This is a genomic window from Streptomyces cyslabdanicus, from assembly GCF_052663305.1.
In genome coordinates, this window is record NZ_JBQRUW010000028.1 from 169,208 (window position 1) to 223,324 (window position 54,117).

A 54,117-nucleotide genomic window follows, 5' to 3' on the forward strand; every position below is an offset into this window, starting at 1 on the left:
CACCCGGCATCGGGATCCGCACCCGCAGGTCGCAGGTCTCGCCGACCAGCCGGGACAGGCCCTTGCCCTCGCTGCCGACGACGATGACGACGGGACCCTCCAGGGCCTCCAGGTCACCGAGTTCCGCCTCGCCGTCCGCCGCGAGGCCGACCACCGTGATGCCCGCCTTCTGGTACGTCTCCAGGGCCCGGGTCAGGTTGGTGGCACGGGCCACCGGCGTACGGGCGGCCGTGCCGGCGGAGGTCTTCCAGGCGCCCGCGGTCATCCCGGCCGCGCGCCGCTCCGGGACGACCACGCCGTGCCCGCCGAAGGCGGAGACGGAGCGGACGACCGCGCCGAGGTTGCGCGGGTCGGTGACCCCGTCGAGGGCGACGATCAGCGGGTCCTCACCCTCGTCGTAGGCGGCGTCGGCGAGGTCCTCGGGGTGCGCGTACTCGTACGGCGGCACCTGGAGGACCAGACCCTGGTGGTTGAGCCCGTTCGTCATCCGGTCGAGCTCGGGACGCGGGGCCTCCATGAGGTTGATCCCGCCGCGCTCGGCCGCGAGCTGGAGCGCCTCACGGACCCGCTCGTCGTTGTCGATGAACTGCTGGACGTAGAGCGTGGTGGCGGGCACGCCCTCGCGCAGCGCCTCGACGACCGGGTTGCGGCCGACGACGAGCTCGGAGGACGACCGGCCCGAGCCGCGCCGCTGCTGCGGACGGCCCTGGGCACGGCGGACCTTCGCCTGGGCGGCGCGCTGCTTGGCGTGTCCCTTGCGCATCTCTGCGGGGGGCGTCGGCCCCTTGCCCTCGAGTCCCCGGCGCCGCTGGCCGCCGCTGCCGACCTGCGCGCCCTTCTTGCCGGACATGCGGCGGTTGTTCCCGGCCATGACCTACCTGTCTGTTGAAGCGTCGTTCGTACGTCTGTTTCGTACGCCTGTTACGTACGTCTATGCAGTGTGCCGCCCGGGAGGCCGGGCGGCACAATCGATCTTCCGTGCTGGTGGGCGGGCTCAGCGCGCGCCCAGGCTCCAGCGCGGTCCCTGCGGGCTGTCCTCGATGACCAGGCCCGACTGGTTCAGCTGGTCGCGCAGGGCGTCGGCGGTCGCCCAGTCCTTGCGGGCGCGGGCCGCCTCGCGCTGGTCGAGGACCATGCGGACCAGGGTGTCGACCACGCCGTGCAGGTCCTCGCCGCGCTGCTCGCTCCCTCCGGCCCAGTGCGGGTCCAGCGGGTCGAGGCCGAGGACGCCGAGCATGGCCCGCACCTCGGCGAGCCGGGCCACGGCGGCCTCCTTGTCGTCCGCGGCGAGCGCGCTGTTGCCCTGGCGGACGGTGGTGTGCACCACCGCGAGCGCCTGCGGCACGCCCAGGTCGTCGTCCATCGCCTCGGCGAACGCGGGCGGCACCTGCTCTGCCGGCTCGACCGGTCCCGCCTTCTCCACCACGCGCTGGATGAAGCCCTCGATGCGGGCGAACGCGGACTCGGCCTCGCGCAGCGCCTCCTCGCTGTACTCGATCATCGAGCGGTAGTGCGGGGTGCCCAGGTAGTACCGCAGCACGATGGGCCGCCACTGCCTGACCATCTCGGAGACCAGCACGCTGTTGCCCAGCGACTTGGACATCTTGTCGCCGGCCATGGTCACCCAGGCGTTGTGCACCCAGTACCGGGCGAACTCGTCGCCGTAGGCCTTGGCCTGGGCGATCTCGTTCTCGTGGTGCGGGAAGATCAGGTCGAGGCCACCGCCGTGGATGTCGAAGGCGCTGCCGAGGTACTTGTGCGCCATCGCCGAGCACTCCAGGTGCCAGCCCGGGCGGCCGGGACCCCACGGGGTGTCCCAGGTCGGCTCGCCCGGCTTGGCCGCCTTCCACATGGCGAAGTCGCGCGGGTCGCGCTTGCCGGTCTCGCCCTCGCCGGAGGGCTGGAGCAGGTTGTCCAGCTCCTGCCGCGACAGCTCCAGGTAGCCGGGGAAGGAGCGCACGTCGAAGTAGACGTTGCCGTCGGCGGCGTAGGCGTGACCGCGCTCGATGAGCCCCCGCATCATCTCGATCATCTCCGGCACATGGCCGGTGGCGCGGGGCTCGTAGGTGGGCGGCAGGCAGCCGAGCGCGGTGTAGCCGTCGTCGAACGCGCGCTCGTTGGCGTAGCCGATCGCCCACCACGGGCGGTGCTGCTCACGCTCCTTGGCGATGATCTTGTCGTCGATGTCGGTGACGTTGCGGATGAACGTCACCTGATAGCCGCGGTAGGCGAACCAGCGGCGCATGATGTCGAAGTTCAGCCCCGAGCGGATGTGCCCGATGTGCGGGGCGGCCTGCACGGTGGCGCCGCACAGGTAGATCGAGACGCAACCCGGCTCGAGCGGGGTGAAGTCACGGATCTGCCGGGCACTGGTGTCGTACAGGCGAATAGTCACGCCTACAGGGTAGTGGGCGCCGCGCGGTGCCTCGGCTGCCTTTTCGGCACGGGTCCCGCACGTGCGCCGCGCGGGAGGGCCGCGGTCACAGGATCCCGACGACCTTGCGCGGCCTGACCCGCACGACCACGCGCTCGGCGTCCTGCGCCGAGGAGGGGTTGAACTCGGCGTACTTCTTGCCGGTGTACTTCAGGGACAGCTCGTCGATGAGCTGCGGGGCGCCCGTGGTGGTCGTCTCGGCGGTGCCGCGGATCTCGGCGTACTCGTACGGCGACCGGGGATCCTGGACGACGACGCTCACGCGCGCGTCGCGGTCGAGGTTCTTCTTCTTGCGCCGGTCGACGGTGGTGGAGACGAGGACGTCGTCGCCGTCCCGCTTCGCCCACACCGGGGACAGCTGCGGGCTGCCGTCGGGCTGGATCGTGCCGAGGATGACGAAGACGGGACCGTCGAGGAGTGACTTGAGCCGGTCGGGCAGGGCGGCGGACATGGGGGACCTCCGTGAACCTGATCGCGCGTGGGTACCCGCGTGGGGGCCTGGCGTACACGTCGGGGCGTACGCGGGTACCCTCGCACGCCGTCAGTCCACTCGCACCACGAGCGCCGTGGCCACCGCCATCAGCCCCTCGTCGCGGCCGGGGAAGCCGAGCCCGTCGGTGGTCGCCCCGGAGACGGTGACCGGCGCTCCGGCCGCCTCGGACAGGATCTTCTGGGCCTCGTCCCGGCGCTTGCCGATCTTCGGCCGGGGGCCGACGACCTGCACCGCGACGTTCCCGATCCGGAAGCCCGCCGCGCGGACGATCCGCGCGGCCTCCGCCAGCAGGGTGACCCCGGAGGCGCCGGACCACTCGGGGCGCCCGGTGCCGAAGTGCTGACCGAGGTCGCCGAGGCCGGCGGCCGAGAACAGCGCGTTGCACGCGGCGTGCGCGACGACGTCGGCGTCGGAGTGCCCGGCAAGGCCCGGGCCCTCGCCCTCCCACTTCAGGCCCGCGCACCACAGCTCGCGGCCCTCCTCGAAGGCGTGGATGTCGGTGCCGATGCCGACCTGGGGCAGCAGGGGCGCGTCAGAAGCCATCGGTCAGCCTCCGCCGGGCCAGGACCGCCTCCGCGAGGACCAGGTCCAACGGGCGGGTGACCTTGAAGGCCTCCTCGTGGCCGGGCACGGCCACGACCCGCTCGCCGAGCTGCTCGACCATGCTCGCGTCGTCGGTGACGTCGTCGGTGACCGTCTCGTGGGCGCGGACCAGCGTCGTCCGGTCGAAGCCCTGCGGGGTCTGCACGGCCCGCAGCCGCGACCGGTCGGGCGTGGCCACCACCGGCTCGGGCCCGCCGGGCACCGCCGCGGGCTCGACCTGCTTGACGGTGTCGGCGAGCGGTAGCGCCGGCACGACGGCGGGCGCCCCGGCCCGCACGGCCTCGATGACCGCGTCCACGGTGTCCACGGGCACCAGCGGGCGGGCCGCGTCGTGCACGAGGACGATGTCGTGGCCCGGCGGCAGCGCGTCCAGGCCGAGCCTGACCGACTCCTGGCGGCTCTCGCCGCCCGGCACGACGACGAAGTCCGTGCGCTCGGGCAGCGCGTGCGCGTCGAGGAGCGACTTGACCTCGGCGGCGCCGTCGGGCGGGGCCACGACGACGACGAGCGAGACCGCCCTGGAGGCGGCCAGGGCCCGCACGGCGTGGACGAGCATGGGCGTGCCGTTCAGCGTGCGCAGCGCCTTGGGGGCGCCCGGGCCGAGGCGTACGCCCCGGCCGGCGGCCGGAATCACGGCGGCGACGAGGGCTCCCGGCCGACCGCTCGTGGGTGAGGGACGCGAATCGTCAGACATGGTTCCTGTCAGGTTTGTGTGGCGGCCCGGCGTGGGTATGGCCTGGAGGAGCGCCCCCCTGCTCGCAGAGCGCGGGGGAGTGCCGGACGCGCGGCCCCGACCGGACCCTTCCGTGACCCTGGTCGAGCCGACGTGCGGGCCGGCACACAGTATCGGGGGTCCCTCCCCGGCGTACGGCGTGGAGGACACCCGCACGGGCGCGCGCGGGTACGAACATGCCGCAGCGCCCGGCGACGTGAAACGCGCCATCGGGCACCGCGGCATTTTCTGTGCTGAACTGAGGCGGGTGTGACGGTCGCCTCGCGTCAGGACGCGAGAACCTCGTCGAGCAGGGCCTCGGCCTTGTCCTCGTTGGTGTTCTCCGCGAGGGCGAGCTCGCTCACCAGGATCTGGCGGGCCTTGGCGAGCATGCGCTTCTCACCGGCGGAGAGTCCGCGCTCGCGCTCGCGACGCCACAGGTCACGCACGACTTCCGCGACCTTGATGACATCGCCGGAGGCGAGCTTCTCCAGATTTGCCTTGTAGCGACGCGACCAGTTCGTGGGCTCCTCGGCGTACGGAGCACGCAGGACCTCGAACACCCGGTCCAGCCCGTCCTGACCGACCACATCACGCACGCCGACGAACTCCGCATTGTCCGCTGGCACACGCACCGTCAGGTCACCCTGGGCGACCTTCAGCACCAAGTAGGTCTTGTCCACGCCTTTGATCTGGCGAGTTTCGATAGCCTCGATCAGCGCGGCCCCGTGATGGGGATAGACCACGGTGTCGCCAACCTTGAACGTCATGTGACAGGTACCCCTTCCGTGGCTATCCAGGGTAACACGGATACGGCGTCTTCTGAATGGCGTTTTCGCAGGTCAGAGCATATCTCGGGGCTTGACAACAGCGACGGGGACGTGCTTCGGAAGGGTCACGGGGGTCAAGGGGAAGCAGGTATTCGCAGGTCGGAGGGGCTCTGCACACGGGGTGAAACGCGTACGTTACACACATCCGGCGCCCCATCCAAACGGCCGAACATCCCGTTTTGTCTGGTTCCAAGCGCTCGACTTCCGCTACTCCGTTCGGTGCCCAGGAGCCGCCTCCAAGACGAATCCGGAATTGATCACGCCGTTCGTCCCATCCACCGGACGGACCGCCGTGATCAATTCCCGCCCCCGGCGCGCATTCCTTCACCGGAAATCCCCAGCAGGCCGATGACGGACTATGAGCGGACTATGCGGGGTGCGCTTATGGGAAAGGCGGACGACCACGCCGCCAATGCGCGGGCACCCGTACCGACCCGGCCGCGGGATCGGATTCACGGACGCCGGGACGGCCGCGCCGCGGGGGTGCGGGACGCGGCGGGAGGCCCAGGGGGCGGGTCGGGTGCAGGCCCGTGGGAACGGCTCGGTAACCTATGGCCGCTGACAGACGCTTAGGACGGCTTTATAAAGGAGCCGCCCTGTTCCGCCCACGTTAAAAGGAGTTGCCGCCGCCGTGAGCAGCAGCCTTCGACGCGGCGCCCTTGCCGCCGCCGCCATCGCGTTCTCGATCGCCTCGCTCGCCGCTTGCGGCGCCGGCAACGACGCCCAGACGCTCCAGATCCGCCCCGACAACGCGGCCACGACGGTCGGCCCGATCAAGATCCAGAACGCGGTGATCGTCACCCAGCCCGGCGTCCAGACCAAGGGCCCGGCCGTGATCATCGCGACGCTCTTCAACAGCGGCACGACCGACCAGACGCTGGACGCGATCCGCGTCGACGGCGACGGCTCCGCCCAGATCACCCCGGCGCAGGGCAGCGGCAAGGTGACCATCCCCGCGCACGGCTCCGTGATCCTCGGCGGCAAGGGCAACGCCTCCGCCGCGCTGACCAGCCCCGGCCCGGTGCTCAAGGACGGCAACGCGCAGAAGGTCACCTTCACCTTCAGCAAGACCGGTGAAGTGAGCCTGCGCCCCTTCGTGGTCCCGGCCGAGGGCTACTTCGACAAGTGGGGCCCGAGCAACATCCCGGCGGCGCCCGGCGAGCCGGCCGCCGGCAACTGAGACCCGCTCGGCGACCAGCACCACCGACACGTCAAGGGCGGCTCCCTCTCCAGGAGGGTGCCGCCCTTGACGTGGGGGGTGGGCAACGGACGGTGCGCGCGGCGCGGCCCGCACCGGCCTACGGCTCGAACTTGTAACCGAGCCCCCGGACCGTCACCAGATAGCGCGGGGCGCCGGGATCGGGCTCGATCTTCGCGCGCAGCCGCTTGACGTGGACGTCCAGCGTCTTGGTGTCGCCGACGTAGTCGGCGCCCCAGACGCGGTCGATGAGCTGCATCCGGGTCAGGACCCGGCCGGCGTTGCGCAGCAGCATCTCCAGCAGGTCGAACTCCTTGAGGGGCAGGTCGACCTTGGAGCCGGCGACGGTGACGACGTGCCGGTCGACGTCCATACGGACCGGCCCGGCCTCCAGGGCCGCCGGGGTGACCTCCTCCGGCTCGCCGCGCCGGCGCAGCACCGCGCGGATGCGGGCGACCAGCTCGCGGGAGGAGAACGGCTTGGTGACGTAGTCGTCCGCGCCTATCTCCAGGCCGACGACCTTGTCGATCTCGCTGTCCTTGGCGGTCACCATGATCACGGGGACGTTGGAGCGGCCGCGCAGCTGGCGGCAGACCTCCGTGCCGGGCAGGCCCGGCAGCATCAGGTCGAGGAGGACGAGATCGGCGCCGTTGCGCTCGAACTCGTCGAGTCCATCGGGCCCGGTGGCCGCGACAGCGACCTCGAAACCCTCCTTGCGGAGCATGTACGACAGGGCGTCGGAGAAGGACTCCTCGTCCTCGACGACGAGCACTCGGGTCACGGAAGGACCTCCGGGGCAGGAAGCGGTTCGTAAGGGGTTGGTTGGGGAACTGGCTGCCCGGCCTCCTCGTCGAGGGCGGGGTGCTGCTGCGCGCGGTCGCGGGCCTCTCGGGCCGCGGCCGCCTCCGGCAGCCGCAGGGTGAAGGTGGAGCCCTGTCCCTCAGCGCTCCACAAGGTGATCTCCCCGCCGTGCGAGGCGACCACGTGCTTCACGATCGCCAGACCCAGGCCGGTGCCGCCCGTGGCACGCGACCGGGCCGGGTCGACGCGGTAGAAGCGCTCGAAGATGCGCTCCTTGTCCTTGTCCGAGATGCCGATGCCCTGGTCGGTGACGGCGATCTCGATGAGGTCCCCGCCGGGGACGTCGACCCGGCGGGCGGCGATGCCGACGCGGGTCCGGGACGGGGAGTAGTTGACGGCGTTCTCCACGAGGTTACCGAGGGCGGCGGCGAGCTGGCCGCGGTTGCCCCACACCCGCAGGTCTTCGGTGCCGCCGGCCGCCATGGTGATCTGCTTGGTCCCGGCCTGGTGGCGGCAGCGGTCGACGGCCTCGGCCACCAGCTCGTCCACCCGGACGGGCTCGGCGTCCTCCAGCGGGTCGTCGTTCTGCACCCGGGAGAGGTCGATGAGCTCCTGCACCAGGTTGGTGAGCCGGGTCGCCTCGATCTGCATGCGCCCGGCGAAGCGCTCCACGGCCTCCGGGTCGTCGGAGGCGTCCATGACGGCCTCGGACAGCAGGGACAGCGCGCCGACGGGCGTCTTCAGCTCGTGGCTCACATTGGCGACGAAGTCGCGTCGTACGGCCTCGATCCGGCGGGCCTCGGTGAGGTCCTCCACCAGGAGCAGGACCAGCCTGGAGCCCAGCGGCGCGACGCGCGCGGAGACGGCGAGGGCCTCGCCGCGTCCGGTGCCGCGCCGCGGCAGGTCCAGCTCGACCTGCCGTATCTCTCCGTCCCTCCTGGTGTCCCGGGCCATCTGGAGCATCGGCTCCACGGCCAGCTTGCCGCCGCGGACCAGCCCGAGGGCGTACGCTGCGGAGCTGGCCTTGACCACGGCGTCGGCCTCGTCGAGGACGACCGCTGAGGAGCGCAGAACGGAGAGGACGGTGTCCACACCCGGCGGCAGGACCGGGTCGGTGTGCAGGGAAGTACGGGTCGGGCGCCTCTGCTCGCGCTCGCTCCAGCGGAACGCCAGCATGGCGATGACGCCGGTGAGCACTCCGGCGATCGCTGCCGCTGCGGCGACCGCCGCGTTCACGTCCATGCGTCCAGGTTAGGCACGGGACGGGACCGGACCACAGCCGCCGAGGTGCGACCTCGGACACTCGTCGCCCAGAGTTCACCTTGGAGCCAGTGATGGTTCATTTGGGGTGACGGAAACGGACGCGTGGGCCCCGGACCGTGGGAGCGTGGGGTTCGCACCGTCGGCTCTTCCGCGGTCCCGGCCCCGGAAAACCCCTACGAACCCCCGAACGACGACGCACGAGAGGGAACCCTGATGCGGGACGCGTACCACGAGGAACTTGACTCGATCGGCGACGGTCTGGTGGAGATGGCGCGGCTGACCGGGTCGGCGATCGGGCGCGCCACGACCGCCATCCTGGACGCCGACCTGAAGCTGGCCGAGAGCGTGATCGAGGCCGACCAGAGGGTCGACGAGCTCCAGCACGACCTGGAGGCCCGGGCGATAGCCCTGCTGGCCCGGCAGCAGCCGGTGGCCACGGACCTCAGGATCGTCGTCACGTCCCTGCGGATGTCCGCCGACCTGGAGCGTTCGGGCGACCTGGCCCAGCACGTGGCCAAGCTCGCCCGGCTGCGCTTCCCGCAGCGCGCGGTCCCGCAGGACCTGCACGCCACCATCCTGGAGATGGGGCAGTTGGCCCAGCGCCTGATGGCGAAGTCGGCCGAGGTCATCGTGACCAAGGACGTCGACCTGGCCCTCCAGCTGGAGCAGGACGACGACGAGATGGACCTGCTGCACCGCACCCTGTTCCAGCACCTCATCGACGACCGCTGGAAGCACGGCATCGAGACGGCCGTGGACGTCACCCTGCTCGGCCGCTACTACGAGCGGTACGCCGACCACGCGGTCGCGGTCGCCAAGCGGGTGGTGTACCTGGTGACCGGCGAGCACGCGGACGAGCTCCAGCAGGACATCCAGCCGGTGACGGGAGTGGAGGGCGCCTGACGACCGCGGGCGGTGGCGGCGGCGCGAAGCAGGTGCCCGAGGCGGGGCGCCGGGGGCGGCGGCGCACGGCCGGGGCGCCTGAGGCGCCGGGCGTGCACGAGCCACCGTGCGCCGTTGATGCGCCCAGGGCAGCGGGCATGGAATGGGCGAAGGCACCAGTCTCGAGGAGGGACCCATGGCCGAATCCCCCAGCACCACACCCGACCCCACGCAGGAGCGCGAGACCGAGCAGCCCGCCGAGATCAAAAGCCTCCCGCTCTTCGGCGCTTGCGGCTGCGGCTCGGGCTGCGGCTGCGGCTGCCAGTCGGGCGGCCCCTGCCAGTGCGGCTGACGGGCCGCCGCCCACCACATTCGTCCACCACCGCACCGCGGCGCACGTCGCCGCGGTGGTCGCGGGGCCCCGGTACTCCACCGGGGCCCCGCGCCGTCTGCGCGGGCTGTTACCCACGGGGGAGTGACGGCCGTGCCGCTTCCGGGGTGGGACGTCATGGCGTACGCGCGCGGCGGCTCAGTGCCCGCAAGGGCCTCCCCCGCCGACGGCCCGTCAACCGCCCGCGTTCGGCGACTGAATGAGCCCTACAGCCAACCGTCACGGAAATATGGGCACTCTGTAACACCAGTCGGGAATTACCCGCATGTCCCGGAATCGGCGGACAAGGTGTGAGGGCGCGGCCGGCCGGCCGCCACCGCACAGCGCACACCTTCCCGCGCGGCCCGTCCCCGCAGGCGGAGTGTGCTCGCACCAAGCAGGGAGAGACCGTGTCCGTTTCCGTTTCTGTGACCGCTCGTCGTCTGGCCGCCACCGTCGCCGCCGCCGGAGCACTGGTCGGCACGGTGGCGCTGCCGGCGTCCGCGGCCGGCCACGCCCCCCGCGCGCACCGCCAGGACGTGGTGATCAGCAACGTGCACCTCGGCTCCGAGGGCCGCGACCACCGCGCCAACCGCGCCGTGAACCAGGAGTGGGTGGCGATCACGAACACCAGCCGCCAGAACGTCAACCTGAGCGGCTGGACGCTGTCCGACCGGCACGGCCACACCTACACCTTCCGCCACTTCCGTCTCAACGGCCACGCCACGGTCCGGGTCCACACCGGCGTGGGCCGCGACACCCGTACTGACCTGTTCCAGGACCGCCACAACCAGATCTGGGACCGCCGCGACTCCGCCACCCTGCGCAACGAGCGCCGCCACCTGGTGGACACCAAGAGCTGGAACACCAACCTCCGCGACGACCGCGGCCACCACAGCGGCCGCCGCTGACCCCGGGTACCCCCTGCCGCTCAGCACTTCTCCCTGAGCACCTCGTAGAAGTCGTCGGCGAACTCGTCCTCCGATTCCGCTGACGCATAGGTGGGGAGGTGGATGGGGCGCTGTGGATCACGTGCGCGGTAAGCCTCGCAGTATCCCCGGCGCTCCTCCTTGCTGCTCGAGTACCAGGCGCCCTCCCCCACCGACCTGGGCGGACGCAGCTCCTCCTCCTGAGCACACGCCGTGAGCAGGGCGGCGGAGGAGAGAAGGGCTACGGCGGCCATCGGTGCGAGTCTCACAGTTCTCCCGGTCGTCAGGGTCGCAGGCTTCGCACAGCACCCTAGGACTCCCGGAGCTGACGGACGGCTCGATCTCGACACCGCCGGCCAGGCAGGAGGGACCAGAAGACAGCGGAGCCCGGGCGCCGTTCGGGCGTCCGGGCTCCGTGGTCAGCGGTGTCAGCCGCTCTGTTCCCTGTTCGGTTCTACTCGGTGATGTCGATCTTGTCGTGAGAGGGCTCGGCCGGCGCCGGAGTCGACGACTCGACCTGCGCCGGGGTCTTCGTCGTGCCGCGACCGGCGATGCCCTGGAGGAGCTGCGCGAGGTCGACGCCCGTGGTGGAGCTGAGGAGTTCCATGCCCTGGGCGACGTTGTTGGCGACCGTGCGCGGGAGTTGGCCCGCTCCGTCCGTGGAGATGACGGTCAGCTTGTCCACGGCCGACAGCGGCTCGGCCGCCTTGCCGACGACCTGCGGCAGCACCTCGACCAGCATCTGGAGCACCGCCGCGTCGCCGTACCGCTCGAAGGCGTCGGCCTTCTTGTGCATGGCGTCGGCCTCCGCCGCGCCCTTGGCGGCGATCGCGGCCGCTTCGGCCTCACCCTCGATACGAACGGCCTCGGCGAGCGCCGCACGCTGGGCCTTCTCGCCCTCACCGGTGAGCCGTGCCCGCTCGGCGGCCGCCTCGGCCTCCTTGACCAGGGCGATGCGGTGGGCCTCCGCCTCCTGTTCGGCCCGGTAACGGGCGGCGTCGGCGGGCTTGCGGACCTGGGTGTCCAGTTCGCGGTCGGTCAGCGCGGCCTGCCGGGCGGCGACCTTCTCCTGCTCCTGCAGGACCTCCTGTCGCCGGGCGGCCTCGGCGAGCGGGCCGGCCGCGTTGGCGCGGGCGGCGGCCTCGTCCGTCTCGGCCTTGATCTCGGCCTGCTTCAGGGCGTAGGTGCGCTGGGCGACCGCGATCTCCTCCTCCGCCTTGAGGCGGGCCTGTTCGGAAGCGCGCCGGGCGACGGCCTCGGCGATGTCGGCCTCCTGCTTGGCGCGGGCGGCCTCGGGCCGGCCGAGGTCCTCCAAGTAGGAGCCCTCGGTGGTGATGTCCTGGATCTGGAAGGCGTCCAGCACCAGCCCCTGCCCGGACAGGCTGGCCTCGGCCTCCTCCGCGACCTGTCCGGCGAAGGCGGCCCGGTCCCGGATGATGTCCTCGACGGACATCCGTCCGACGATGGAGCGCAGCGCGCCGGACAGCACTTCCTGGGTGAACCCGACGATGCCCTCCTGCTGCTGGAGGAAGCGCTGGGCCGCGGCGCGGATCGAGTCCTCGGTGCCGCCGACCTTGACGATGGCGACGCCCTCCAGGTGGGCCTTCACCCCACGCAACGTGACCGCGCCCCGGACGGCCACCGGAATGTGCCGGCTGGACAGGTCGAGGGTGAACTTCTGCTGGACGAAGGGCACGACGAAGACACCGCCGCCGACCACGACCTTCTGGCCGCTGTTGTCGGTGAAGACCTGGCCGGTCTCGGGATCGGTGGACTTCTTGCCGCGCCGGCCGGTCACGATGAACGCCTCGCTGGGACCCGCGACCTTGTAACGGGTGACGACCACGAGGGCCAGCAGGACCAGGAGTACGACGACTCCTATCACGGCAATCAGTACAGGGCTCATATGTGGAATCCCCTCAGCCCTCCCCGGGGGACGGCGAATTGGAACGAATCAGATCGGATCAGATCGGATCAGATCGGATCTGAACCGAACTGATCTGAACGGATCAGGAATGGATCGGGAACGGATCAGAACGGGCGCGGAAGAAAGATGAAGGAGCGGGGGTGTGGGCCTCGCTGCGTGGCACGCCGCTCCGCCGGTCAGTCCTCGACCGGCCGGACCGCGACCGAGGTCGCAGAGAGTACCGACTCCACCCAGACCTCGGCACCCCGCGCCACGGGCACCGAACACTTCGCGGCCAGCTTCAGCGGCTGCCCGGCGAGACGTACCAGTACCTCGCCGTACCCCTCGGCCGGAATGGCGGTCACCACGGACCCCGAGCTGCCGACGAGATCGCCGCCCCGTGGAGCGGCGGCGCCCTGCTCCCGCATCAGCACGCGGCTGAGTTTCCACGTCAACCAGCCCGTGGCGACGCCCGCCACCACGCCGATCGCCGTCGCCCCCGTGACCCCCAGACCGGTGGTGCCGAGCGCGATAGCCCCGCCGAAGCCGAGCATGGACACGAATCCGGCGATGACCGGCAGCGACAGCAGCCCGTCGAACAGCCCGTCCAGCACCCCGCCGAACACGCCTTCCAGGATCCCGTCGAAGATCAGCGAGAGCACCAGCAGGACCAGTCCCGCGACGCCGAGACCCACAAACCAGTTCATTCGGGCCCCGCTTTCACTCGGCGATCTCCCCCGCCTGCATAGTGCCATGCGACCGGGTGACAATACATTGCCTGCCCTCGGCAATCTTTACGCCCACTTGATGCCGCCTTGCTCCCGCCTTCGCCCGGACATCGGCGTTCCGCCGCGACTCGTGACGCCGAGCGCGACTCGTGACGCCGAGCAGGGAAGCGAAGCCCGGCGGCGGTACGGGCCACCGCCCCGAAGGCCGACGCCCGTTCCACCGGAAACCGTGCACCGCCCGTAGAACCCGCCACCCCCGGGTCGGGGACGGCACCCACCACGGTCAGCGCTTCCGTTGCCGGACCATGGAAGCGGGGTCGAGGATGCCGTGCGTCTCCAGGTCTCGCTCCGCCTTGTCCGGAACCGGGGTCATTTCGATCCGGAACTCGACAGGCACCAACTCCTCGTCGGCGCCGAACCGCCACACAAACGGCTTCCTGACGGATCAGGCGATCCTCGGTGTTCCCTGCAACAATGCCGCGGAGTGACGCTGATCGTGGGGTTGGGCATGGGAGCGGCGTTGGTCCTTCGTGGGGCACTCGCACTGCTCGCGGGCAGCGCGTTCATGGCGGTGGCATGCGGCTACCGCGGTGTCGACGTGTGGATGTGGGATTGGGCGGACGTGGTGGGCACGCGGCGGACACGGTACGGAACGCCCTGGCTGAGCCCTACCACCATGCGGATCCAATTCGGGATCGCGGGAGTAGTTCTTCTGGCAGTCGGGCTGCACACCCTGGTGGGCTGACAGCCGTGCAGACCGACAGGTCGTCCGCGTCTGTGCCGAAGAGTGCCAAGGCTGCTCGGCCCCGACGGAGAGCCGTCTATCCGCTGGGGAAGGAGCGCTTCATCATCACCTCATATCCGTGCGGCCCTGTCACGCGCACGGTGACGGAGAAGTACATGGCCCGTCGCGACGGGTTGGGGATGTGGATGGCGGTGTAGACGCCGAGTTCGTCCGGGGTGAGCCGAATATCGTGATGTTGCCGATTGGGGCCAGCCTGGATCCCTGATCGGGCAGGAGGCCGTCATCGTTCAGGTCCGCACGGCTCACTGGCGTGCGCTCGGCGTCATCGCCACCAGGCCCAGGGCATCCAGCCGAAGGACCCGCAGGAACCCTTAGCCGTACAGGCGATCAACCCACCGTTATCCTCGGCGAAGTCACACACGGGGGAGGGGCTCGCGGATGGGACGCAGACTGTCAGTGACAAGGGGATGGACACTGGCGGCGCTAGCCGTTGTGGTGCTGACGGCGGCCGGATGCCAGGGCAGCGAGACAGCTGCTGGCGGCACGGGGCGCAGCACTCGTACGCCGGCCGCCCCAACTCCCGATCTGCCGACTCCCCTCAACTACGCTCGACTCAAGCAGACGGTCCCGGATCTGCAGAGCATGCCCGTCGGCTGGAAAGTCGGCAGAACGGAACTACGCGGACGCGACTATCCGAAGAGCGCTCCCTGCCGCGCAAACGTGTGTGCAGGACTGACCAGTCATGCTGAGCTGCAATACGACAACGCGGACAGCACAGGAAATGTCTACATCGACCTCTACGCCTATGACGACACGCAAAGCGCTCGGTCGGGATACGAGAAGCATCGTAAGTCGTACGCCAGCCAGCAAGATCGCGCCATCTCAATGCCCACCGTGGGCAACGTGAGCATGGCACGTACCGGATTCAACAAGTACTCCGACCAGCCTTTCGTCTCCATCGTGATGCGGGTCGGCACAGTCGTCGCCACTATGGCATACACCCATGAGCAGAAGGCCGACCCTCAAGACATGCTTGCCCTGGCTCGCTTGCAGGCGGAGCGGATTCAGCAGGCTCAACGGGGAGGAAGGGTCACAGCCTCGCTCGCGGGGCACAAAATCTAAGCAGAGGTCACCCAGGGGCGGATTCCCCGTGCTGTCGCAGGCGTGGAAGCTGCTGTCTGTCGGGGCGAAGATCGGCCAGCCTGCGCGTTCCTCGTCATCGGCCCATGTGTAGACGGCGCCCTCGGCTGTGCTGGACAGCAGTCGGACTCTTACCCACGCGGTCACCAGGAACCCTCCTCGGGCTGGGGCCTTGGGCGGGGACCACGATACGGGGGGGCGCGGACCCAGTTTGGAAGATCGCGTACGTGCAACCGGCCTGACCTGGCGAGTTGCTGACCCGCGGGATCTCGGACCGTTCGCCGAGACTCCCCGCTGCTCCCCGTCGGCCGCTTCCCCTTCCGCCACGCAGGGGGCACGCCGTCACTCGTGGAACCGCGCTGCGCTCAGGGCCCGAGCGATGAACGTCCAGGCGCCGTCGGCCGGTAGCTCCTGGCCGTGGTTCGCGTCCCGCCCTGGGGCGTCGGCCACCCACGCTTGCTCAGCATGTGCGATCACGCTTCCGCTGATCGCGAATCCCAACGGGGAGGGACAGTTCCAGGCTGGCGGCAAAGATCTCTTGCTCGGACACGGCTCGGTCTCGGCCTGGTGAACCGCAAAGCAGCGCACGGCGTGACGTACGAGCATGTGGCCATGCGCTTCGAGCCGAGTTCGCGTGTACCGCGCCTGCCGGGGACCGATCGCCGGCCTGGGAAGCGTTCAGACTCGCGAGGCGACGGGTTCGCGGGTGGCTGCATAAGTCTGATCGTGCTGCTCATCGAGATCCCGGTCGCCATTCTGCTGGTGCTGACGTTGGCCATCCGTGGATGGGGCAGTGCGGACGAACAAACCGGGACACCCACGATGGACTGGGTCCCGGTCCTCTGGCTCGGCGGGTTCACACTGGGCGTGCTCGTGATCGCCGTGGTCTTCCTGTACTCGGCGCATCCGTTCGCAGGAGCGGTCCAACTGCTCATAGCGGCCATTGCACTGATCTTCACGATGACTGCTTGGCACGGGCAGTACGAGCGTGCCCATCGAGTTCATGCGCGCAGTACCGACGCAAAAGCGCACGGAACTGGTCGCATTCCAGGTCCGGCAGGAAACCGTCATGCTGCGCGGGCGCGGTCATGGCCTGCGGGCTAGTACGTGGGCGGCACAGCGACTTTGGCCGGGAGCCGCTTTGGCGTGAGTGATCACGGCCCCTGGCGCCACCAGCGTCCGTAGTCCCACGGCCCACGGACGGCCCCGGCCCGTGAAGAAGCCCCCTGCCCACGGGAAACCCCTTGGATTCCAGCGGTCGTTGCAACGCAGGTTGAGTGCCGCAGCGGTGTCGGTTGCGGCGGTGGTCAGTGTTGCCAGTCGGTTTCGCCGCCTGGGCCTACCAGGACGGGATCGATTCCTGAGCCGGTGAGGCTCCACGACTCGGCCGATCTGATCGTGATCGACGACATCGGCCTGCTTCCGGTCGGCAAGAACGCCGCCGAGGCGTTCTACCGGATCATCGACGCCGCATACGAACGCCGCTCGATCGCGGTGACCAGCAACATCCATCCCTCCGGGTTCGACACGATCACGCCCAAGACGCTCGCCGGGGCCAGCACCGACCGCCTCATGCACCACGCTCACCTGGTGACGACCTCCGGCGATTCACACCGCCTCGCCGAGGCCCTTGCCGGCAAGGGAGTGGTCCCCTTGACGTGACCGGCCCCAGGAACACCGCTGGCCACAGGCATGGATTTCTGATGGCCACCAGCCCGGACACCCGACGGCCGCCCACCTGGGCATCTCAAGGGCCGTTGACACGCACTCTGTGTGCGGGCTGAGCGGGTCTGTTTTTCGTTGGATTGGTGCCGTTGCGCCACCGCTTGCCGGTACGCCGGTTGATGCCGACGATCCGGCACGCCTCCTGGCTGCTTACCCCCCTGCTCCATGAGCCGGAAGTATTCCTCCCGCTCACGGGCCAGCTTCTTCTTCCCCTGCGTGTTCGGATCTTTCGGATCTCGAAGGCCATCGCGTCCCCGAAGGTCGGGTGTTGCGATGATCGTGTGTCAGCACCCACCAGGGCGGTTGAGTAACTGTGCATGTCAGAGGCTTGGTGTGCGTTGGTCTACGTGACCACTGCGCGGCACGACTCTCTTGATCCACTCCCCGCTCACTCCCCGGGGCTCAACCAAACAGCTCCAGTCCGTTCCAGCTACGTTCGCCGCCCGTCGCCCACACATCCAGTAGCTGCCGGGCCTCGGCCTCAGGGGCGGCCAGCCAGACAGTCTGTGAGCCGCCGTGTGTTGGCGCGCTGGCCTCATCCCAGTCGACCCGGCCCTCGCTGCAGCATGCGCACAGCATGTGGAAGCTGCTCGCCGGCTCGGCGCCGAAGTCCTGCGCGAAGAATGAAGCCACCAGGGCGTCGACGTCGGATGCATCCGCTGCGTTTACGGTCGCATGCAGCGTCGGCAGCGAAGAGGCCTCGAAGAGCAGCAATTCGTCGAAGACAGCAACGCTCTGGCCGTTGTACGTCCGCTCCCCAGTCGGCTCCCCATCGTGCACGACGATCTCGCCGAAGCGACGGCCTTTCGTGGCAGGAACGTTCATCACGCGTCCTCGCGTCGGGCAGAGCCGCTGGATCCAGACCACCTCGCGCTCACCACCTGTGTCCAGCCGTACGCACGCCGGGCCGAAGGCGCCGTTGATCTCCCCCTCGCCCGCCGGCATCGGGATCCCGAAGCCCTCCCAGGCGTCACGGGCGGTCGCCCAGTCACGCTGGATCGTGGCAGCGATCCCCAGGTTCCAAAACGCAGGGTCCTGCTCGCCGCGCGGCGAGCGGGCGGCAGCCTCACGGCCGAGTTCGTAGCTCTTTGCCCAGTTGCGCAGAAACTTGTACGCCAGTGCTGCGTCATACCACCACACCGCGCTGGGGCCCTCGTCCGGATAGTGGGCAAGGACCTGCTCGTACAACTCGGCGGAACGCAGCCACTCCTCCGCATCCCACATCTCGCGAGCCCGTTCCAGCAACTGCTTCGCCTCGGACTTCTCCACGCCCCTGCCCCTCCCTCTGACCAGGGAGGGAGTTTCGCACGACGACTGAAGGGGTGGTGGAAGGGGGTGTCGACACGGTCGCACCGGCCGGCCGAGTGTCCGCGCCGGATCGCCGGGGAGGTGGAGGCGGTGGTGTGTGAGTTACGGCGCCGGCATCCCGGCTGGGGTCCGCGCAGGCTGGTGCACGAGGTGGAACGCAGAGGCATCGCACCGGTGCCCTCCCCGGCGACGGTCTACCGGGTCCTGGTCCGCAACGGTCTGCTCGAGCCGGGAGTACGCAGGCGGCGCCGCTCGGATTACCGCGGGTGGGAGCGGTCGACGGCGATGGAACTGTTGCAGATGGACATCGTCGGCGGCGTGCTGCTGGCCGATGGAGGCGAGCGCAAGATGGTCACCGGGATCGACGATCACTCGCGGTTCGTGGTGATCGCGAAGGTCGTGCCGCGGGCCACGTCCGGCGCGGCTCTCAGCGCGGCAGTGGATGACGGCCACCTGCCCCGCAACCCGTGTCCCGCTCGGTCCGTCCGGCCTCCGACCGTCGACACGCGTCGTGCCGTGGACGCCCGAGCGGGTCTTCGCCGTCCGGGCCGACATGCTGGACCACGTGGAGGGTGCCCGACTTGAAGTCGATCGCGTCGACCGCGACGCCCAAGCTCCGAGACGTACCACTCCCCGTGCCGGTCGCTGAGGCTCTCCGAGCGCACATGAAGGAGTTCCCGCCGGTAGAGATCACGTTGCCGTGGAAGGCCGCAGACGGGCCCCTGGTGACCAAGCGGCTCATCTTCACCGGGCCGCGTGGCGGGCATGTCTGGCGGACGTCGCTCAACGAGGAGGCGTGGAAGCCGGCGCTGGCTGCGGCCAGCGTCATCCCGGTGCCCGAGCGGGGTCGACCGTACGCCGAGTCCCGCGAGAACGGCATGCACGCCCTCCGCCACTTCTACGCCTCAGTGCTCTCGGACGCGGGGGAGAACATCAAAGCCCTCGCGGAATACCTGGGCCATTCCGACCCCGGCCTGACTCTGCGGGTGTACGCCCACCTCATGCCGAGCAGCCGCGAGCGCACCCGAAAAGCCGTGGCTGCCGTCTTCGAGGGCGCATACGCTCCCGTTCGCTGAGGCAGGAGGGCGAGATGTCCGATGAAGAGTCCACCGAGTACTACACGCTGCTCTGCGACGACCCGTCCCACGAGGTGGTGCTCATCGACTGCGGGCCCCGCGAGATGGATGTGATCCGAGCCGTGCGAAAGGTGACCGGGCTGAGCTTGTGGCACAGCCGGGTGCTGGCGCGCCAAGCGCCCGTCACCCTCCTTGAGGGACTGTCTGCGTGCAGGGCCCAGTCCGCTGTCGCTGTCCTCCAGAGCGCCGGCGCCAGAGCGGAGTGGAGGCAGGAGCCGGAGCCCGGAGAGCGCACGGCCCCATCGCCCTAACGGCCCACAGACGGCCCCAGAGTGCGAAGACGCCCCCTACAAGCGGAGAAACCGCAGGTAGGGGGCTTATTCGTGGGCGCTTACTTCTTCTTGCCCTGGTTCTTGACCGCCTCGATGGCGGCTGCCGCGGCCTCCGGGTCGAGGTACGTGCCGCCGGGGGTCACGGGGCGGAAGTCGGCGTCGAGTTCGTAGGAGAGGGGGATGCCGGTGGGGATGTTGAGGCCCGCGATGTCGGCGTCCGAGATGTGGTCGAGGTGCTTGACCAGGGCCCGCAGGCTGTTGCCGTGGGCGGCGATCAGGACCGTGCGGCCGGACAGGAGGTCGGGGACGACCGAGTCGAACCAGTACGGCAGCATGCGGGCGACGACGTCCTTCAGGCACTCCGTCTGCGGGCGCAGCTCCGGCGGGAGGTTCGCGTAGCGCGGGTCGGAGAACTGGGAGTACTCGGCGTCGCGGTCCAGCGGCGGCGGCGGGGTGTCGTAGGAGCGGCGCCACAGCATGAACTGCTCCTCGCCGAACTCCTGAAGGGTCTGGGCCTTGTCCTTGCCCTGGAGGGCGCCGTAGTGGCGCTCGTTCAGGCGCCAGGAACGGTGGACCGGGATCCAGTGGCGGTCGGCGGCCTCCAGGGCGAGCTGGGCCGTGCGGATCGCGCGCTTCTGGACGGAGGTGTGGACGACGTCGGGCAGCAGGCCGGCGTCCTTCAGCAGCTCACCGCCGCGGACGGCCTCCTTCTCGCCCTTCTCGTTGAGGTTGACGTCCACCCAGCCGGTGAACAGGTTCTTCGCGTTCCACTCGCTCTCGCCGTGGCGGAGCAGGATCAGCTTGTACGGTGCGTCGGCCATGCCTCAGAGCGTAATCCACGCATTCGGCCCCCTGCCCCGGCGCCCGGCAGGCGGACGGCCGCGCCGCCGCGGCGTCCGACAGTTGACGGCTTCTGCTAATTGAGTGGTCCTGCGCATCCCCCTCCTCGTAAGTTGTGCTCACCGCATCAGCCGCTTACATCCACGGGGGTCGTTCCATGTCCGTCGCCAGTCTGAGACGCGCCGCCCGCGAGACCGTCTCCGGGCTCCCCCGTGAGTTCTGGTGGCTGTGGACCAGCACCCTCGTCAACCGGCTGGGCGCCTTCGTCGCCACCTTCATGGCGCTGTACCTGACCCTCGGCCGCGGCTACTCCGCCTCGTACGCCGGTCTGGTCGCCGCGCTGCACGGCCTCGGCGGCGTCGTCTCCTCGCTCGCCGGGGGCGTGATGGCCGACCGGCTCGGACGGCGGCCGACCCTGCTCATCGCCCAGACCTCCACCGCCGTGTCCGTCGCGGCGCTCGGATTCGTCCGGGAGCCGGTCGCCATCGCCGCCGTCGCCTTCCTGGTCGGCATGGCCAGCAACGCCTCCCGGCCCGCCGTGCAGGCGATGATGGCCGACATCGTGCGTCCCGAGGACCGCGTCCGCGCCTTCTCCCTCAACTACTGGGCGATCAACCTCGGCTTCGCCGTCTCCTCCATGGCGGCCGGCTTCATCGCCGAGTTCAGCTACCTCGCGGGCTTCCTGATCGAGGCCGGGATGACGATGGCCTGCGCGATCGTCGTCTTCCTGAAGGTGCCCGAGTCCCGGCCGGGCCCGGACGCGCAGGCGAGCCACGAGGGCGGCGGCGACGCCGTCCGGCTGTGGACCGTCCTGCGGGACGGGCGGTTCATGGGGGTCGTCGGGGCGTCCTTCCTGATCGCCGTCATCTTCATGCAGGGCTCGGTGGGGTTGCCGGTCGCCATGGGCCGGGCCGGGTTCACGCCCGCCGACTACGGCATGGCCATCGCCATCAACGGAATCCTGATCGTCGCCCTTCAGATCCCGGTCACCCGTTTCATCGAGCACCGGGACCCCGGGCGGCTGCTGATCGTCTCCGCCCTGCTCGCCGGGTACGGCTTCGGGCTCACGGCGTTCGCCGGGTCGGTCGGCGTGTTCGCGCTCACGGTCTGCGTGTGGACCCTCGGCGAGATGATCAACGCGCCCACCCAGACCGGGCTGGTCGTCCGGCTGTCCCCGGTGCAGGGGCGCGGGCGCTACCAGGGCGTCTACACCCTGTCCTGGTCGTTGGCCGCGCTGGTGGCGCCCCTGATGTCCGGTGCCGTCATCGACCGGCTCGGCGCCGAGTGGCTGTGGGGCATGTGCGCGGCCGTCGGCACGGCCGCCGCCCTCGGCTACTGGGTCCTGATGCGCCACCTGCCGAAGGCCGAGCCGACCACCGCCGTTCAGACCCGCACCGAGCCTCGCACCGAGGTCGGCACGGCGTAAGGCAGGCGCAGGAGCGGGCGCGGACGTCGGCAAGCGCAGGCACCGGCAAGCGCAGGCACCCGTTCGCCCGCAGGCCTACGGATGCATCCGCGCCCCCTTCAGCGCCTTGTCCACCGCGTTCCTGGGGCCGTACACCGCCAGACCCACCAGGTCCAAGTCGCCGGTCGGCACCGCCCGGACCGCGGCCCGGTTGTCACGGTCGTTGCCCGTGGTGAACAGGTCGGAGGTGAAGACGGCGCGCGGCAGAGCCCGGGACAGGGCCCGCCCGTGCGCGGCGGTCAGCGTCTCCTTGGTGCCCTGGAAGACCAGCACCGGCTGGCGGAACATCGGCAGGTACGGCACCTCGTCGGCGTCCTCGTACGGCTCCCCGATCACCTCCGGGAGCGTCGTGCCGAGGCCGCTGACCAGGAACGCGGTGACGTTCAGCCGCTGCCAGGGCTCCAGGTCCTCGCGCAGCAGCACGGCGATCTTGGTGTCGAAGCGGACGGGCTGCCCGTCGTTCTGCTCGTCGTTCAGCTGGTCCCGCTCGTCGTTCGACTGCTCGTTGTTCATGGGACGAGACTCCCGAACGCCCTGCCGCGCCGTCTTGTACGTTCTTTGCATGGCCCCGCAGCGGAACGTCTCCGCCTGGCGCCCGCGTGTCCCGGGCGTCGTGGAGGTGTTCCACGCGCACTTCACCGAGTACTCCTACCCGATGCACGTGCACGAGGCGTGGACGCTGCTGATCGTGGACGACGGCGCCGTACGGTACGACCTGGACCGGCACGAGCACGGCACCCCGCACGACACCGTGTCCCTGCTGCCGCCACACGTCCCGCACAACGGCTCCCCCGTCGGCCCGAGCGGCTTCCGCAAGCGGGTGCTGTACCTGGACACCAGCCATCTCGGCGACGAGCTCGTCGGGGCGGCCGTGGACGGTCCCGACCTGCGCGATCCGGTGCTGCGGCGGCGGGTCGGGCAGGTGCACACCGCGCTCGCCCTGCCCGGTGACGAGCTGGAGGCGGCGAGCCGGCTGACACTCATCGGCGAGCGGTTGCGCGCGCATCTGCGGCCCCGGCTCGCCGTCGGGGCCCCGCGCCGCGACCCCGCCCTCGCCCGCCGGCTGCGTGAACTGCTCGACGAGCGGGTGCCCCAGGGTGTCACGCTCGGCGAGGCGTCCGCCCTCGTACAGGCCCATCCCGCCCATCTGGTACGGGCGTTCAGCGGCGCGTACGGCATCGCCCCGCACCAGTACCTGATGTCCCGCCGGGTGGACCGCGCCCGCCGGCTGCTGCTGGCGGGGCGGAAACCGGCCGAGGTGGCCGCCGAGACCGGCTTCTACGACCAGGCCCATCTCACCCGGCACTTCAGGAAACTCGTGGGGGTGACTCCGGGCCGGTACGGGCGCGGGACCTCATGGGGCAAGGGGACATGAGGCGGGCGCGCCTCAGTCGACCGGACGCTGTGTCAGGTGTGCGAACGCCTCGAGGTTGCGGGTCGGTTCGCCGCGCGAGACGCGCCAGGCGTACTCGCGGCGGATCGCCGAGGCGAAACCGAGCTCCAGCAGGGTGTTGAAGCTGCCGTCGGCCGCCTCCAGGACCTGCCCGAGCAGCCGGTCGACCTCGTCGGCGGTCACGGCGGCCAGCGGCAGCCGGCCGGTGAGGTAGACGTCACCGAGCTGGTCGACGGCGTAACTCACGCCGTACAGCTTGAGGTTGCGCTCCAGCAGCCAGCGGTGGACGGCGGACTCGTTCTCGTCGGGGTGGCGGACGACGAACGCGTTCAGGGACAGCGAGTGCCGGCCGACGATCATCGACAGGGTGGTCGACAGCTTGCGGGTGCCGGGGAGCTTCACGACGTAGGTGCCGGTCCGCGGGCTCTCCCACTCCAGTTCGGCGTCCTTGAGGACGTCCTCGACGACCCGCGTCGCGCGCTGCTGCTCCGCCTCACCCGTGGCGCTACCCATGGGGCGAGCGTACGCGACGCCGGTGGGCCTGCAACGCGGCCGTGTACACGTCGGCCGTGGCCGCCGCCGACGCGTCCCAGCCGAAGAACCCCGCGTGCCGGGCGGCGGCGGCGCCCATCCGGTCGGCGAGGCGCGGGTCGTCGGCGAAGCGGCCCAGCGCGTGGGCGTAGTCGGCCGGGTCGTGGCCCTGGACCAGGAATCCGGTCTCGCCGTCGCGCACGGCCACCGGCAGACCGCCGACGGAGGCGGCCAGGACCGGGGTGCCGGCCGCCTGCGCCTCTATGGCGACCAGGCCGAAGGACTCGCTGTAGGAGGGCATGACCAGGACGGACGCGGCCCGGAACCAGTCGGCGAGCCGGTCCTGCCCGACCGGCGGGCAGAACCGTACGACGTCGGCGATGCCGAGCCGGGCGGCCAGTTTCTGCAGGCCCTCCGGCTTGGCGAGGCCGCTGCCGCTCGGGCCGCCGACGACGGGTACGACGATGCGGGAGCGCAGCTCGGGCCGCCGGTCGAGGAGGACGCCCACGGCCCTCAGCAGCACGTCGGGGGCCTTGAGCGGCTGTATCCGGCCGGCGAACAGCGGGACCAGGGCGTCCTGCGGCAGGCCGAGGCGGGCGCGGGCGGCGGCGCGGCCGTCGGCGGGGCGGAAGCGGGTGAGGTTCACACCGGGGTGCACGACGGCGACCTTGGCGGGGTCGGCGCCGTAGTGCCGTACGAGTTCGCCGGCCTCCTCCTCGGTGTTGGCGATCAGCCGGTCGGCGGCGGCGACGATCTGGGTCTCGCCGATGACGCGGGCGGCGGGCTCGGGGGTGTCGCCCTCGGCCAGGCTGGCGTTCTTGACCTTGGCCATGGTGTGCATGGCGTGCACCAGGGGGACGCCCCAGCGCTGGGCGGCGAGCCAGCCGACGTGGCCGGAGAGCCAGTAGTGGGAGTGGACGAGGTCGTAATGGCCGGGGCGGTGGCCGGCCCAGGCCTGCATCACGCCGTGCGTGAAGGCGCACAGCTGGGCGGGCAGCTCCTCCTTGGCCAGGCCCTCGTAGGGGCCGGCGTCGACGTGCCGGACGAGAACGCCCGGGGCGAGTTCGACGGCGGGCGGCAGGTCCCCCGCGGTGGACCGGGTGAAGACCTCGACCTCGACGCCCTGGGCGGCCAGCCGCTGGGCGAGCTCCACGATGTAGACGTTCATGCCGCCGGCGTCGCCCGTGCCGGGCTGGTGGAGCGGTGAGGTGTGCACGGAGAGCATGGCGACGCGCCGGGGCCGTCGGTGCAGTCGCAGCCGCGGGGGCACCGTCGGGGAACGGCGCCCGAGCCTGCTGACGTACTGGCTCACGTGGCGTTCCTCCTCGTTGCGGGCATGCCGTACGAAGGGCGCCGAGCGCCCTTCATGACCCAACGCCGGACGACCTGACTCCATTTCCGCTACCGGGTCCTTTGCCCAATCATTACCGGCGCTCGCTCAACCGTTCGACGTCGGAGGACGTGGCGCTCGCGCGCGACCGCGTACGGGACGGTCCGGCGCTCACGCGCGACCGGCGCCCGGACGTACTGCGGGTACCTCGGGAGCAGCGCGTCACGCACACGCGCGCAACCCGGCACGACGACCGAACGACACCGCCCGCACGACACCGCCCGCACGGCACCGCCCGCACGAGCCATACCCTCGTATGCATGACATCCCGTGCAGCGCCCCTCCCCCACTCTCGGCTTCGTCCGAGCCGGGGGACCCCCGTCGTGGGAACGGTGACGCGCGGGACGACCAACCCCAACCGGCTCCGCCGCATGGACCGCTGGATCGCGGCCGTGCACGGCGCCGAACTGCGCCGCGCCGCCGATCCGGTGGCCGTCGACCTCGGCTACGGCGCCGCCCCCTGGACGGCGGTCGAGCTGCTGCACCGGCTGCGCACCGCCGCTCCACGCGCGCGCGTGGTGGGCGTGGAGATCGAACCGGCCCGGGTCGCGGCCGCGAAGCCGTACGAGCGCGACGGACTCGTCTTCCGGCACGGCGGCTTCGAGGTCCCCGTCCCGCAGCGTCCGCACCTCATCCGCGCGGCGAACGTGCTGCGGCAGTACGACGAGGCAGAGGTCGCCGCCGTCTGGGAGCGGTTGCGCACGCGGCTCGCCCCGGCGGACGGCCACTCGCGCGGAGGCCTGCTGGTGGAGGGCACGTGCGACGAGATCGGGCGCCGGCACGTGTGGGTCGCACTCGGCCCGGAAGGCCCCCGCACGGTGACCTTCGCCACCCGGCTCGGCTCCCTGGACCGCCCGTCCGACCTGGCCGAACGCCTCCCGAAGGCGCTCATCCACCGCAACGTACGCGGTGAGCCGGTGCACGCCTTCCTGCGCGACTTCGACCGGGCCTGGGCGAGCGCCGCGCCGTACGCCGCCTACGGCGCCCGCCAGCGCTGGATCCGCGCGGTGCGCGACCTGGCGGCCGACTGGCCGGTGACGGACGGCCCTGCGCGGTGGCGGCAGGGCGAAGTGACCCTCAAGTGGCGGGCGTTGGCGCCGCGCGCCTGACCGGTGACCGCCTGCCGCGCGGCGGCACGCGTGTCCGCCGCGACCAGCGGGGAACGATCTTTGCGGTGCGTTCGTCACACAGACGGGGAGATCGCCGGGAGATCGCCGCACCTCTGTCGCTTTGCGCCGAGTCGTGGCACGATCGCCCGAGCGTCTGCATGTTACTGACGGTTAATCAGCTGGGGGGCGAGTATGGGACGGGGCAGGCACAGCGTGCTCGCGGCGGCCGTGACCGTGGTCTGCGCGGTCACGCTGCTGGGCGCACCGGGCACCGCCATCGCACGCGCGCTGCCGGAACCGACGCCGCCCGCCGCGCCCGCTCCTTCGGCCTCGCCCTCGGCCTCCCCCTCCGTCACGCTCCCGCCGGACAAGGATCTCCAGGCCGTCCGCGCCAAGCTGGACAAGCTGTACCACGACGCGGCCGTCGCCACCGACGCCTACAACCTGGCCGCGGAGAAGACGAAGAAGCAGTCCGCCGAGATCACGGACCTGAACCGGAAGATCGCCGAGGGACAGCTCAGACTCGACGGGCTGAGGGACCGCGCCGGCGCCGCGGCCCGCGCCCAGTACCGCACGGGCGGCCTGCCGCCCGAGGTCCAGCTGATGCTGGGCAACGACCCGCAGGACTTCTTCGAGGGGGCCGGCCGGGTGCTCCAGAGCCAGCGGGCGACCAAGAGCCTGATCGAGGAAACGGCCCGCGCCCAGCAGGACTTGAAGCTGTACGCGGACGACGCCGCCGACCACCTGCACATGCTGGAGGCGGGCCGCAAGGCCAAGGCCGCGGCGAAGAAGCGGATCAAGCAGCGGATCAAGGAGGCCGAGCAGCTCGAGGCCAGGCTGGAGAAGCGGCAGCGCGAGCGCCTCGCCGAACTGGAACGGCAGGCCTCTGACCGGGCGCAGTCGGCCTGGCTGGGCACCGGGATCCTCGACGAGCTCGACGGGAAGGCGTCCGCGACCGGCAGGAGGGCGGTCGAGTTCGCGACGGCCCAGCTCGGCAAGCCGTACGAGTGGGGCGCAGAGGGCCCCGGGACGTACGACTGCTCGGGACTCACCTCCCAGGCCTGGGCGGCGGCCGGCCGTCCCGTCCCGCGCACCTCGCAGCAGCAGTGGAAGCGGCTGAGGCACGTGGACATCAAGGACATGCGGCCCGGCGACCTGATCATCTACTTCGGTGACGCCAGCCATGTCGGGATGTACGTCGGCGACGGCACGATCGTGCACGCCCCGCGGCCGGGGCGGACGGTGACGCTCGCCGGGGCGGGCTCGATGCCGATCCTGGGCGTCGTACGGCCCGACACGGACTGAGGTTCCCACGGCGGGCCAGGGGCCGAGGCGACGGCGGGACACGGCCACGCACTCCACGGCCCGGCCGGTCTCCGGTGACCCCGGCCACGTGACCGATCGCACCCCCGGGTCGTCGCCAAACCCCTCGGGGACGTGAGCTTCGTCATTCCGGCCCCCGGGTCGCCGTGTCCAACTCCGGTAGGGATCGCGGCATATGACAGCGGCGAAAGCCGGAGCGACGCGCCTCACACCATTCCCCCGCGGCGCCGACTACCGCTAGTGTCCCGTCGGCGGGCCGAGGTCCCTCGTACCCGCCATGCCCTCGGGGGGAGGGAAGGAACCCAGGACAATGCCCGTGCCCGTACCGCGGCAGAGGACAGTCCCGGCCGCGGAGTGCGACCAGGCACAGACCGCGTCCCACGGCGACGACACCTCCGCAGCACAGGCCCCGCGTAAGGAAGCAACCGTCGAGAAGGACAACCGCGCCGGCGCCCAGGCCCACAGCGCCCAGCTCACGCTGCTGCTGATCGAGGACGACCCGGTCGGCTCGCCGATGGTGCCCGAACTGCTCGACTCGTCCGGCAGGCCGATCCGCGTGCGCCGGGCCCGCAACCTCACCGAGGCCGAGCGGCTGCTCACCGATGACGTGCACTGCATCCTGCTGGACCTCGCGCTGCCCGCGCCGGGCCGGTCCGCGGGCGACGACGACGAGCTCGCCGTGCTGCGGCACGTGCTCGAGCTCGCGCCCCGGCACGCCGTGCTCGCGCTCACCTCCTCCGGTGACGCCGAACGCGCCGCCCAGGCGGTGCGGGTCGGCGCCCAGGACTACCTGTTCCGCGACGAGTTGGACGGGCGGCTGCTGAGCCGTGCGATCCGCTACGCGGTGGAACGCAAGCGCTCCGACACGGCCGAGCGCAGGCTCGCCGAGGGCAGGCTGCGCGCGCAGGAGAACCGCCGCCTGGAGCGCGGCCTGCTGCCGACCCCGCTGCTGGACGGGTCCACGCTGCGTTTCGCCTCCCGCTACCGCCCCGGCCGCTCACGCGCGCTGCTCGGCGGCGACTTCTACGACGCCGTCCGCACCCCCGACGGCACCGTGCACGCGATGATCGGCGACGTCTCCGGGCACGGCCCCGACGAGGCGGCGCTGGGCGTGGAGCTGCGGATCGCCTGGCGGGCGCTGACCCTGGCGGGGCTGTGCGGGGACGAGCTGCTGGGCACGCTCCAGCAGGTGCTGGAGCACGAGCGTTCCGACGAGGAGATCTTCGCGACCCTGTGCGCGGTGGACATAGCGCCCGACGGTCGCCAGGCGGGACTGTGCCTGGCCGGCCACCCGTCACCGCTGGTGATCACTCCCGGCAGGCCCGCCCGGCTGCTGCCGTACGAGAACAACGGCCCCGCACTCGGCCTGCTGCCCGGCGCCCGCTGGCCCCGGATGCAGGTGGAGCTGGGCGCGGCATGGAGCCTGATGCTCTACACCGACGGCCTGATCGAGGGCCGGGTCGGGGAGGACGGCGAGCGGCTGGGCCAGGACGGCATGGTCGAGGTGGTCCGCCACCAGTTCGACCAGGGTCTGCGTGGGGAGGGGCTGCTGCGGGCGACGGTGAACGAGGTGCGCGGACTCAACGGCGGCGAGCTCACCGACGACGTGGCGGTGGTCCTGCTGGACCGGGAGCCGTAGCCGACGGGAGCCGGGGGTCACCGGCCGCCGTTGTAGGGCCCGTACGGGCCGTCGCTGCTGCTGCCGCGGCGGCGTCCCCATCCGTTCCCGCCGGAGACCTGCTTGAGCGCGGGCCGCACGTCGACGATGTAGACGATGCTCGCGATGACGCCGATGATCGGCAGGAACGAGAAGATCGAGAACAGGTAGCTCACGGCGAGCGCGATGCCCAGGATGATCAGCCAGAACATCTTGTTCTGCTTGTCGGCCGCGCGGAAGGCGTCCTCGCGCCGGAACGCGGCGTCGAACAGCCCGAACGCGGCCAAGCCCATCAGGACGATCTTCAGAATCCCCAGGAGCCCCTGGAAGCCCAGCATCAGCATGTTGCCCACCGCCCGTTCTCTCCCGATTCCTACGCCGCCACCGTACCCGTAGAACGGGCCGGGCACCCCAAGGGTGCCCGGCCCGGGTGCCCGTCGCCCGTTCGGGTGAGGCGATCCGGCGTGTCGGCGCCTGCCCGACGCCACCCGCAGGAGGCCACCTGCCCGGCGCCGCCTACGGGGCGGGCGGGGTGGGCTTCTTCGCCGTGGGCGGGGTCTTGCGCATGGCCGGACCCTTCTTCGACTGGTTCTTCTTGGCCGTGATGGGCGTGGCCCCGGCCTCGGGGCCGTCCTCCTTGACCATGACCGGCTCCGTCCTCGGCTCGGGCTGCGGCTCGACGGCGACGGCGAGTTCCTCGACCCCGCCGGCGAAGTCCTCGATGCCCTCGGCGGCCTGGCCGCGCCAGGTCTTCACGGTCTGCTCGCCGTGCTCGGCGACCTTCTCGTAGGTCTCGCGGGCCTTGACGGCGTACTCGGCGGCGACGCCGACGCCGCGCAGGGCGAGGTCCTGGGCACTCTCGCCGAGCTTCTTCAGGTCGGCGTCGAGGTTCGTGCTGAGCTTCTTCAGGTCGGTGTCGAGGTAGGTCAGGAAGTCGGTGACCTTGGTCTGGAGGGTCTCCTGCGTCTCCTTGACCCGGACACCGGCCTCCCTGGCGCGGGCGGTGGCCCGTGCCTGGACGGCCTTCGGGTCGGTGTTGCGCACCGCGTCGATACGGGCCGGGGCCTCGGCGCGCAGCTGCTCCATCAGGGCGGGCACCTTCTTGGCCTGCTGGAGGGCCAGGTCCGCGGTGCCCGCGGCGAAGTAGAGCGGCGTGGGGTCGCTGAAGGTCTTGCGCAAGTCGTCGGTGATGGCCATGGTGTGGGTCCTCCCGGGTCGCTTGTGGCTGAGGGTTTTGGGTTTCCGCGGTGGTCGGGCCGGGCGCCCGGCCCGTGACCGTGCGCTCGCTGGGATCAGCCCGCCGCCTCCCGCGGATCGGCGTCACCGCCGGACGTGCGGGTACGGCCCCGCTCGGCGGGGGCGGGCCGGCCGCCGTCCGCCTCGGCGGCGGGCCGGACGGGTATGGAGCCGCCGTCGGTGCCGGTGCCGCCGTCCTGGGCCGCCCGCTCACGGGGACCGTCCGTCTCGGAGGTCCCGAACCCGTTCTCCTTGCGGAAGGACTCGTAGATCTGGAGCAGCACCTGCTTCTGCCGCTCGTTCAGCGACGGGTCGGAGAGGATGACGGCGCGCGTCTCCACGTCGTCCCGGTCCCGCTCGGCGTCGAGGATCCCGGCCCGCACGTACAACGTCTCGGCGGAGATCCGCAGCGCCTTGGCGACCTGCTGGAGCACCTCCGCGCTCGGCTTGCGCAGCCCGCGCTCGATCTGGCTCAGGTACGGATTGGACACCCCGGCGGCGTCGGCGAGCTGCCGCAGCGACAACTGCGCGTTGCGCCGCTGCTCGCGCAGGTACTCACCGAGATTGCCGACGTTGAGCGATGCCATGCCTCCACCTTGCACCACCCCTGCTAACAATTGCAAGCAACCCGCTTGCAAGAGCGAGCCCCGCCGCCCGGGAGCCGGGCTTCCGGGTCAAGGGGGCGGCTGCCGGCGCCAGGGCGGGACCTTGGCGAGGGCCCACAGGTCGTCGAAGTGCTTGTTCCAGGTGGCGACGAGCACCCTGCTGGTCGCGGTGAGCCGTTCGGACAGCTCGGACAGGAGCCGTAGTATTCGCGGCAGCGCCCTGCGTCGGGGCCACCGCAGGACTGCGGACAGACCGACCCCGCGTCCTGTCATGGCCTCCTCAGGCAAGAGCACGGACAAGATAGGGGTTCGCTGTGGCGCGGGCGGTCACGCCGAGTGACCCGGTGGCCGCCGCGAGGGTCATCGCGTACGACTCGACGGCGCGGCGGACGTTGGGGGCGTCCAGGCTCGCGCCGGTCACCAGGCGGTCCAGGTCGACGTAGGCGGAGCGGACGGTCTCGAGCCGGTGGTACACGCGCCAGTCCTGCTCCCAGCCGGTGGTGTGGTCGGCGGGCAGGCGGCGCTCCCAGCGGCTGAACATGCGGGCGCGGATCTCCGGGCGGGTCGGCGTGAGGTGCATGTGCCGGACCAGGTCGTACAACGGGTCACCGATCAGGGCCATCTCCCAGTCGATGATGGTGAGGGCGCGCTCGTCCTCGCGGCGTACGAGGTTCCACGGGTTCAGGTCGCCGTGCAGGAGCACCGGACGGCGGGGGCTGACCCAGTACCGGGTGAGGATCTGCTGGAGCCGGGGGGCGTCGGGCAAGCCGAGAAACCGGGCCAGCTGCCGCGATTCCTTGGGCAGTTCGCCCACCATGAGCACCAACTGGTCGCACAGCCAGTTGAAGAAGGTCCCCTCGCCCGCCACCGGGTCGAGCTCTCCGTAGCCCACGCGCGTCAACGCGCACAACTGGTCGACGAGCGCGTCCGCCTCGTGTGGCCGCAGGCCGAGCTCCGGGTGGCTGGGCGGACGGTCGGTGTCCTCGGGGCCGACATACGTGTGGATGGCGTACTGCTCGCCCTGGTGGCTGCGGCCCAGGGCGAGGACCTTCGGTGCCTCCACCGCAACGCCCGACTCCTCGATGGCCCGCAGCACAGCGTGCTCGCTGAGGAATCTGGGCTCGCGGCGGCAGACGTTCGCCAGCTTGCGGCGCACCACGACCGGGGAGTCGAACCCCGGCACTCGTACCACCGAGTTGAGGTGTGCGGTGCCCTTGAACACCCGGCTGGCCAAGGCCATCCCCTCGGCGAGCAGGGCGTGATCGATGGCGGAGGCGGGGAAATCGCGCCGCTCCGGGAGGCGCGGGTCCGCCGACCACGAGATCGCCCCGCCCGCCCGGCCCGCGCCACCGCTGCGCACCGCCGCCCGGGAGGCCCGCCATCGGAACAGGACACGCTCGATCTCCGCGGTGTCCGGAACGTTTCTGAGCCCGAGTGGTTCGGCGCCCGCTTCCAGTGCCCGACGCACACTCGTCGTCGCCTCGTCCAGGCTCTCCTGGTCGGGCCCGTCCTCCAGGGCCTGCGCCGCCCGCATCACGTCCGGGTAGACGGACTGTGCCCACTCGAAGGCAACGTAGTGCCGCAGATCTCTGGCCAGGCCGTTGACGGCCGCGGGGCGGATCCGGTCCATGGATCCGGCCCAGGCATCGATCACTTCGGCCCACTGGCGTCTGGGGTAACGCATACGGACGAGGTGCGTGGCCAGATCGTGCAGCGGGTCGCCGTAGGTCGCCAGTTCCCAGTCAACACAGAAAAGGGCCGGATCGTCGCCGGACGCCATGATCAGGTTGTCGCGGTGCAGGTCCGCGTGGAGCAGGCTGTACGGCCGCCTTGCCATGGCGGGCACGCGCGCAGCCAGCTGGGTCAGGGCGTCATCGGGGATGCCCAAGGCGACGAACAGGCCACCGAAGGCATACCAATTGGGCTGCCTGATCTGCCGGTCTGCAAGCCTCGCCAGCGTCTGGAGAAAGGCCTGGCTGTCCTTGTCGTTGCACGGCCACTGCGGAGGAAGCGGCGGCAGCGCCTCCCGGCGGACCTGGGCCATCCGGGCGAGCAGGTCCGCCAGCGACTTGACCAGAAAGGTGTCGACCGGCTTGCCGTTGCCGCAGACAGTGGAGAGGGGAACGCCCTCGACGTAGCTGTGGATCGCGAAGGAGTCCTGTTTGACCAGGCACTCCGGGACGTCGGGCAGCACTCCTCTGACGGCGTCGAGGATCTCGGCCTCGTTCTCCCAGGTTCTGATCACCACCGGTAACGCGTGCGCACGGCGGATCCGAACGGTCACGTACGTACCGGCCTCCCTGCGCAGGATCCGCGCCATGTGCTCCGTCAGGGGAAGCACGTGGTTCTGGTTGTGGTGACCGCCGCTGGACTCACCCAGCTCGGAGGCGAGCCGTACGAACCTCTGGACGTCGCGGAGGGCGCGTTCCCCGAGATGGGGACGAGGAGGAGGTGCAGCCACGGCCGCTCCAGTTGCTCAAGTACTCAGGCGAGAACATCGGTATGACAAAAGGTACGCTAAGCGTCAAATCAGACACGCTCGAAGTACGCCTGCTGTCGGCACAACGGGTGGTGTGCCCCTACCAGTGCGTCCGGGCTGCGTCGCACCGTCGAGGTCGCCTTGCACACCACCTCTTGCGTGCTCTAGGTGTGAAACGGAGCTGTTGCTCACCAGGTGCGGGCATGCTACAGCACGGCACCGGGGCGGCCCGCGGTCACTCGGACAGCAGGGACCACACGGACTCGAACCACGCCCGCATCGAGGTCGCAAAGACCGAGCCCGGCGAATCGGGGTCGGCATCGCGTATGTGATGGGTGAGGGTCGCCCCGAGCCCCAGCACGTCGAGCGCCATGATCTCCTCGCCGGTCTCGAGGACTACGGGCCGCTCGGTCACCTCGTACGGCCCGAAGAGAACCTCCACGCCGTTGAGGACGTACAGCTTGAAGGCCGGCGTCAGCGGTACGTGCCGGATCTGCACGTCCACGGCGGGCACCAGTTCCTCGGCCCGCAACTCGCGCAGCACTGTCCGCAGCGAGTCCGTGTGCCGCTCGGTGATGGCGAGCAGGCGGTGGTGCAGACGGGTGGCGTTCTCCTCGTCCTTGGCCGTCGGGTAGGGCAGGGGCACCGACGTGGTCGGCAGCAGCATGCGCAGCGAGATGCTCCGGGGGTGGATGAACCCGCCCCGGATCCGCTCCGCCTGGAGCCTGATGTGGGTATCCAGCGACTCGGACGTCAACGTGTAGACGTCCAGGGCCACTTCCGGCTGTTCGAACGCCTCGCTGATGAGCGGACCCAGGCTCACGCCCCTGCGTGACCGGGTGGCCTTGGCCGTCGAGGACTGTATCCGCTGGTTCTTGACGACACGGGTGCCGCTGCCCTGCCGGGACTCGGTCCAGCCCTCGGTGGCCAGCTCCCGCAGCACCCGCTGCACGGTGTCCCGGGAGACCCCGAACTCCTCCGCGAGGTCGCGCTGCGAGGGCAGGAAGGAACGCACCGGGTAGGTGCCGTCCACCATCCGGGCCCGCAGCTCCTCCGACACCCGGTGGAACTCCCTGCCGCCACCGTCACCCGCCCGTTCCTCACCCACAACCTGACCGTACCGCCGGCAACCCACCAACAAACCGGCTTTTCGCCTCCATCGGGAGTCATTTTGGCCTGCCGCGTTAATCGATCAGACCGGCAGGGGACATCCACTTCAAGGCAACCAGCCCAATTGGGCTACTAGTTGGCCAACTCGCTGACAAATGGAAGGGTGGGTGGGGAACGTGGTCCAGCTGCAACTGCTCAGGGCCCTGGGGGAGTTCCTCCTGACACGCGAGGTGCAGGCCCGGCTGGGCCTGGTGGGACTGGCGCTGCTGACCGCGGTCACGGTGGGCGTACGGGGCCGCAGTACTCGGCTCGCGGTCGGCGCGGCCGTGATCTTCACGCTCCTGATGACCCAGGCCTGACCGTCCGGAGGATCCGCAGTACCGGCTCCAGGGACTCCACGACCACCGTGGCGCCCGCCTCCCTGAGCAGTTTCTCCTTGCGGGCGTTGCTGGCGTAGCCGAGGAAGGGTACGCCGGCCCGCAGGGAGGCCTCGTGGTCCGTGGGGGTGTCGCCGATCATCAGGGCCCGCGCGGGGGAGGCGCCGGTGGCGGCCAGGGCGCGGTTCAGGCAGTGCGGGTCGGGCTTGAGGTGTGCCAGGTCCTGGGTGCGTCCGTAGACATGAGGGGCGAAGCAGTCGTCGAGGTCGCGGCGCGCGAGGTACTCGCGCACCACGAGGGGCGAGTTGTTGGTGGTGATGGCCAGGCGCGACCCCAGGGCCCTCCAGGTCCGTATCAGCGGGTCGGCGTAGGGGGTGGGCCGCGCGGAGGCGGCGGCCCGCAGCTCCTCCTGGGTCAGCCGCTCCTCCAGCTCCGTCACGAGGTCGCTGCCCGGGTGCCGGCGGTCCACGGCGCGCAGGACGACGTGCGGGTCCAGAGACTGCCGTTCGGAGCCGGTCAGCAGGCCGTGCAGGCCCCGGTCCTCCAGCCACCCGACCAGTTCCGTCGCCACCCGCTCCGCCGAGTGCCCGGCGAACAGCCGGCAGATCGGCCCGTCGAAGTCCCAGAGCACGACACGGGCGCCCGCGATCAGGTTCCGCAGTTCCTCGGTCTCGGTCTCGTTCTCGGTCTCAGTTGTCGCCGCTTCGGTCTGCGTCGCATCAGAAGTCACTAGGAGAGTGTCAGATCCGACGTGATGGTTTCCCAGAGGGCGTCGAACCACTTCTGCGATTCCGCCACGAACGCGGCGTCGCGCTGCCCGGTCGCCTCCTCGAAGGAGAACAGCAGGGACTCCGTACCGAGGACGTCGTACATGTCCAGCGTCCCGTCGTCGGCCTGCTCCTCGCGGCGGGTGATCATGTAGTACGCGATCAGCGCCTCCGCGCCGTTGAGCAGGTACAGCTTGACCGGCGGGGTGAAGGGCAGCGCGCGGAATCTCACGCGGACGTCGATGCCGTGGGTGGCGCGCAGGGCTTTGAGGTTGTGGCTCAGGACGTGGCCCTGGGCGTTGCGCTGGGCCAGCCAGCGCTGGTGGACCGGGTCGTCCTCGCTGGGCCGGTCCACCGAGATCGGGAAGGCCAGGTCGATGTTGCGGGACGGCAGGAGAATGCGCACGTCGATCGACTCGGGGCGCAGCCGTCCCTCGTGGATCAGACGCAGGGGCTCGCCGACGGCGACCATCAGGGTCTCGGCCGTGAGGCAGGCCGCGTCGATCCTGACCTGCGGGGCGGAGAAGGCCTCCACGAGCCGGGGCGCGAGGCCGACCATCGTCGGCTGCGGCTCCGCGCGGGCGGCGACGGGCGCGGCGACCCGCGGCGGGCTGCCCTTGGTGACGTTGCTGAGCAGGCCGTCCGCCTGGAGCACCCGCAGGGCCTGGCGCACGGCTCCGCGCTCCACCCCGAACTCCTCCGCGAGTTCGGCCTGGGTGGGCAGGCGGTCGCCCGGCCGGAGCTCGCCGGTGCGGATCCGTTCCCGCAGCGCCTCGGCGATCTCCTGGGGCGAGCTCCTTCTGCTGCCGTTCACGGCCACGCTCTCCTGGGTCACAACCAAACGCTACAACTTTGCCCTATCTGGCGGGAGTTGTTTGGAACTTGTTTATGGATAACCGCCAAGTGGGGCCAACTGCCGCACGGTTGGTCACCAACCCGACTGGGGTGGCGCTCCCCGCGGGAGGCGTCAGCCCGTCAGCAGCAGCTCCGAACTGATCGTCTCCCACAACGCGTCGAACCACACGTGGGACTGCTCGACGAAGGTCGTGTCGCGCGGGTCGGCACCCTGCTCGAAGGCGAAGAGGATCGACCGGGTGCCCTCCGCGTCGTACAGCTCCAGGTGCTCGTGGTCGATCTCCTGCTCACGCCGCCGCAGCGTGTAGTACGCGAACAACGCCTCCCTGTCGTTGAGCAGGTACAGCTTGACCGGTGGAGTGAAGGGCAGCGCGCGGAAGGTCACGCGGACGTCGATGCCGTGGGTGGCGCGCAGGGCCAGCAGGTTGTGTTTGAGCACCTGGCCCTGGGCGTTGCGCTGGGCCAGCCAGCGCTGGTGGACCGGGTCGTCCTCGCTGGGCCGGTCCACCGGGATCGGGAAGGCCAGGTCGATGTTGCGGGACGGCAGCAGCACGCGGACGTCGACCTTGGCCGGTTTCAGTCGCCCGGCGTGGATCTGCCGCAACGGCTCGCCCATGGCCAGGGTGAGCGAGATCGCGGTCAGGCAGAGGGCGTCGATCTCCACGTGGGGAGCGTCGAAGGCGGCCTCGATACGGGGCGCGAGCGCGGCCGTGGTGGGCAACGGCGGGGCGAAGGGACCGCCGGTCAGGGCCCCCATCGGGTCGGCCGCGACGGTCGCCGGGCTTCCCCTGGAGACGTTGGTGAGCAGGCGCTCCGACTGGAGGACGCGCAGGGCCCGGCGCACGGCTCCGCGCTCGACGCCGAACTCCTCGGCCAGCTCGGCCTGGGTGGGCATGCGCCGGCCCGGCCGCAGCACCCCTGTCCTGATCCGGTGCCGCAGTTCGTCGGCCACCTCGCGGTGTGACCTCTGTGGCCGCTGTGACCTCTTCCGCCCATTGACGGAGGCGTGTTCCGGGTCCACACCCAAACGGTACAACTTCCCGCCATCTTCCGGCAGTTCGCGGGAAGATGGTTATGAGCCGCTTCCAAGCGGAGATAACAGCAGTGGAGTTGGTAGCCAACTTGAGCGACCTGGCCAGACTTTCCAAGTGTTGGCCACCAGGGTGACGGTTGGAGAACGTACGACCGTGCTCCCTTCCGGAGGGGAGCCGGGAGCTCGGTCGGCCGGCGCGCCAACGGGGAGCGGCAGCCGATGATCCGGCACCGCACAGGCACAGTCACAACTGAACAGCCGGCGCACAGCCGGCGGGTACGGCAGGCACAGTCACAACCGAACATGCCGCACAGCCACAACTGAAGACCGTCTGTACCGCCACAACTGAACAGCCAAGCTACGGATGCGTCATACCTGTCACCCGTCATCGGCAGGAAGGAGCGCTCAGAACATGTCCGGGCACCAAGGCCGCCTGGACGTACGCAGCAGGGCGTCGGCCCCTCGGGCGGCGCCCGCTCGTTCTTCCCGGACCCGGCCCAGCGCGGCGAGCCGCACCGCCGACTCGTCGCCGAGCCACAGGGTCGCCAACTCCGCCACGTCCAGCGTCAGATCGGCGCTCTCGGTGGTCGGCGTACAGATCCCTCCGGCGGGCGACGCCTCGAGCCGCCAGCGCCCGCCGGCCAGTCCGGCCCGGTCCAGGACCTCCAGCACCAGCGTGCCCGTGCCCTCGTACGTCCGCGCCTCCAGGGCCTCTGCGACGTCGAGGATCCGCACCCACAGCCAGTCCGCGTGCGTGGTGATCGTGGCGGCGCGCGGGTCCGGCAGGAAGAGGGGGAGCAGGTCGTCGGGGGCCCGCCAGCCGCTTTTGACCTTCGTGATCCAGTCGATCGAGCACAGGTACAGCCACAGCGCGCGCTCGGCGGCCGGGGTCACCGCGATCAGGTTCTTCACCGTGGCCGTGTTCAGCGGCTGCTTGGCGTCCGACCAGGTCTCGTCACAGTGGTACGCCGCCAGTCCCTCGACCGTGCCGCCCGCTGCCCGGTAGACGGCGTGGAAACGGTCGGTCCACCGGCTGGGGTCCGGGCGCAGTGCGCCGGTGCTGACCCGCCACCAGCGGTCGGAGCGGTCGATCGCGCCGGGCTGGGCGCGGCGCAGCCGCTCGTGCAGCTCCGGGCCGAGCTTGCGTACGTCGTCGGCGTCCACGAGGTCGACCCGGCCGCCGTCGTCCGGTCCCGCCCAGCGGGGGTCGAGGCCTGCCCGGGGCACGTCGATCGCCCACTCGGTCATCCAGGTGGCCGGGCCGAAGCCGTAACGGCCGTAGATCGGGTACTCGGCGGCGATCAGGGTCGCCACGACGTCACCGCGCTCCTTCGCGGCCGCCAGGTCCTGGGCCATCATCCGGGTCAGCAGACCGCGGCGGCGGTGGGTGGCGGAGACGGTCACGTTGGATATGGCGTCGGCGGGAACGGTCGCGCCGCCGACGGCCGTGAGCTCCTGCGGGAAGGACCGGAACGTCGCCACGCACCGGCCGCCGTCGAAGGCGCCGAGGGTGCGGGACGGCTCGATGTACGTGCGCCCGTCGGCGATCGCGGCCTCGGAGTCACCGGGGGGACGCAGGAAACCGGTGTTCACGGCGCGGATCCAGTCGGGGATCTCGGCGTCGGTGATGGGACGTACGTCGATGGCGGGGCTGGCGGCAGTCATGGGCCGACAGTAGGGGGGCCGGGGACGGGATGTCGCGGTGTTTTCCCCGCCCCGCCCTCGCCGCCCCCGTTCCCCTCCCGAACCCGCCCCACGGTCGTCCCGAACCCGCCCCACGGTCCCGCCGTCCACGCCGGCTCCCGGGGTCTCCGCGGCCGCCGCGACCTCCGTGGCCTCCGTGGCCTCCGTGGCCGCCGCGTCAGACGAGCAGGTCGTCGACCTGTGCTTCCCCTTCACGGTATCTGCGGGCGATCTCCGTGCCGCAGCCGTCGGCCGTGCGCTGCAACTGCTGCCGCCGACCCGACACCTGCTGCTCGTACCGCACCAGCCGCCCCATGGCCGCGCCCAACTCCCGGTCGGTACGCGCCCCGAGGTCCGACAACTCGACCTCGGCGAGCATCTGGGCCGCCAGCCGGCTGTACTCCTCCCCATGCGGTGTGCCGAGCGTCACATGCCGGGCGGAGGAGCGCTGCCGGGCGGGCGCGTCCTTGAGGATCTCCGCGAGCCGCTCGACGACGGACCCCTGCTCGGGCGCGGGCACCTGCCCGGCGCCCAGGACCGACTCCGGCCCGCGCCGGGCCAGCTCCGCGCGCAGGATGTCGATCCGCCCCTGGAGCAGCCGCCGTACGTAGCTCAGGTCGGCCTCGTCCCGCTGCGCCTTCCGGCGCAGGGCGCGCAGCTCGGGCAGGCTCAGCACGCCCAGGTCGGGATGCCGGGCGTATCCCGTGCTGGACGAGCTGGGATCGGGGTCCACAGCGGGCGGCCCGGGGCTGTCGACGCGCTGCACGGGCGGCCGGTGGACCTCGGCGACGTCCGCGCGGATCGGCGAGGCCGCCGCCGGGTGCCGCTCGGTACTCGATGTGCTCATGGCGCCTCAACCGTCCCCTCGACCGGCGCGTACGACAGCATCGTGCCACCCTGGGTGGCCAGTATGTGACCGAGTGCCCCCGATCAGCCCCGGATGGGGGGTTACGGGGCAGAAAGAAGCACGATATGGCCCCGGGGGGGCACCCGGACGGCCGAGGGGCATCATGGTCGGCATGCGTGCAGTGGTGCAGAGGGTGGACGGCGCGAGCGTCGTCGTGGACGGCGAGACGGTGGGGGCCATCGAGGGCGAGGGGCTGTGCGTCCTCGTCGGGGTCACCCACGAGGACACCAAGGAGAAGGCGGCGCAGCTGGCCCGCAAGCTCTGGTCGATCCGCATGCTGCACGACGAGAGGTCGTGCAGCGACACCGGCGCCCCGCTCCTGGTCATCAGCCAGTTCACGCTGTACGGCGACGCCCGCAAGGGCCGCCGCCCCACCTGGAACGCGGCCGCGCCCGGCGAGGTCGCCGAGCCGCTGGTGGAGGAGGTGGTCGCGCAGCTGCGCTCCCTGGGCGCGACGGTCGCGACGGGCCGGTTCGGGGCGCGGATGCGGGTGTCGCTGACGAACGACGGCCCATTCACGGTCCTACTGGAGATGTGAGTCCGGGGCCCGCCGGAACGTGCGCCGGAGCCGGAGCCCCGGGGGGCTACGGCTCCACGACCACTTCCTGCGCGGCCGCCGTCTCGCCCGCCATCAGCCGTGCGTCCACCGGGACGTTCCGCTTGACCAGGGCGAGCGCGACCGGGCCGAGCTCGTAGTGCCGTACGGACGTGGTGATGAAGCCGATCCTGCGGCCGTCCGGGCCCTCGTCGGCGAGGCGGATCTCCGTGCCGGGCGTCGGCAGGTGCACCTCGCTGCCGTCCAGGTGCAGGAAGACCAGGCGGCGCGGCGGCTTGCCCAGGTTCTGCACCCGGGCCACGGTCTCCTGACCGCGGTAGCAGCCCTTCTGGAGGTGCACCGCCGTGCCGATCCAGCCCAGCTCGTGCGGGATGGTGCGGTGGTCGGTCTCGAAGCCGAGCCGGGGCCGGTGCTGCTCGACGCGCAGCGCCTCGTGGGCGAGGATCCCGGCCGGCGGGCCGGCCTGGCCCGCGTAGGACTCCAGGTCCACGCGGGGCAGGAAGAGATCGCGGCCGTAGGCGGTCTCCCGCACGACGACCCCCTCGGGTGCCTCGGCGATCGAGCCGGCCGGCAGGTGCACGACGGCGAAGTCGGCGGTCCGGTCGGCGACCTCGACCCGGTAGAAGAACTTCATCGACTCCAGGTAGGCGATCAGCGCCTCCTGGGTGCCGGGTTCCACATGGGCCCAGACCGTCTCGCCGTCGTCGACCAGGTAGAGCGCGTGCTCGATGTGGCCGTGCGCGGACAGGATCAGCGCCTCGGTGGCCTGGCCTGGCGGCAGCTCGCTGACGTGCTGGGTGAGCAGCAGGTGCAGCCAGCTCAGCCGGTCCGCGCCGGAGACGGTGACGACACCGCGATGCGAGAGGTCGACGAATCCGGTGCCGTCCGCGAGGGCGCGCTGCTCGCGGAACAGGTCGCCGTAGTGGGCGGCGACGCCTTCGTCCACGCCCTCGGCCGGGACGGCGCCGGGCAGGGACAGCAGGGGGCTCTTCATGAACACAAGCCTACGACTCGCTACTTGGACCCCGGTCGGCCGAGGCGCCCGAAGCCGTCGCGGCCTTGCGCGCGCAGTCCGCGCACCGCCCGAAAATCGCGAAGTGCTTCATGTCCGTGTCGAAGCCGAACTGCTCCCGCAGCTTGGCGGTGAACTCGGCCGCCACCGACAGGTCCGCCTCGATGACGTTCGTGCAGTCCCGGCAGACCAGGTGGATGTGGTGGTGCCGGTCCGCCAGGTGGTACGTCGGCGCGCCGTGCCCCAGATGGGCGTGGCTGACCAGCCCGAGCTCCTCCAGGAGCTCCAGGGTCCGGTACACGGTGGAGATGTTCACCCCCGACGCGGTCTTGCGCACCTCGCCGAGGATGTCATCGGGTGTCGCGTGCTCCAGGCTGTCGACGGCTTCGAGCACGAGTTGCCGCTGCGGGGTCAGCCGGTAGCCGCGCTGCCGCAGATCGCTCTTCCAGTCGATGCTCACCACGCCCCAAGTCTAGGACGGTGACCCGGCCGGGCTCACTCGAAGAACCCGGCTCACTTGAAGAACCGGCTCACTTGAAGAACCGGCTCACTTGAAGAAGGCGATGCCGTCGTCCGGGAGGTCGTCCGGGAGGGCCTTGGCCCAGCGCTCGACCTGTTCGGGGGTGACCACCTTCTTCAGGTGGGCCGACATGTAGGGGCGCAGCTCGACCTCGGGGGTCTGCTTCTCGCCGACCCACATCAGGTCGCTCTTGACGTAGCCGTACAGCCGCTTGCCGCCGGTGTAGGGGCGGGAGGCAGCGGTCCGGGCGACCGCGTCGGTGGCCAGCTCGATCTGCGGCTTCTTGTGGGCCAGCTCGCCGTACCAGATCTCGATGGCGCCGTCGTCGCGGGTCATCGTGACCTCGACCTTGCGGTCGGCGTCGATCCGCCAGAAGCCGGACTCGGACTCCAGCGGCTTCACCTTGTTGCCGTCGTTGTCCAGCACCCAGGTGTGGGACCGGTACTCCAGGAAGTCCCGGCCGTCGTGGGTGAACGTGACCTCCTGGCCGAAGTTGCACTTCTCCGCGCCCGGGAAGTCGTGCACGCCGGCACCGGCCCAGTCGCCGAGCAGGAAGGCGAGGGGGACCAGGCCCTTGTGGAGGTCGGACGGGATCTCGATCATGAGCAGCCGTTCCTGGATGTCGTCGTCAGCGCTGGCCCTGGTACAGCTTCTTCACGGTCAGGTAGGCGAAGGCGAGAACGCCGACGCAGACCAGGACCAGAAGGGTTTCGAAGAAGATCTCCACGGGGTGCTCCTCGGTTGAGCAGGTGCGGTACGTACACAGGGCCGGACCCCAGCTTAGTCGGCCGGGGTCCGGCCCTCTTGGCGAGGTGCGCCCCCGGCCTCAGGCGAGCAGTTCGCTCTGCAGGACCACCGTCTGCTGGAAGGGGACAGCGGCCGCGGCGCCCTTGCGGGACTGGACGATCACCGCGAGGGTGTCGCCCGCCGTCAGGTACGCCTGCCGTACCTGTTCGGCGCCGTAGGGCTTGGCCTCGGTATAGCTGAAGTACCGGATGCCCTCGAGTTGGGCCCTGAGCGGAAGGTCCTCGTCGGCAGCGGGCGTCTCGGATCCGCGCATCTGGTAGCGCGGGCTGTCGTACGAGACGATCGCGTTGCCGTAGGTGACCATGTTGTCCACCAGCGCGGCACTGTTGAACTGGAGCAGGTAGATCCGCGTGTGCGTGCCGTCCTGGGTGGTCCAGCCGCGGGCGGCGATGTGCCGCAGGCCGTGATCGGTCAGCCTCTGCCCGAACTCCTTCTGTTCGTCCTTCAGCGCGTACTCGGCGAGGAAGCCCTTCGTCTCCAGCCAGCCGTCGGTGCCGCGCAGGGTTCTGTCCTCACGGGCCCCCGTGGGCGCGGGCAGCACGAGAGCGCGCAGGTCGGCGTAGTGCGCCCCGGCCTTGTTGGACTCGGCCAGCGGAGGGGGGCTGCCGGACGGCAGCGGCGGCCGGACGAGCTGCGGGTAGTCCCAGCGGCCGTCCGAGGCGGTGGCGAGGCCGGGGACGTCCGCGCGTTCCATGCCGGTGATGCCGTACGCCGTTCCCGCCCCGGCCACCGCGAACACGACGACGGCCGCGGTCCAGCGCAGTACGGCCCGCAGGCGCCGCCGGCTTCCACCACCGGGCGGGGGCCCCGGGAGGACGGTGGCGGCCGACGGCACGTCCGGCGTCGGGGGGATGTCCGGCATCGGCGGTTCGGCCGCCGGCCGCGGCACGTCCGGCATCGGCGGTTCGGCCGCCGGCTGCGGTGCCGCGGCCTCAGGTGCCTGCTGCTGCTCGGTCATACGGCCTTCCCCGGGTCCTTGATGCGGTCGAGCTGGTCGCGGAGCAACCGGGCCACGCTCTTCTTGTCCAGCGGCTTGACCCCGTACGCGGTGGCGCTGACCAGGACATCGCCCTCGTAGGCGGAGCAGATCATGCGCTCGAGCCTCACGCGGGATTCCGTGGGCAACAGGAAGCAGCGGGCGTTCGGGTGGCCTTCGATCCTGGGTCCCGCCCGGAAGACCTTCATCGCGGTGAGGAACTCCTGCTGAGTGGCCGCGACGGAGCGCACCGTTCCGCGGTTCTCCATCCGGGAGAGCACGATCTCGACACCGAAGGCGGTGTCGGCCTCCTCGTCGCTGCTGCTGCCCGGGCTCTCGAGGCTGAGGTAGCTGCGCATCACCATGCCCGTGATGTGCTGCTTGTCGACCTGCTTCTCCACCAGCAGCCGCTGGGAACGGGGCAGGACGCTCAGCGGCTCCTTGCGCAGCGCGGTGGCCTGGGCGCCGCTGAGCTCGGCGTCGGCGCCGTACTCGCCCAGGTCCGGGCCGCGCCCGTATCCGTTGGTGCCGTAGGGGAGCAGCATCGCCTTCAGGCCGGTGGCCTCGGGCTGGTGTCCGTCCGCCACCGGCTCGGGCAGGCGCCAGACGGGTGCGCCGGGGTCGTGGTCGGCATCGCGTACGGTGACCACGGTGAAGCCGGTGCCGCCGACGAGCGCGGCGAGCAGCACGACGCATCCGGCGACCAGCCCGACGCGGCGGCGCCGGGCGGGCTTCACGGCCGCCTCCGGCTGCGGCCCCGGCGAGGGCGCGGCAGGCTCCGGCTCCACCGAGGGCGCGGGCACGGGAGGCTCCGCGGGCATGGGAGGCTCCGGTTCCGGCGGAGGCGCGGTCTGCGCCGTGGGTCCGGCCGGTGCGGGCTCGTCGGCCTCAGCGGCCGGCTCCGTGCTCGCGTACTCGCTCACAGCCGCCCCACCTGCCGCTCGGCCAGGCTCATGATCTCCTTCTTGGGTACGGGCTTGGTGTCGTAGATGTAGATGTCCATCGCGATGTCGCCGCGCCAGGCGTGCGCCTCGGCCAGGTACACCGGGAGGTAACCCGGCTCCCTGTCGGGCGTGCTGTGCACGTACACCCTGCTGTCGTCCGTGCCGGGGATGGGCCAGCCGTCGTCGCCCGAGTCGTGCTCGGCCCAGTACTGCTGGTCGTAGGCGTGGCCCGCGGCACCCACCCGCTCCTCCTGGCGGTACTGCACGAGCTGGATCTCGACTTGGTGCGTGTCGGTGGTCCGCCACGCGGCCACCGCGGCACGGCGGAACTCGTTGCCGACCTGAAACCCGAAGGCCTGGTCCGGTTTCTTGAAGGTACGCACGTACTCGGCAAGGTCCAGCCAGCCCTGACCGCCCGGCAGGTCGACGTCCCGTGCCCCGCTCGGCCGCTTGAGCAGCAGCTTGCGCAGGTCACCGTCGGTGCGCACGCGCCGGTCCTGCGCCGCCGACAACGGCTCCGCCTCGCCCTTGGCCTGCTTCACGACCGGCTGGGACAGCGGCGGCAGCGGCGTCGGCGTACGGCCGGCCTGGACGACATAACCGGTGCACGTGCCGGCGACGACGCCCAGCACGGCGGCGGTGGCGACGAGCAGTGCGGTACGGCCGCGGCGGCGGGCGCGCGGTGCGCCGGGCGCCGGCTCCTGGATCTCGGGTGCTTGTTCGGGTCTTTCCGGTACTTCCAAGACGTCCCCCCCACGAGAACGGGAAGCGCGCCTTCCGTATGCGCGCTCCCAGAAGACTCATGGGCGATGCAAGGAGTTGTAAAGATCTTTATTACGATCGAGGCATGGCGAAGAAGCTCGTGATCAAGGTGACGGCGGGGGCGGACGCCCCTGAGCGGTGCTCGCAGGCGTTCAACGTCGCGGCGGTGGCCGTGGCGAGCGGGGTCGACGTCTCCCTGTGGCTGACCGGGGAGTCCTCGTGGTTCGCGCTGCCGGGCCGGGCCGCCGAGTTCGAACTGCCGCACGCCGCGCCGCTGCCCGAGCTGATCGACTCGATCCTGGCGGCCGGGAGGATCACGCTGTGCACCCAGTGCGCGGCGCGGCGCGAGATCACCGAGCAGGACGTGATCGAGGGCGTGCGGATCGCGGGCTCGCAGGTCTTCGTCCAGGAGGTCCTCGGGGACGAGACGCAGGCGCTCGTCTACTGAGGCTCCCCGCGGCGGGATCGGTGCCCGGCGGAGAGTCAACGCCGCTTCTTGCCGTCCAGCTCGTCCCACCACTCGTCGGACTTGGGATCGCCGGACGGGTCGTCCCACCAGCGGTCCTCGGGCCCGCGCCGGTTGGCGACCATGGCGGCGACCGGCGGGATCACCATGGCGACCAGGCACATGCCGACGGCCGCGGGGACCGACCAGATGCGCACGACGCCCCAGGCCAGGACGAACAGCCCGATGCAGACGGCCATCATGGCGAAGTAGACGTGCCGACGTCGCGCGTACATACCTCAAGGGTAGGTCCGCACGGGCACGCCGTGCCGGGGCGAGAACGCCGGCAAGCACGCCGAAAGGGCCGCACCCCGGGTGTCCAACCCGTGGGGTGCGACCCTTCGGCCGTACCGTGCTCCGACCGCTCAGACCGCGATCGCGACCTCCGCGAGGCCACCCTGCTGGGCGACGACCGTGCGGTCGGCGGTGGCGCCGGGGACGAGGGCGCGGACGGTCCAGGTGCCCTCGGCCGCGTAGAACCGGAACTGGCCCGTGGCGGAGGTGGGGACCTCCGCGGTGAACTCGCCGGTCGAGTCCAGCAGGCGGACGTAGCCCGTCACCGGCTCGCCGTCGCGGGTCACCTGACCCTGGATCGTCGTCTCACCGGGCTTGATCGTCGAGGCGTCCGGGCCGCCGGCCTTCGCTCCACACATGTGCTTCTCCAGAGGTTCGTGAGGTCGAAACGGTCTGAACCGTCGTGCTTACTTGCCGGCGCCGAGCTCGATCGGCACGCCCACCAGGGAGCCGTACTCGGTCCAGGAGCCGTCGTAGTTCTTGACGTTCGGGACTTCGAGCAGCTCGTGCAGGACGAACCAGGTCAGCGCGGAGCGCTCACCGATGCGGCACAGGGCGATGGTGTCCTTCGCCAGGTCGACCTGCTCGGCCTCGTAGAGGGCCTTGAGGTCCTCGTCCGACTTGAAGGTGCCGTCGTCGTTGGCGTTCTTGGACCACGGGATGTTCCGGGAGGTCGGCACGTGGCCGGGGCGCTGCGACTGCTCCTGCGGCAGGTGGGCCGGGGCGAGCAGCTTGCCGGAGAACTCGTCGGGCGACCGGACGTCGACGATGTTCAGCTTGCCGATCGCCGCCACGACCTCGTCGCGGAACGCGCGGATGGAGCTGTCCTGCGGCTTGGCCCGGTACTCGGTCCTGGCACGCTCGGGCACGTCGGTGCCGTCGACCAGCTCGCGGGCGTCCAGTTCCCACTTCTTGCGGCCGCCGTCGAGGAGCTTGACGTTCTCGTGGCCGTACAGCTTGAAGTACCAGTAGGCGTACGAGGCGAACCAGTTGTTGTTGCCGCCGTAGAGGATCACCGTGTGGTCGTTGGCGATGCCCTTCTCCGACAGGAGCTTCTCGAAACCGGCCTGGTCGACGAAGTCGCGGCGGACCGGGTCCTGGAGGTCCTGGGTCCAGTCGATCCGGATGGCGTTCTTGATGTGGTTCTTGTCGTACGCGGACGTGTCCTCGTCCACCTCGACGATGGCGATGCTCGGGTCGTCCAGGTGCTCCTGGACCCAGTCGGCGTCGACCAGGACGTCGCTGCGGCTCATGCTCAATCTCCTCCGGGGCAGGTACGGCGGGGTGTGCGAGTGCGAGGGGGCACACGGGTACGCGTTCGGGTGCCGGCGTACAGGGCGTGCGGGCGGGCCCCGGGTCGTTACGGGGCGCAGGGACGCGGGAGAGGGCTCCCGCTCAGGAAAGGCGACAGAGCATGGCGGCAACGCGGCACAGGTCCACTGCCCGCCGCTTCGTGAGATCCGCCTGTCGCTGCATGGGGTCGATCGTAGGGAGGGAGGGGCGGGCGTGTCACCGGCGTGCCGAATGCTGAGACATGATCGTCCGGGGTGTGGGATGGGGGAGCGCCCGGACCGTCGGCGTACGACCTCCGGGCGCTCCCGCCCGCTCCCGGCCGCGCGGCGCATCTGCGGTGCGGACGAGGACGTCTCGCCAGTCGGACAACTCCTCGTCCACCGCGTGTCTACCCGGCCAGTTCGACGTCCGAACCCTTCAGCGTGATCTCGACGCCGTCCGCCGCCGCCCGGACCGAGTCCAGCTCGATCCCGGTGGGGAGCCGGTCGATCGCCTGCTGGAAGTCCGTGATCGACCGGACCGGGCCCTCGGGGAGCCGCACGCCACCGACCACGGGCAGGGAGTCGGCGCGCACCTCCACCTTGTCGCCCCGCACAGCGGCCGAGCTGCGCAGGGAGACGCGCTGCTTGTCCTTGAGGCCCAGCACCGAGAACTTGACCTCGATGTCGACCTTAATCTTGCCGTCGCCGCCGTCGGACAGGCCGACCACACGGGCGGTGACGCCGGGGGCGACCTTGGCGGAGTCGGACTTCGCGGCCTTGAGCAGCTCGTCGTAGGCGATGGTGGCGGTGCCGGTGGCGGTGGCGGCGGTGGCGGAGCGGTAGTCGCCGGAGAACCGCACGCCCTTCAGGTCCGCCGTGAAGCCGTCGACACGGATCTTCCGGGCGCCGTTGCCGGTGGCCACCTCGTAATCCCTGACGCCGACCTCGACGTCGTCCAGCTCGCCGCTCGCCAGCTGGGTCAGGAAGGGGAAGCCCTTGATGGACACGTCGGGGGTGCTCGCCAGGTTCTCGGCCGACTTCAGCCGGTCGGCCGCCTGCCCCTGCGCCAGATGCACCGCGACGCGATCGACCACCGCGAACAGCACGCCCACGACCACGACGAAGATCAGAAGTATTCGCAGCGCGCGCACCTGGTGATCTCCTCGGCTCGGCGACCCGACGACCGGAGGGCCGTCAGGCGCGAGCGTATCCCGGCCGGGCGGCCCGGCCGGGGAACTGTCGATCACCTGTGACAGACGCCCCGGCCCCCGTCGTGTACCGGATCGTCGGCGTGCACGGCGTGTACCGGGTCGTCGGTGTGTACCCGGTCGTCAGCCCCGTACGAGGGGGACGTCGACCCGGGCGGCGAGTTCGTCGAAGGTGAGGCCGGCGAGATCCCGGACGACGACCGCGCCTCCGTCGCGGGCGGGCGCCAGGTCGAAGGTCGCGACATCGGTGTAGACCCGGCCGACGCAGCCGACACCGGTGAGCGGATAGGTGCACGACCCGACCAGCTTCGACTCGCCGCTCCTGGTGAACAGCGACATCATCACCCAGATCTGCTGGGCGCCGATCGCCAGGTCCATGGCGCCGCCCACGGCCGGGATGGCGTCCGGCTCACCGGTGTGCCAGTTGGCCAGATCGCCGTTCGCGGCCACCTGGAACGCGCCGAGCACGCACACGTCGAGGTGTCCGCCGCGCATCATCGCGAAGGAGTCGGCGTGGTGGAAGTAGGCGGCACCGGGCAGTTCGGTGACCGGGACCTTGCCGGCGTTGGTGAGGTCGGGGTCGATCGCGTCGCCGGTCGCCGCCGGGCCCATGTTGAGCATGCCGTTCTCGGTGTGCAGCACGATCCCGGCGTCGGACGCCAGGTGGTCGGCGACCAGCGTGGGCTGCCCGATGCCGAGGTTCACGTAGGAACCGCGCGGGATGTCGGCGGCGATGGCCGCGGCGATCGCCTGGCGGTCACGGGGTTCGCTGGTGGTGCTCGTGGTCATGCCCGCTCCTCCGGTACGACGCGGTCTACGTAGATGCTCGGGGTGACGACGGACTCCGGGTCGAGCCCGCCGACCGGGACGACACGGTTCACCTGCGCGATCACCGTGCGCGCCGCCGTCGCCATCACGGGACCGAAGTTGCGGGCGGTCTTGCGGTAGACGAGGTTGCCCATCGTGTCGGAGACGTGCGCGCCGATCAGCGCGACATCCCCCTTGATCGGGTACTCGAGGACGTAGGTACGCCCGTCGATCTCCCGGGTCTCCTTGCCCTCCGCGAGCGGCGTGCCGACGGCGGTGGGGCAGAAGAACGCGCCGATTCCGGCGCCCGCGGCACGCATCCGCTCGGCGAGGTTGCCCTGCGGCACGACCTCGAGCTCGATCCGGCCGGCGCGGTAGAGGCCGTCGAAGACCCACGAGTCGGACTGCCGCGGGAAGGAGCAGACCACCTTGCGCACCCGTCCGGCGGCGAGCAGCGCCGCCAGGCCGGTGTCGCCGTTGCCCGCGTTGTTCGAGACGACGGTCAGGTCGGTGGCACCCTGCCGGATGAGCGCGTCGATGAGCCGCACCGGCATGCCGGCCATGCCGAAGCCGCCGACCAGAACGGTCGAGCCGTCGGCGACGTCGGCGACGGCCTCGTCGTACGAGTCCAGGATGGTCGCGCTCACTTGGTGGCCTCCACGTTCTCCAGAACCACGGCGAGGGCCTGGCCCACACCGATGCAGACGGCGGCGACGCCCCAGCGCTCACCGGACTCGGCGAGCCGTGCGGCAAGGGTCCCGACGAGCCGGCCGCCCGACGCTCCCAGCGGGTGGCCGAGCGAGATGGCCCCGCCCTTCGTGTTGACGATCTCCGGGTCGATCCCCCAGGCGTCCACACACGCCAGCGACTGCACCGCGAACGCCTCGTTGAGCTCGACCGCTGCGACGTCGTCCCAGGCGATACCGGCGCGGCGCAGCGCGCGCCCCGCCGCCTCGACCGGCGCGAAGCCGAAGTCCTGCGGGTCCAGGGCGAAGGCCGCGCGACCGGCGACCCGGGCCAGCGGCGCCACCCCCAGCAGGTCGGCGGCGGCCTCCGAGCCGACCAGCATGGCCGAGGCGCCGTCGCTGAGCGGGCTGGCGTTGCCGGCCGTGATCGTGCCGCCCTGCTCGACGGAGCGGAACGCGGTCCTGAGACCGGCCAGCTTCTCGGTGGTGGTGCCCGGGCGGAGGCTCTCGTCGCGTTCGAGGTCGGCACCGTCGACGGGCACGACGAGATCGTCGTAGAACCCGGCGTCCCAGGCGGCGGCCGCGAGCCGGTGCGAGCGCGCGGCGAACTCGTCCTGCCGCAGCCGCGAGATGGCGAACCGCTCCCGCAGCTGCTCGTTGCAGTCACCGAGGGACGCCGTCCACTCGGCGGGCATCCGGGGGTTGACCAGACGCCAGCCGAGCGTCGTCGAGAACGCGGTGGCGTTCGCGGCGGGGAACGCCTTCTCGGGCTTGGGCAGCACCCAGGGCGCGCGGGTCATCGACTCGACACCGCCGGCGGCCACCACGACGGCGTCGCCGGACTCGATCGCGCGCGAGGCCTGGATGAGGGCCTCGAGCGAGGAGCCGCAGAGGCGGTTCACGGTGGAGGCGGGCACCGAGGTCGGCAGCCCGGCCAGCAGCACCGCCATCCGGCCGACGTTGCGGTTGTCCTCACCGGCCTGGTTGGCGCAGCCCAGGATGACGTCGTCGACGCGCTCGGGGTCAAGGTCCGGGGCCTTGGCGAGCGCGCCCGCGAGCGCGGTCGCGGCCAGGTCGTCGGGGCGGGAGCCGGCCAGGGCGCCGCCGAAGCGGCCGAACGGGGTGCGGGCGGTGGTGTATACGAAGCTCGTCGTCACATCCGCAACGGTAGGCAGGCCGGATTGATTCGGTCCAATACTTGATCGACCCGCATTGATAAGGCTGGACTATATTTGGGGGTCATGGAGATCCGGCACCTGCGGTCGTTCCTGGTTCTGGCCGAGGAGCGTCACTTCGGCCGTGCGGCGCAGCGCCTGCACATCGCGCAACCGGCGCTCTCCCAGCAGCTCAAGACGCTCGAGCGCGAGGTCGGGACGACGCTCCTGGACCGCTCCACCCGCCATGTCGACCTCACCGAGGCCGGGCGCCTGCTGCAGGACCGCGCGGGACAGATCATCGCCGCCCTGGAACGGACCCGCACGGAACTGGACCTGCTCACCGCCGGCCGGGCCGGCAGCGTCCGCCTCGGATTCGTCGGCACCGCGACCTACGACGTGCTCCCCCTGGTCGCCCAGCGTCTTCGGGCCGAGCTTCCCGCCGTCCACCTCGACCTGCGCGGCGAACTCCTGGGTCCCGACCTGTTGGACGCCGTCCGGGAGGGCACGCTCGACCTCGCCGTGCTGCGGACCTCGGCCGCGCCGGGCGGCGGCCTCGTCATCCACCACCTGCGCGACGAGCCGCTCGTGGCGGTGCTGCCCGCCGGCCACCGGCTGGCCGGCTCGTCCGCGGTCGACCTGGCCGCGTTCGCGGACGAGGTCTTCGTGACCCATCCGGCCGGACACCGCTCGACGATGCAACCGCGTGTGCTCGAAGCCTGCCGCCGCGCCGGCTTCGAGCCGACCGACGTCGTCGAGGTCAGCGAGACCGGGACGCTGGTCGTCTTCATCGCGGCCGGCATGGGCGTGGCCCTGGTACCCGAGTCCGTGCGCTCCCTGCGCCTGGACGGCGTCGTGTACGTCCCGCTCACCGGTGCGCCCGAATTCACCCCCCTCGCCCTCGCCCGACGCACCGAGGCCTCCCCCGTCGTCCGCCGCGTGGCCGACGTCGTGCGGTCGGTGATCTCGAACTGACCCGACCCGCCCGGCCGTCGCCTGCTCGTCGCCCGGGTCCCTCCGAGGGGCCCTCACGAGCCGCCTCGCTCCGGGCGCTTCGGCAACCGGCCAGAGCCCTGACGGGACGGAGCGAACCACGGCTTCACGCAGCGGACGTCCGAGAGGCCCTAGCCCAGCGCGCGTCCCAGCACCCACACCGCAGGCGCCGCGGCCGACAGCGGCAGGGCGACGCCGGCCGTGAAGTGCACGAAGCGCGAGGGGTAGTCGTAGCTGGCCGCGCGGTGTCCGACCAGCGCGCACACCGCGGCGCCCGCGCCGAGCAGCGCGCCCTTGGCACCCAGGTCCGTCATGCCGCCGACCGCGATGCCCGCGCCCGCCGCCGCGAGCAGCGCGACGGCCACCGAGGCCGCCGTGGGCAGCGGCAGCGCCCGCGCCAGGACGGCCACCGCGACCGCCACCGCGCCGACCGCGACCGCGTCCGGCGGGGCGGCCAGATAGCCGGTCGCCACGATCGCCAGCGCCGCCGCGGCGATGGTCGCCATCAGGCCGTACATCCGCTCGTCCGGGTCCGCGTGGGAACGCAGCTGGAGGACGAGGGAGAGCAGCACCCACACCCCGAGCGTGCCCAGGATCGCGGCGGGCGCGTGTTCGCGGCCCGCGGCGAGCACCGCCACGTCCGCGGCGAGCGCGCCCGCGAAGCCGAGGGCGATGCCCTGCCGGGCGGGCCACATGCCGTTCAGCCGGAACCAGCCCGCGGCCGTCACGCCCTGGAGCACGACCAGCGGCAGGAGCAGCCCGTAGACGCCGAGTTCCGCCGCACCGGCCAGCAGCAGGCCCAGCAGCGCCGTGAGCGCGGCCGGCTGCATCCCGGGCTCGATGATCGGCGAACGTCCCTCGGCGCGGGCCCGCTGCGCGTCGGTGACCCGGGCGTTGCCGGCGAGGGTCGCGGGGCCGTAGTCGGGCCCGTCCCCGGCGGGGTCGGCCGCCGTCGCGGCGGCCGGGGCGGCGGCCTGCGGCTGCGGCGCGTGCTGCCCCACCGGGGGCAGGTACGCCGTCTCCGCGGCGGCGGCCGGGGCCGGAGCCTGCGGCTGCGGCTGCGACGCGTAGGAAGGCGCCTGCCCACCATGGCCCCCGCCGCCCTGGACCCCGGCACCCTGGACCCCGTGGGCCGCGACCGGCCCCTGGTGTCCCACCGGGGGAAGGTACGCCGTCTCCGCGGCGGCGGCCGGAGGCCGGACGTGCGTCTGGCTGTCCCAGGTCTGCCCCTGCCACTGCTGCGTGTACGGCTCGGCCGCGTGCGGGTCCCCGTACGCCTGCTGCTGCGCGGGCCACGTCTGCGGCTCGCCGTGCGGGTGGGCCTGCTGCGCGGCGGGCGCCTGCGACTGCGCGTGCGGGTACGGCTGCTGTGCCCCGGGCGCCT

57 protein-coding genes and 4 pseudogenes (2 of these 61 only partly in view) are annotated in these 54,117 nt (G+C 71.1%); 19 read left to right on the forward strand and 42 right to left on the reverse strand.

Annotated elements, in window-relative coordinates:
* The 6 genes from rlmB to ACTYVM_RS17935 all read right to left on the reverse strand — a co-directional run.
* Nucleotides 1-871, reverse strand: the 5' portion of a protein-coding gene (gene rlmB / locus ACTYVM_RS17910; protein WP_445526843.1) for a 23S rRNA (guanosine(2251)-2'-O)-methyltransferase RlmB. It extends 71 nt beyond the left edge of the window; the window shows 871 of its 942 coding nt (coding positions 1-871); it begins with the start codon at nt 869-871; its stop codon lies off the left edge, out of view.
* Between the two features lie 123 nt (nt 872-994).
* Nucleotides 995-2,395, reverse strand: coding sequence for a cysteine--tRNA ligase (cysS, locus tag ACTYVM_RS17915; RefSeq protein ID WP_445526844.1), 1,401 nt, complete (start codon nt 2,393-2,395; stop codon nt 995-997).
* Between the two features lie 85 nt (nt 2,396-2,480).
* The gene (locus ACTYVM_RS17920) at nt 2,481-2,885 is read right to left on the reverse strand and encodes a PPOX class F420-dependent oxidoreductase (protein ID WP_445526845.1); all 405 of its coding nucleotides are present in this window, start codon (nt 2,883-2,885) and stop codon (nt 2,481-2,483) included.
* A 90-nt stretch (nt 2,886-2,975) separates the two neighbouring features.
* Nucleotides 2,976-3,470, reverse strand: coding sequence for a 2-C-methyl-D-erythritol 2,4-cyclodiphosphate synthase (gene ispF / locus ACTYVM_RS17925; protein WP_445526846.1), 495 nt, complete (start codon nt 3,468-3,470; stop codon nt 2,976-2,978).
* Complete coding sequence (gene ispD, locus ACTYVM_RS17930; RefSeq protein ID WP_445526847.1) at nt 3,460-4,224, reverse strand: 2-C-methyl-D-erythritol 4-phosphate cytidylyltransferase; 765 nt, start codon at nt 4,222-4,224, stop codon at nt 3,460-3,462. Before ispD ends, ispF begins: the two co-directional genes overlap by 11 nt.
* Before the next feature lie 305 nt (nt 4,225-4,529).
* On the reverse strand, nt 4,530-5,012 hold the full coding sequence (locus ACTYVM_RS17935; RefSeq protein WP_003953493.1) for a CarD family transcriptional regulator: 483 nt from the start codon (nt 5,010-5,012) through the stop codon (nt 4,530-4,532).
* Between the two features lie 691 nt (nt 5,013-5,703).
* Between ACTYVM_RS17935 and ACTYVM_RS17940 the strand changes: the two genes are divergently transcribed.
* Nucleotides 5,704-6,252: a copper chaperone PCu(A)C domain-containing protein gene (locus tag ACTYVM_RS17940; protein WP_445526848.1), complete on the forward strand. Its 549-nt coding sequence runs from the start codon at nt 5,704-5,706 to the stop codon at nt 6,250-6,252.
* Nucleotides 6,253-6,370: 118 nt separating this feature from the next.
* On the opposite strand, the gene phoP is transcribed toward ACTYVM_RS17940, so the two are convergent.
* Together phoP and phoR are read right to left on the reverse strand one after the other, a co-directional pair.
* Nucleotides 6,371-7,042, reverse strand: a complete 672-nt coding sequence (gene phoP / locus ACTYVM_RS17945) for a two-component system response regulator PhoP (protein WP_466437636.1) — start codon at nt 7,040-7,042, stop codon at nt 6,371-6,373.
* A 5-nt stretch (nt 7,043-7,047) separates the two neighbouring features.
* Nucleotides 7,048-8,313: a two-component system sensor histidine kinase PhoR gene (gene phoR / locus ACTYVM_RS17950; protein WP_445526849.1), complete on the reverse strand. Its 1,266-nt coding sequence runs from the start codon at nt 8,311-8,313 to the stop codon at nt 7,048-7,050.
* Between the two features lie 234 nt (nt 8,314-8,547).
* On the opposite strand from phoR, the gene phoU reads away from it, so the two are divergent.
* The 3 genes from phoU (at nt 8,548) to ACTYVM_RS17965 (ending at nt 10,497) form a co-directional block, all read left to right on the forward strand.
* The gene (phoU, locus tag ACTYVM_RS17955) at nt 8,548-9,237 is read left to right on the forward strand and encodes a phosphate signaling complex protein PhoU (RefSeq protein ID WP_445526850.1); all 690 of its coding nucleotides are present in this window, start codon (nt 8,548-8,550) and stop codon (nt 9,235-9,237) included.
* A gap of 175 nt (nt 9,238-9,412) precedes the next feature.
* A complete protein-coding gene (locus ACTYVM_RS17960; protein ID WP_199836638.1) occupies nt 9,413-9,568 on the forward strand; it encodes a hypothetical protein in 156 nt (51 codons plus the stop codon).
* A gap of 446 nt (nt 9,569-10,014) precedes the next feature.
* Nucleotides 10,015-10,497, forward strand: coding sequence for a lamin tail domain-containing protein (locus ACTYVM_RS17965; protein WP_445526851.1), 483 nt, complete (start codon nt 10,015-10,017; stop codon nt 10,495-10,497).
* Nucleotides 10,498-10,517: 20 nt separating this feature from the next.
* Here ACTYVM_RS17965 and ACTYVM_RS17970 read toward each other — a convergent pair whose 3' ends face one another.
* The 3 genes from ACTYVM_RS17970 to ACTYVM_RS17980 form a co-directional block, all read right to left on the reverse strand.
* The gene (locus ACTYVM_RS17970) at nt 10,518-10,769 is read right to left on the reverse strand and encodes a hypothetical protein (protein WP_445526852.1); all 252 of its coding nucleotides are present in this window, start codon (nt 10,767-10,769) and stop codon (nt 10,518-10,520) included.
* Between the two features lie 200 nt (nt 10,770-10,969).
* Complete coding sequence (locus tag ACTYVM_RS17975; RefSeq protein ID WP_445526853.1) at nt 10,970-12,421, reverse strand: flotillin family protein; 1,452 nt, start codon at nt 12,419-12,421, stop codon at nt 10,970-10,972.
* 197 nt (nt 12,422-12,618) lie between these two features.
* On the reverse strand, nt 12,619-13,128 hold the full coding sequence (locus tag ACTYVM_RS17980; RefSeq protein ID WP_445526854.1) for an NfeD C-terminal domain-containing protein: 510 nt from the start codon (nt 13,126-13,128) through the stop codon (nt 12,619-12,621).
* A gap of 1,204 nt (nt 13,129-14,332) precedes the next feature.
* Between ACTYVM_RS17980 and ACTYVM_RS17985 the strand changes: the two genes are divergently transcribed.
* The 3 genes and pseudogenes from ACTYVM_RS17985 to ACTYVM_RS17995 form a co-directional block, all read left to right on the forward strand.
* Entirely contained in the window at nt 14,333-15,016 is a 684-nt protein-coding gene (locus tag ACTYVM_RS17985) for a hypothetical protein (RefSeq protein ID WP_445526855.1), read from the forward strand.
* A 744-nt stretch (nt 15,017-15,760) separates the two neighbouring features.
* A complete protein-coding gene (locus tag ACTYVM_RS17990; protein ID WP_445526856.1) occupies nt 15,761-16,138 on the forward strand; it encodes a DUF6234 family protein in 378 nt (125 codons plus the stop codon).
* A gap of 282 nt (nt 16,139-16,420) precedes the next feature.
* Nucleotides 16,421-16,696: pseudogene (locus ACTYVM_RS17995) on the forward strand (ATP-binding protein); the annotation flags it as partial.
* Nucleotides 16,697-16,802: 106 nt separating this feature from the next.
* Here ACTYVM_RS17995 and ACTYVM_RS18000 read toward each other — a convergent pair.
* A pseudogene (locus ACTYVM_RS18000) lies at nt 16,803-17,006 on the reverse strand (helix-turn-helix domain-containing protein); the annotation flags it as partial.
* A gap of 155 nt (nt 17,007-17,161) precedes the next feature.
* Nucleotides 17,162-18,028 (reverse strand): tetratricopeptide repeat protein, encoded by an 867-nt coding sequence (locus ACTYVM_RS18005; protein ID WP_445526857.1) that lies wholly within the window; start codon nt 18,026-18,028, stop codon nt 17,162-17,164.
* Nucleotides 18,029-18,091: 63 nt separating this feature from the next.
* Between ACTYVM_RS18005 and ACTYVM_RS18010 the strand changes: the two are divergent.
* From ACTYVM_RS18010 to ACTYVM_RS18020, 3 genes and pseudogenes are all read left to right on the forward strand, one after another.
* Nucleotides 18,092-18,502: pseudogene (locus tag ACTYVM_RS18010) on the forward strand (helix-turn-helix domain-containing protein); the annotation flags it as partial.
* Nucleotides 18,488-19,143, forward strand: a pseudogene (locus ACTYVM_RS18015) (tyrosine-type recombinase/integrase); the annotation flags it as partial. The pseudogenes ACTYVM_RS18010 and ACTYVM_RS18015, both read left to right, overlap by 15 nt.
* A gap of 14 nt (nt 19,144-19,157) precedes the next feature.
* A complete protein-coding gene (locus ACTYVM_RS18020; protein ID WP_445526858.1) occupies nt 19,158-19,454 on the forward strand; it encodes a ribosomal protein L7/L12 in 297 nt (98 codons plus the stop codon).
* Nucleotides 19,455-19,534: 80 nt separating this feature from the next.
* On the opposite strand, the gene ACTYVM_RS18025 is transcribed toward ACTYVM_RS18020, so the two are convergent.
* Nucleotides 19,535-20,296 (reverse strand): phosphoglyceromutase, encoded by a 762-nt coding sequence (locus tag ACTYVM_RS18025; protein WP_445526859.1) that lies wholly within the window; start codon nt 20,294-20,296, stop codon nt 19,535-19,537.
* A 176-nt stretch (nt 20,297-20,472) separates the two neighbouring features.
* Between ACTYVM_RS18025 and ACTYVM_RS18030 the strand changes: the two genes are divergently transcribed.
* Nucleotides 20,473-21,741, forward strand: a complete 1,269-nt coding sequence (locus tag ACTYVM_RS18030) for an MDR family MFS transporter (protein WP_445526860.1) — start codon at nt 20,473-20,475, stop codon at nt 21,739-21,741.
* Between the two features lie 75 nt (nt 21,742-21,816).
* Here the strand turns inward: ACTYVM_RS18030 and ACTYVM_RS18035 are convergent, their stop codons facing one another.
* Complete coding sequence (locus ACTYVM_RS18035; protein WP_445526861.1) at nt 21,817-22,293, reverse strand: DUF2000 family protein; 477 nt, start codon at nt 22,291-22,293, stop codon at nt 21,817-21,819.
* Nucleotides 22,294-22,342: 49 nt separating this feature from the next.
* On the opposite strand from ACTYVM_RS18035, the gene ACTYVM_RS18040 reads away from it, so the two are divergent.
* Nucleotides 22,343-23,155, forward strand: a complete 813-nt coding sequence (locus ACTYVM_RS18040; RefSeq protein WP_445526862.1) for a helix-turn-helix domain-containing protein — start codon at nt 22,343-22,345, stop codon at nt 23,153-23,155.
* Nucleotides 23,156-23,167: 12 nt separating this feature from the next.
* Here ACTYVM_RS18040 and ACTYVM_RS18045 read toward each other — a convergent pair whose 3' ends face one another.
* Together ACTYVM_RS18045 and mshA are read right to left on the reverse strand one after the other, a co-directional pair.
* Nucleotides 23,168-23,686: a type III secretion system chaperone family protein gene (locus tag ACTYVM_RS18045; protein WP_445526863.1), complete on the reverse strand. Its 519-nt coding sequence runs from the start codon at nt 23,684-23,686 to the stop codon at nt 23,168-23,170.
* Nucleotides 23,679-25,016, reverse strand: coding sequence for a D-inositol-3-phosphate glycosyltransferase (gene mshA / locus ACTYVM_RS18050; RefSeq protein WP_445526864.1), 1,338 nt, complete (start codon nt 25,014-25,016; stop codon nt 23,679-23,681). The genes ACTYVM_RS18045 and mshA overlap by 8 nt, the downstream gene beginning before the upstream one ends.
* Nucleotides 25,017-25,417: 401 nt before the next feature.
* On the opposite strand from mshA, the gene ACTYVM_RS18055 reads away from it, so the two are divergent.
* The 3 genes from ACTYVM_RS18055 to ACTYVM_RS18065 all read left to right on the forward strand — a co-directional run bounded on the left by ACTYVM_RS18055 (nt 25,418) and on the right by ACTYVM_RS18065 (nt 29,165).
* On the forward strand, nt 25,418-26,203 hold the full coding sequence (locus ACTYVM_RS18055; protein ID WP_445526865.1) for a class I SAM-dependent methyltransferase: 786 nt from the start codon (nt 25,418-25,420) through the stop codon (nt 26,201-26,203).
* A gap of 192 nt (nt 26,204-26,395) precedes the next feature.
* A complete protein-coding gene (locus ACTYVM_RS18060) occupies nt 26,396-27,508 on the forward strand; it encodes a C40 family peptidase (RefSeq protein ID WP_445526866.1) in 1,113 nt (370 codons plus the stop codon).
* 328 nt (nt 27,509-27,836) lie between these two features.
* Nucleotides 27,837-29,165 (forward strand): PP2C family protein-serine/threonine phosphatase, encoded by a 1,329-nt coding sequence (locus ACTYVM_RS18065; RefSeq protein WP_445526867.1) that lies wholly within the window; start codon nt 27,837-27,839, stop codon nt 29,163-29,165.
* 17 nt (nt 29,166-29,182) lie between these two features.
* Here ACTYVM_RS18065 and ACTYVM_RS18070 read toward each other — a convergent pair whose 3' ends face one another.
* The 5 genes from ACTYVM_RS18070 to ACTYVM_RS18090 all read right to left on the reverse strand — a co-directional run bounded on the left by ACTYVM_RS18070 (nt 29,183) and on the right by ACTYVM_RS18090 (nt 34,611).
* Nucleotides 29,183-29,527: a DUF2516 family protein gene (locus ACTYVM_RS18070; RefSeq protein WP_445526923.1), complete on the reverse strand. Its 345-nt coding sequence runs from the start codon at nt 29,525-29,527 to the stop codon at nt 29,183-29,185.
* Between the two features lie 172 nt (nt 29,528-29,699).
* Nucleotides 29,700-30,380, reverse strand: a complete 681-nt coding sequence (locus ACTYVM_RS18075; RefSeq protein WP_445526868.1) for a hypothetical protein — start codon at nt 30,378-30,380, stop codon at nt 29,700-29,702.
* Between the two features lie 95 nt (nt 30,381-30,475).
* On the reverse strand, nt 30,476-31,006 hold the full coding sequence (locus ACTYVM_RS18080; RefSeq protein WP_445526869.1) for a helix-turn-helix domain-containing protein: 531 nt from the start codon (nt 31,004-31,006) through the stop codon (nt 30,476-30,478).
* A 298-nt stretch (nt 31,007-31,304) separates the two neighbouring features.
* Complete coding sequence (locus ACTYVM_RS18085) at nt 31,305-33,485, reverse strand: aminoglycoside phosphotransferase family protein (RefSeq protein WP_445526870.1); 2,181 nt, start codon at nt 33,483-33,485, stop codon at nt 31,305-31,307.
* Between the two features lie 253 nt (nt 33,486-33,738).
* Nucleotides 33,739-34,611: a winged helix-turn-helix domain-containing protein gene (locus ACTYVM_RS18090; RefSeq protein ID WP_445526871.1), complete on the reverse strand. Its 873-nt coding sequence runs from the start codon at nt 34,609-34,611 to the stop codon at nt 33,739-33,741.
* A 169-nt stretch (nt 34,612-34,780) separates the two neighbouring features.
* Here ACTYVM_RS18090 and ACTYVM_RS18095 point away from each other — a divergent pair, with 169 nt between their 5' ends.
* Complete coding sequence (locus ACTYVM_RS18095) at nt 34,781-34,972, forward strand: hypothetical protein (protein ID WP_445526872.1); 192 nt, start codon at nt 34,781-34,783, stop codon at nt 34,970-34,972.
* Here the strand turns inward: ACTYVM_RS18095 and ACTYVM_RS18100 are convergent.
* The 5 genes from ACTYVM_RS18100 to ACTYVM_RS18120 form a co-directional block, all read right to left on the reverse strand.
* Entirely contained in the window at nt 34,947-35,720 is a 774-nt protein-coding gene (locus tag ACTYVM_RS18100) for an HAD family hydrolase (protein ID WP_445526873.1), read from the reverse strand. The two genes, ACTYVM_RS18095 and ACTYVM_RS18100, sit on opposite strands and share 26 nt — an antisense overlap.
* Nucleotides 35,720-36,598, reverse strand: a complete 879-nt coding sequence (locus ACTYVM_RS18105; protein WP_445526874.1) for a winged helix-turn-helix domain-containing protein — start codon at nt 36,596-36,598, stop codon at nt 35,720-35,722. The genes ACTYVM_RS18100 and ACTYVM_RS18105 overlap by 1 nt, the downstream gene beginning before the upstream one ends.
* A gap of 126 nt (nt 36,599-36,724) precedes the next feature.
* On the reverse strand, nt 36,725-37,639 hold the full coding sequence (locus ACTYVM_RS18110; RefSeq protein WP_445526875.1) for a winged helix-turn-helix domain-containing protein: 915 nt from the start codon (nt 37,637-37,639) through the stop codon (nt 36,725-36,727).
* Nucleotides 37,640-38,050: 411 nt separating this feature from the next.
* Nucleotides 38,051-39,310, reverse strand: coding sequence for a GNAT family N-acetyltransferase (locus ACTYVM_RS18115; protein WP_445526876.1), 1,260 nt, complete (start codon nt 39,308-39,310; stop codon nt 38,051-38,053).
* A gap of 196 nt (nt 39,311-39,506) precedes the next feature.
* Nucleotides 39,507-40,175, reverse strand: coding sequence for an RsiG family protein (locus ACTYVM_RS18120; protein ID WP_445526877.1), 669 nt, complete (start codon nt 40,173-40,175; stop codon nt 39,507-39,509).
* A 172-nt stretch (nt 40,176-40,347) separates the two neighbouring features.
* On the opposite strand from ACTYVM_RS18120, the gene dtd reads away from it, so the two are divergent.
* Complete coding sequence (dtd, locus tag ACTYVM_RS18125; RefSeq protein WP_086728435.1) at nt 40,348-40,773, forward strand: D-aminoacyl-tRNA deacylase; 426 nt, start codon at nt 40,348-40,350, stop codon at nt 40,771-40,773.
* A 46-nt stretch (nt 40,774-40,819) separates the two neighbouring features.
* On the opposite strand, the gene ygfZ is transcribed toward dtd, so the two are convergent.
* The 6 genes from ygfZ to ACTYVM_RS18155 all read right to left on the reverse strand — a co-directional run bounded on the left by ygfZ (nt 40,820) and on the right by ACTYVM_RS18155 (nt 45,793).
* A complete protein-coding gene (gene ygfZ / locus ACTYVM_RS18130) occupies nt 40,820-41,785 on the reverse strand; it encodes a CAF17-like 4Fe-4S cluster assembly/insertion protein YgfZ (RefSeq protein ID WP_445526878.1) in 966 nt (321 codons plus the stop codon).
* 10 nt (nt 41,786-41,795) lie between these two features.
* A complete protein-coding gene (locus ACTYVM_RS18135; RefSeq protein ID WP_445526879.1) occupies nt 41,796-42,266 on the reverse strand; it encodes a Fur family transcriptional regulator in 471 nt (156 codons plus the stop codon).
* Nucleotides 42,267-42,350: 84 nt separating this feature from the next.
* Nucleotides 42,351-42,926, reverse strand: a complete 576-nt coding sequence (locus ACTYVM_RS18140; RefSeq protein ID WP_445526880.1) for a heme-binding beta-barrel domain-containing protein — start codon at nt 42,924-42,926, stop codon at nt 42,351-42,353.
* Nucleotides 42,927-43,149: 223 nt separating this feature from the next.
* Nucleotides 43,150-44,088 carry a hypothetical protein gene (locus ACTYVM_RS18145; protein ID WP_445526881.1) on the reverse strand — a complete coding sequence of 313 codons (939 nt, stop codon included), beginning with the start codon at nt 44,086-44,088 and terminating at the stop codon, nt 43,150-43,152.
* Nucleotides 44,085-44,927: a hypothetical protein gene (locus tag ACTYVM_RS18150; protein WP_445526882.1), complete on the reverse strand. Its 843-nt coding sequence runs from the start codon at nt 44,925-44,927 to the stop codon at nt 44,085-44,087. Before ACTYVM_RS18150 ends, ACTYVM_RS18145 begins: the two co-directional genes overlap by 4 nt.
* 98 nt (nt 44,928-45,025) lie before the next feature.
* Nucleotides 45,026-45,793: a hypothetical protein gene (locus ACTYVM_RS18155; protein ID WP_445526883.1), complete on the reverse strand. Its 768-nt coding sequence runs from the start codon at nt 45,791-45,793 to the stop codon at nt 45,026-45,028.
* Between the two features lie 104 nt (nt 45,794-45,897).
* Between ACTYVM_RS18155 and ACTYVM_RS18160 the strand changes: the two genes are divergently transcribed.
* Nucleotides 45,898-46,260, forward strand: coding sequence for a DsrE family protein (locus tag ACTYVM_RS18160; protein ID WP_445526884.1), 363 nt, complete (start codon nt 45,898-45,900; stop codon nt 46,258-46,260).
* A 35-nt stretch (nt 46,261-46,295) separates the two neighbouring features.
* On the opposite strand, the gene ACTYVM_RS18165 is transcribed toward ACTYVM_RS18160, so the two are convergent.
* The 8 genes from ACTYVM_RS18165 to ACTYVM_RS18200 all read right to left on the reverse strand — a co-directional run bounded on the left by ACTYVM_RS18165 (nt 46,296) and on the right by ACTYVM_RS18200 (nt 51,743).
* Complete coding sequence (locus ACTYVM_RS18165; RefSeq protein ID WP_400035318.1) at nt 46,296-46,553, reverse strand: DUF3099 domain-containing protein; 258 nt, start codon at nt 46,551-46,553, stop codon at nt 46,296-46,298.
* A 129-nt stretch (nt 46,554-46,682) separates the two neighbouring features.
* Nucleotides 46,683-46,970, reverse strand: coding sequence for a DUF1416 domain-containing protein (locus ACTYVM_RS18170; RefSeq protein ID WP_010351646.1), 288 nt, complete (start codon nt 46,968-46,970; stop codon nt 46,683-46,685).
* A 48-nt stretch (nt 46,971-47,018) separates the two neighbouring features.
* Complete coding sequence (locus ACTYVM_RS18175) at nt 47,019-47,864, reverse strand: sulfurtransferase (protein ID WP_445526885.1); 846 nt, start codon at nt 47,862-47,864, stop codon at nt 47,019-47,021.
* 142 nt (nt 47,865-48,006) lie between these two features.
* On the reverse strand, nt 48,007-48,087 hold the full coding sequence (locus ACTYVM_RS18180) for an Ms5788A family Cys-rich leader peptide (protein WP_400035584.1): 81 nt from the start codon (nt 48,085-48,087) through the stop codon (nt 48,007-48,009).
* A gap of 205 nt (nt 48,088-48,292) precedes the next feature.
* Nucleotides 48,293-49,036, reverse strand: a complete 744-nt coding sequence (locus tag ACTYVM_RS18185; RefSeq protein WP_445526886.1) for an LmeA family phospholipid-binding protein — start codon at nt 49,034-49,036, stop codon at nt 48,293-48,295.
* A 180-nt stretch (nt 49,037-49,216) separates the two neighbouring features.
* Entirely contained in the window at nt 49,217-49,882 is a 666-nt protein-coding gene (locus ACTYVM_RS18190; protein ID WP_445526887.1) for a 3-oxoacid CoA-transferase subunit B, read from the reverse strand.
* Nucleotides 49,879-50,547: a 3-oxoacid CoA-transferase subunit A gene (locus ACTYVM_RS18195; protein ID WP_445526888.1), complete on the reverse strand. Its 669-nt coding sequence runs from the start codon at nt 50,545-50,547 to the stop codon at nt 49,879-49,881. Before ACTYVM_RS18195 ends, ACTYVM_RS18190 begins: the two co-directional genes overlap by 4 nt.
* Nucleotides 50,544-51,743 (reverse strand): thiolase family protein, encoded by a 1,200-nt coding sequence (locus ACTYVM_RS18200; RefSeq protein WP_445526889.1) that lies wholly within the window; start codon nt 51,741-51,743, stop codon nt 50,544-50,546. Before ACTYVM_RS18200 ends, ACTYVM_RS18195 begins: the two co-directional genes overlap by 4 nt.
* A gap of 84 nt (nt 51,744-51,827) precedes the next feature.
* Here ACTYVM_RS18200 and ACTYVM_RS18205 point away from each other — a divergent pair, with 84 nt between their 5' ends.
* Complete coding sequence (locus ACTYVM_RS18205; RefSeq protein ID WP_445526890.1) at nt 51,828-52,715, forward strand: LysR family transcriptional regulator; 888 nt, start codon at nt 51,828-51,830, stop codon at nt 52,713-52,715.
* Nucleotides 52,716-52,864: 149 nt separating this feature from the next.
* Here the strand turns inward: ACTYVM_RS18205 and ACTYVM_RS18210 are convergent, their stop codons facing one another.
* Nucleotides 52,865-54,117, reverse strand: the 3' portion of a protein-coding gene (locus ACTYVM_RS18210) for a hypothetical protein (protein ID WP_445526891.1). The gene runs 175 nt beyond the window's last position; the window shows 1,253 of its 1,428 coding nt (coding positions 176-1,428); the start codon falls outside the window, past its right edge; the stop codon is at nt 52,865-52,867.

Bases quoted from the DNA above. Each gene is read 5' to 3' on its own strand.
- ACTYVM_RS17920 (WP_445526845.1), bottom strand. From the start codon at position 2,885: ATGTCCGCCGCCCTGCCCGACCGGCTCAAGTCACTCCTCGACGGTCCC.
- ispF (WP_445526846.1), bottom strand. From the start codon at position 3,470: ATGGCTTCTGACGCGCCCCTGCTGCCCCAGGTCGGCATCGGCACCGAC.
- ispD (WP_445526847.1), bottom strand. From the start codon at position 4,224: ATGTCTGACGATTCGCGTCCCTCACCCACGAGCGGTCGGCCGGGAGCC.
- ACTYVM_RS17935 (WP_003953493.1), bottom strand. From the start codon at position 5,012: ATGACGTTCAAGGTTGGCGACACCGTGGTCTATCCCCATCACGGGGCC.
- phoR (WP_445526849.1), bottom strand. From the start codon at position 8,313: ATGGACGTGAACGCGGCGGTCGCCGCAGCGGCAGCGATCGCCGGAGTG.
- phoU (WP_445526850.1), top strand. From the start codon at position 8,548: ATGCGGGACGCGTACCACGAGGAACTTGACTCGATCGGCGACGGTCTG.
- ACTYVM_RS17960 (WP_199836638.1), top strand. From the start codon at position 9,413: ATGGCCGAATCCCCCAGCACCACACCCGACCCCACGCAGGAGCGCGAG.
- ACTYVM_RS17970 (WP_445526852.1), bottom strand. From the start codon at position 10,769: ATGGCCGCCGTAGCCCTTCTCTCCTCCGCCGCCCTGCTCACGGCGTGT.
- ACTYVM_RS17975 (WP_445526853.1), bottom strand. From the start codon at position 12,421: ATGAGCCCTGTACTGATTGCCGTGATAGGAGTCGTCGTACTCCTGGTC.
- ACTYVM_RS17980 (WP_445526854.1), bottom strand. From the start codon at position 13,128: ATGAACTGGTTTGTGGGTCTCGGCGTCGCGGGACTGGTCCTGCTGGTG.
- ACTYVM_RS17985 (WP_445526855.1), top strand. From the start codon at position 14,333: ATGGGACGCAGACTGTCAGTGACAAGGGGATGGACACTGGCGGCGCTA.
- ACTYVM_RS18020 (WP_445526858.1), top strand. From the start codon at position 19,158: ATGTCCGATGAAGAGTCCACCGAGTACTACACGCTGCTCTGCGACGAC.
- ACTYVM_RS18025 (WP_445526859.1), bottom strand. From the start codon at position 20,296: ATGGCCGACGCACCGTACAAGCTGATCCTGCTCCGCCACGGCGAGAGC.
- ACTYVM_RS18030 (WP_445526860.1), top strand. From the start codon at position 20,473: ATGTCCGTCGCCAGTCTGAGACGCGCCGCCCGCGAGACCGTCTCCGGG.
- ACTYVM_RS18035 (WP_445526861.1), bottom strand. From the start codon at position 22,293: ATGAACAACGAGCAGTCGAACGACGAGCGGGACCAGCTGAACGACGAG.
- ACTYVM_RS18040 (WP_445526862.1), top strand. From the start codon at position 22,343: ATGGCCCCGCAGCGGAACGTCTCCGCCTGGCGCCCGCGTGTCCCGGGC.
- ACTYVM_RS18045 (WP_445526863.1), bottom strand. From the start codon at position 23,686: ATGGGTAGCGCCACGGGTGAGGCGGAGCAGCAGCGCGCGACGCGGGTC.
- ACTYVM_RS18060 (WP_445526866.1), top strand. From the start codon at position 26,396: ATGGGACGGGGCAGGCACAGCGTGCTCGCGGCGGCCGTGACCGTGGTC.
- ACTYVM_RS18065 (WP_445526867.1), top strand. From the start codon at position 27,837: ATGCCCGTGCCCGTACCGCGGCAGAGGACAGTCCCGGCCGCGGAGTGC.
- ACTYVM_RS18070 (WP_445526923.1), bottom strand. From the start codon at position 29,527: ATGCTGATGCTGGGCTTCCAGGGGCTCCTGGGGATTCTGAAGATCGTC.
- ACTYVM_RS18075 (WP_445526868.1), bottom strand. From the start codon at position 30,380: ATGGCCATCACCGACGACTTGCGCAAGACCTTCAGCGACCCCACGCCG.
- ACTYVM_RS18080 (WP_445526869.1), bottom strand. From the start codon at position 31,006: ATGGCATCGCTCAACGTCGGCAATCTCGGTGAGTACCTGCGCGAGCAG.
- ACTYVM_RS18115 (WP_445526876.1), bottom strand. From the start codon at position 39,310: ATGACTGCCGCCAGCCCCGCCATCGACGTACGTCCCATCACCGACGCC.
- ACTYVM_RS18120 (WP_445526877.1), bottom strand. From the start codon at position 40,175: ATGAGCACATCGAGTACCGAGCGGCACCCGGCGGCGGCCTCGCCGATC.
- dtd (WP_086728435.1), top strand. From the start codon at position 40,348: ATGCGTGCAGTGGTGCAGAGGGTGGACGGCGCGAGCGTCGTCGTGGAC.
- ygfZ (WP_445526878.1), bottom strand. From the start codon at position 41,785: ATGAAGAGCCCCCTGCTGTCCCTGCCCGGCGCCGTCCCGGCCGAGGGC.
- ACTYVM_RS18140 (WP_445526880.1), bottom strand. From the start codon at position 42,926: ATGATCGAGATCCCGTCCGACCTCCACAAGGGCCTGGTCCCCCTCGCC.
- ACTYVM_RS18145 (WP_445526881.1), bottom strand. From the start codon at position 44,088: ATGACCGAGCAGCAGCAGGCACCTGAGGCCGCGGCACCGCAGCCGGCG.
- ACTYVM_RS18150 (WP_445526882.1), bottom strand. From the start codon at position 44,927: ATGCCCGCGGAGCCTCCCGTGCCCGCGCCCTCGGTGGAGCCGGAGCCT.
- ACTYVM_RS18160 (WP_445526884.1), top strand. From the start codon at position 45,898: ATGGCGAAGAAGCTCGTGATCAAGGTGACGGCGGGGGCGGACGCCCCT.
- ACTYVM_RS18165 (WP_400035318.1), bottom strand. From the start codon at position 46,553: ATGTACGCGCGACGTCGGCACGTCTACTTCGCCATGATGGCCGTCTGC.
- ACTYVM_RS18170 (WP_010351646.1), bottom strand. From the start codon at position 46,970: ATGTGTGGAGCGAAGGCCGGCGGCCCGGACGCCTCGACGATCAAGCCC.
- ACTYVM_RS18175 (WP_445526885.1), bottom strand. From the start codon at position 47,864: ATGAGCCGCAGCGACGTCCTGGTCGACGCCGACTGGGTCCAGGAGCAC.
- ACTYVM_RS18180 (WP_400035584.1), bottom strand. From the start codon at position 48,087: ATGCAGCGACAGGCGGATCTCACGAAGCGGCGGGCAGTGGACCTGTGC.
- ACTYVM_RS18190 (WP_445526887.1), bottom strand. From the start codon at position 49,882: ATGACCACGAGCACCACCAGCGAACCCCGTGACCGCCAGGCGATCGCC.
- ACTYVM_RS18205 (WP_445526890.1), top strand. From the start codon at position 51,828: ATGGAGATCCGGCACCTGCGGTCGTTCCTGGTTCTGGCCGAGGAGCGT.